49 protein-coding genes (2 of these 49 only partly in view) are annotated in these 57440 nt (G+C 65.4%); 20 read left to right on the top strand and 29 right to left on the bottom strand.

What is annotated here, in order from left to right:
* Positions 1-266: the start of an alpha/beta fold hydrolase gene (locus tag CSC94_RS09265; protein WP_099306051.1), read on the bottom strand. It extends 709 nt beyond the left edge of the window; 266 of the gene's 975 nt are visible here — the first part of the coding sequence; the start codon lies at positions 264-266; its stop codon lies beyond the left edge, outside the window.
* Between the two features lie 457 nt (positions 267-723).
* Here CSC94_RS09265 and CSC94_RS09270 point away from each other — a divergent pair, with 457 nt between their 5' ends.
* Positions 724-1185, top strand: a complete 462-nt coding sequence (locus CSC94_RS09270; protein ID WP_099306246.1) for an Hsp20 family protein — start codon at positions 724-726, stop codon at positions 1183-1185.
* 61 nt (positions 1186-1246) lie between these two features.
* On the opposite strand, the gene CSC94_RS09275 is transcribed toward CSC94_RS09270, so the two are convergent.
* From CSC94_RS09275 to CSC94_RS09295, 5 genes are all read right to left on the bottom strand, one after another.
* A complete protein-coding gene (locus tag CSC94_RS09275) occupies positions 1247-1846 on the bottom strand; it encodes a DoxX family membrane protein (protein ID WP_205853268.1) in 600 nt (199 codons plus the stop codon).
* A gap of 3 nt (positions 1847-1849) precedes the next feature.
* Positions 1850-2632: an HvfC/BufC N-terminal domain-containing protein gene (locus CSC94_RS09280; protein ID WP_099306052.1), complete on the bottom strand. Its 783-nt coding sequence runs from the start codon at positions 2630-2632 to the stop codon at positions 1850-1852.
* Entirely contained in the window at positions 2619-3533 is a 915-nt protein-coding gene (gene bufB, locus CSC94_RS09285; protein WP_099306053.1) for an MNIO family bufferin maturase, read from the bottom strand. Before bufB ends, CSC94_RS09280 begins: the two co-directional genes overlap by 14 nt.
* 42 nt (positions 3534-3575) lie before the next feature.
* Positions 3576-3914 (bottom strand): BufA1 family periplasmic bufferin-type metallophore, encoded by a 339-nt coding sequence (locus CSC94_RS09290; protein ID WP_099306054.1) that lies wholly within the window; start codon positions 3912-3914, stop codon positions 3576-3578.
* 157 nt (positions 3915-4071) lie between these two features.
* Positions 4072-5127 (bottom strand): threonine aldolase family protein, encoded by a 1056-nt coding sequence (locus tag CSC94_RS09295; protein WP_099306055.1) that lies wholly within the window; start codon positions 5125-5127, stop codon positions 4072-4074.
* Between the two features lie 565 nt (positions 5128-5692).
* On the opposite strand from CSC94_RS09295, the gene gltB reads away from it, so the two are divergent.
* The 4 genes from gltB (at position 5693) to CSC94_RS09315 (ending at position 12566) form a co-directional block, all read left to right on the top strand.
* Positions 5693-10408, top strand: coding sequence for a glutamate synthase large subunit (gene gltB / locus CSC94_RS09300; protein ID WP_099306056.1), 4716 nt, complete (start codon positions 5693-5695; stop codon positions 10406-10408).
* A gap of 5 nt (positions 10409-10413) precedes the next feature.
* Complete coding sequence (locus CSC94_RS09305; RefSeq protein ID WP_099306057.1) at positions 10414-10740, top strand: heavy metal-binding domain-containing protein; 327 nt, start codon at positions 10414-10416, stop codon at positions 10738-10740.
* Between the two features lie 14 nt (positions 10741-10754).
* Positions 10755-12212, top strand: a complete 1458-nt coding sequence (locus CSC94_RS09310; RefSeq protein ID WP_099306058.1) for a glutamate synthase subunit beta — start codon at positions 10755-10757, stop codon at positions 12210-12212.
* 159 nt (positions 12213-12371) lie between these two features.
* Positions 12372-12566: a hypothetical protein gene (locus CSC94_RS09315; RefSeq protein WP_099306059.1), complete on the top strand. Its 195-nt coding sequence runs from the start codon at positions 12372-12374 to the stop codon at positions 12564-12566.
* A gap of 36 nt (positions 12567-12602) precedes the next feature.
* Here CSC94_RS09315 and CSC94_RS09320 read toward each other — a convergent pair whose 3' ends face one another.
* Together CSC94_RS09320 and CSC94_RS09325 are read right to left on the bottom strand one after the other, a co-directional pair.
* Positions 12603-13823, bottom strand: a complete 1221-nt coding sequence (locus CSC94_RS09320; protein WP_245408309.1) for an SGNH/GDSL hydrolase family protein — start codon at positions 13821-13823, stop codon at positions 12603-12605.
* 9 nt (positions 13824-13832) lie between these two features.
* Entirely contained in the window at positions 13833-15053 is a 1221-nt protein-coding gene (locus CSC94_RS09325; RefSeq protein ID WP_099306060.1) for a lytic murein transglycosylase, read from the bottom strand.
* A 191-nt stretch (positions 15054-15244) separates the two neighbouring features.
* Here CSC94_RS09325 and galU point away from each other — a divergent pair, with 191 nt between their 5' ends.
* The gene (gene galU / locus CSC94_RS09330) at positions 15245-16114 is read left to right on the top strand and encodes a UTP--glucose-1-phosphate uridylyltransferase GalU (RefSeq protein WP_099306061.1); all 870 of its coding nucleotides are present in this window, start codon (positions 15245-15247) and stop codon (positions 16112-16114) included.
* Between the two features lie 27 nt (positions 16115-16141).
* Here galU and CSC94_RS09335 read toward each other — a convergent pair whose 3' ends face one another.
* The gene (locus CSC94_RS09335; protein WP_133122861.1) at positions 16142-17839 is read right to left on the bottom strand and encodes an outer membrane beta-barrel protein; all 1698 of its coding nucleotides are present in this window, start codon (positions 17837-17839) and stop codon (positions 16142-16144) included.
* Between the two features lie 169 nt (positions 17840-18008).
* Here CSC94_RS09335 and CSC94_RS09340 point away from each other — a divergent pair, with 169 nt between their 5' ends.
* Positions 18009-19007: a KpsF/GutQ family sugar-phosphate isomerase gene (locus CSC94_RS09340; RefSeq protein ID WP_099306063.1), complete on the top strand. Its 999-nt coding sequence runs from the start codon at positions 18009-18011 to the stop codon at positions 19005-19007.
* 31 nt (positions 19008-19038) lie between these two features.
* Here CSC94_RS09340 and CSC94_RS09345 read toward each other — a convergent pair whose 3' ends face one another.
* The 12 genes from CSC94_RS09345 to CSC94_RS09400 all read right to left on the bottom strand — a co-directional run bounded on the left by CSC94_RS09345 (position 19039) and on the right by CSC94_RS09400 (position 32727).
* Entirely contained in the window at positions 19039-19500 is a 462-nt protein-coding gene (locus CSC94_RS09345) for an NfeD family protein (protein WP_099306064.1), read from the bottom strand.
* A gap of 26 nt (positions 19501-19526) precedes the next feature.
* A complete protein-coding gene (locus tag CSC94_RS09350; RefSeq protein WP_099306249.1) occupies positions 19527-20486 on the bottom strand; it encodes an SPFH domain-containing protein in 960 nt (319 codons plus the stop codon).
* 159 nt (positions 20487-20645) lie between these two features.
* Positions 20646-21710, bottom strand: coding sequence for a ferrochelatase (gene hemH, locus CSC94_RS09355; protein WP_099306065.1), 1065 nt, complete (start codon positions 21708-21710; stop codon positions 20646-20648).
* A 151-nt stretch (positions 21711-21861) separates the two neighbouring features.
* On the bottom strand, positions 21862-23919 hold the full coding sequence (locus CSC94_RS09360) for a 5'-nucleotidase C-terminal domain-containing protein (protein WP_099306066.1): 2058 nt from the start codon (positions 23917-23919) through the stop codon (positions 21862-21864).
* 185 nt (positions 23920-24104) lie between these two features.
* Entirely contained in the window at positions 24105-25352 is a 1248-nt protein-coding gene (locus CSC94_RS09365) for a phenylacetate--CoA ligase family protein (RefSeq protein WP_099306067.1), read from the bottom strand.
* A 27-nt stretch (positions 25353-25379) separates the two neighbouring features.
* Positions 25380-26060 carry a zinc metallopeptidase gene (locus CSC94_RS09370; RefSeq protein WP_099306068.1) on the bottom strand — a complete coding sequence of 227 codons (681 nt, stop codon included), beginning with the start codon at positions 26058-26060 and terminating at the stop codon, positions 25380-25382.
* A gap of 23 nt (positions 26061-26083) precedes the next feature.
* Positions 26084-26452 (bottom strand): outer membrane lipoprotein Omp10, encoded by a 369-nt coding sequence (gene omp10, locus CSC94_RS09375; RefSeq protein ID WP_099306069.1) that lies wholly within the window; start codon positions 26450-26452, stop codon positions 26084-26086.
* Positions 26453-26594: 142 nt separating this feature from the next.
* Positions 26595-27029 (bottom strand): hypothetical protein, encoded by a 435-nt coding sequence (locus tag CSC94_RS09380; protein WP_099306070.1) that lies wholly within the window; start codon positions 27027-27029, stop codon positions 26595-26597.
* A gap of 279 nt (positions 27030-27308) precedes the next feature.
* On the bottom strand, positions 27309-28013 hold the full coding sequence (locus tag CSC94_RS09385; protein WP_099306071.1) for a hypothetical protein: 705 nt from the start codon (positions 28011-28013) through the stop codon (positions 27309-27311).
* An 89-nt stretch (positions 28014-28102) separates the two neighbouring features.
* A complete protein-coding gene (locus CSC94_RS09390; RefSeq protein ID WP_099306072.1) occupies positions 28103-29545 on the bottom strand; it encodes a homospermidine synthase in 1443 nt (480 codons plus the stop codon).
* Between the two features lie 105 nt (positions 29546-29650).
* On the bottom strand, positions 29651-30520 hold the full coding sequence (locus CSC94_RS09395; protein ID WP_165784386.1) for a heme-dependent oxidative N-demethylase family protein: 870 nt from the start codon (positions 30518-30520) through the stop codon (positions 29651-29653).
* 359 nt (positions 30521-30879) lie between these two features.
* Positions 30880-32727 carry a M3 family oligoendopeptidase gene (locus tag CSC94_RS09400; RefSeq protein WP_099306074.1) on the bottom strand — a complete coding sequence of 616 codons (1848 nt, stop codon included), beginning with the start codon at positions 32725-32727 and terminating at the stop codon, positions 30880-30882.
* A gap of 147 nt (positions 32728-32874) precedes the next feature.
* Here CSC94_RS09400 and CSC94_RS09405 point away from each other — a divergent pair, with 147 nt between their 5' ends.
* Together CSC94_RS09405 and mepK are read left to right on the top strand one after the other, a co-directional pair.
* Positions 32875-34407: a sigma-54-dependent transcriptional regulator gene (locus CSC94_RS09405; RefSeq protein ID WP_099306075.1), complete on the top strand. Its 1533-nt coding sequence runs from the start codon at positions 32875-32877 to the stop codon at positions 34405-34407.
* A 242-nt stretch (positions 34408-34649) separates the two neighbouring features.
* Entirely contained in the window at positions 34650-36389 is a 1740-nt protein-coding gene (mepK, locus tag CSC94_RS09410) for a peptidoglycan L,D-endopeptidase MepK (RefSeq protein WP_099306076.1), read from the top strand.
* 118 nt (positions 36390-36507) lie between these two features.
* Here the strand turns inward: mepK and CSC94_RS09415 are convergent, their stop codons facing one another.
* The 3 genes from CSC94_RS09415 to CSC94_RS09425 all read right to left on the bottom strand — a co-directional run bounded on the left by CSC94_RS09415 (position 36508) and on the right by CSC94_RS09425 (position 38995).
* Positions 36508-37158, bottom strand: a complete 651-nt coding sequence (locus tag CSC94_RS09415; protein WP_099306077.1) for a 2-dehydro-3-deoxy-phosphogluconate aldolase — start codon at positions 37156-37158, stop codon at positions 36508-36510.
* Between the two features lie 474 nt (positions 37159-37632).
* Positions 37633-37950 carry a c-type cytochrome gene (locus CSC94_RS09420; RefSeq protein WP_099306078.1) on the bottom strand — a complete coding sequence of 106 codons (318 nt, stop codon included), beginning with the start codon at positions 37948-37950 and terminating at the stop codon, positions 37633-37635.
* Positions 37951-38044: 94 nt separating this feature from the next.
* Positions 38045-38995: an N-acetylmuramidase domain-containing protein gene (locus CSC94_RS09425; protein WP_099306079.1), complete on the bottom strand. Its 951-nt coding sequence runs from the start codon at positions 38993-38995 to the stop codon at positions 38045-38047.
* Between the two features lie 121 nt (positions 38996-39116).
* Here CSC94_RS09425 and trhO point away from each other — a divergent pair, with 121 nt between their 5' ends.
* The 7 genes from trhO (at position 39117) to CSC94_RS09460 (ending at position 47902) form a co-directional block, all read left to right on the top strand.
* The gene (gene trhO / locus CSC94_RS09430; protein ID WP_099306080.1) at positions 39117-40043 is read left to right on the top strand and encodes an oxygen-dependent tRNA uridine(34) hydroxylase TrhO; all 927 of its coding nucleotides are present in this window, start codon (positions 39117-39119) and stop codon (positions 40041-40043) included.
* Positions 40044-40149: 106 nt separating this feature from the next.
* The gene (locus CSC94_RS09435) at positions 40150-40848 is read left to right on the top strand and encodes a tellurite resistance TerB family protein (protein ID WP_099306081.1); all 699 of its coding nucleotides are present in this window, start codon (positions 40150-40152) and stop codon (positions 40846-40848) included.
* A 108-nt stretch (positions 40849-40956) separates the two neighbouring features.
* Complete coding sequence (locus CSC94_RS09440; RefSeq protein ID WP_099306082.1) at positions 40957-42798, top strand: sensor histidine kinase; 1842 nt, start codon at positions 40957-40959, stop codon at positions 42796-42798.
* A gap of 4 nt (positions 42799-42802) precedes the next feature.
* A complete protein-coding gene (locus tag CSC94_RS09445) occupies positions 42803-44149 on the top strand; it encodes a sigma-54-dependent transcriptional regulator (RefSeq protein WP_099306083.1) in 1347 nt (448 codons plus the stop codon).
* A 307-nt stretch (positions 44150-44456) separates the two neighbouring features.
* Positions 44457-45467 (top strand): DctP family TRAP transporter solute-binding subunit, encoded by a 1011-nt coding sequence (locus CSC94_RS09450; RefSeq protein WP_099306084.1) that lies wholly within the window; start codon positions 44457-44459, stop codon positions 45465-45467.
* Positions 45468-45580: 113 nt separating this feature from the next.
* On the top strand, positions 45581-46276 hold the full coding sequence (locus tag CSC94_RS09455) for a TRAP transporter small permease (protein WP_099306085.1): 696 nt from the start codon (positions 45581-45583) through the stop codon (positions 46274-46276).
* Between the two features lie 6 nt (positions 46277-46282).
* Positions 46283-47902 carry a TRAP transporter large permease gene (locus CSC94_RS09460; RefSeq protein WP_099306086.1) on the top strand — a complete coding sequence of 540 codons (1620 nt, stop codon included), beginning with the start codon at positions 46283-46285 and terminating at the stop codon, positions 47900-47902.
* Between the two features lie 72 nt (positions 47903-47974).
* Here the strand turns inward: CSC94_RS09460 and CSC94_RS09465 are convergent, their stop codons facing one another.
* Complete coding sequence (locus CSC94_RS09465; RefSeq protein ID WP_099306087.1) at positions 47975-48592, bottom strand: TetR/AcrR family transcriptional regulator; 618 nt, start codon at positions 48590-48592, stop codon at positions 47975-47977.
* Positions 48593-49330: 738 nt separating this feature from the next.
* On the opposite strand from CSC94_RS09465, the gene CSC94_RS09470 reads away from it, so the two are divergent.
* Complete coding sequence (locus CSC94_RS09470; protein ID WP_342585950.1) at positions 49331-51112, top strand: sodium:proton antiporter; 1782 nt, start codon at positions 49331-49333, stop codon at positions 51110-51112.
* Here CSC94_RS09470 and CSC94_RS09475 read toward each other — a convergent pair whose 3' ends face one another.
* Positions 51113-52291, bottom strand: coding sequence for a pyridoxal phosphate-dependent aminotransferase (locus CSC94_RS09475; RefSeq protein ID WP_099306088.1), 1179 nt, complete (start codon positions 52289-52291; stop codon positions 51113-51115).
* A gap of 76 nt (positions 52292-52367) precedes the next feature.
* Between CSC94_RS09475 and CSC94_RS09480 the strand changes: the two genes are divergently transcribed.
* Together CSC94_RS09480 and CSC94_RS09485 are read left to right on the top strand one after the other, a co-directional pair.
* A complete protein-coding gene (locus CSC94_RS09480; RefSeq protein ID WP_099306089.1) occupies positions 52368-53072 on the top strand; it encodes a GNAT family N-acetyltransferase in 705 nt (234 codons plus the stop codon).
* On the top strand, positions 53069-53284 hold the full coding sequence (locus CSC94_RS09485) for a hypothetical protein (RefSeq protein ID WP_099306090.1): 216 nt from the start codon (positions 53069-53071) through the stop codon (positions 53282-53284). The genes CSC94_RS09480 and CSC94_RS09485 overlap by 4 nt, the downstream gene beginning before the upstream one ends.
* On the opposite strand, the gene CSC94_RS09490 is transcribed toward CSC94_RS09485, so the two are convergent.
* The 3 genes from CSC94_RS09490 to CSC94_RS09500 all read right to left on the bottom strand — a co-directional run bounded on the left by CSC94_RS09490 (position 53285) and on the right by CSC94_RS09500 (position 55964).
* Positions 53285-54301: a nickel/cobalt transporter gene (locus tag CSC94_RS09490; RefSeq protein ID WP_099306091.1), complete on the bottom strand. Its 1017-nt coding sequence runs from the start codon at positions 54299-54301 to the stop codon at positions 53285-53287.
* Positions 54298-55002, bottom strand: a complete 705-nt coding sequence (locus CSC94_RS09495) for a DUF1007 family protein (protein WP_245408310.1) — start codon at positions 55000-55002, stop codon at positions 54298-54300. The genes CSC94_RS09490 and CSC94_RS09495 overlap by 4 nt, the downstream gene beginning before the upstream one ends.
* A 68-nt stretch (positions 55003-55070) precedes the next feature.
* Positions 55071-55964, bottom strand: a complete 894-nt coding sequence (locus CSC94_RS09500; protein WP_099306093.1) for a LysR family transcriptional regulator — start codon at positions 55962-55964, stop codon at positions 55071-55073.
* 549 nt (positions 55965-56513) lie between these two features.
* Here CSC94_RS09500 and odc2 point away from each other — a divergent pair.
* Positions 56514-57440: the 5' portion of an ornithine/lysine decarboxylase gene (gene odc2, locus CSC94_RS09505; protein WP_099306094.1), read on the top strand. 207 nt of this gene lie beyond the right edge of the window; 927 of the gene's 1134 nt are visible here — the first part of the coding sequence; its start codon is at positions 56514-56516; its stop codon lies beyond the right edge, outside the window.

Raw genomic sequence — 57440 nt, forward strand, 5'->3', positions numbered from 1 at the left:
CCCTGTCCGCGCCAGTCGAAGGTAGCGCATTCAAAGCCGGCGGCCGACAGTTCGACGATCGTCTCGAAGTATTTCTCGATACATTCGTTGCGGCCATGGAGAAGGATGATCGTGCCGCGCAGCGGGCGGCCGGTCGCCGGAAACCGTGCATAGCGCAGCTTCAGCTCGTCGGCAGTGACCACGTGACCCGCGACGGCGCCCGCCGGGACGGGGTTGCCGGGTATCTCGACCAGCAGGTGGTCTTCCTGTCGTGCGGCGACATCCATGTGATCGACCGTGCATTTGCTTGTGCCCGCAGCCCCGAATAGTCAGGCTCGACCGCAAATGCAAAGAAATTGTTGAATGGTGGAAAATGGTCCCGGCGGAGGCCGGCGGAATGGATGAACCGGGAAGCGGCATGTGGCCACTCCCCGGTCCAAGCGAACCCGGGAGGAAGGGACGGTACACCCGGGCTCACCCCGCCATCCGGCGTTGAGTGCCGTCTGAGCGTTGAAGGGAGAATGGCATGGTGCGCCTGAACGCCAACGGAAGGCGCTGTTCATCCTGCATTCAGGTGGGCGCTGATGCCCGCGGCGGCGGCTCTTGAAAGTCAGGACAGGGATTCCCAAATCAGGGTGGCAGCCGCCGGACCCGGGGCTGTTGGCCCGCAACGGAACGCCTCTGAAGGGTTCCACGCGCAAGGCCAAACGCAAAACCACGTCGCTTCCCATGGAGGACTTTCTCATGCGTCACGTTGATTTTTCGCCCCTCTACCGTTCGACCGTCGGCTTCGACCGACTCTTCACCATGCTCGACAGCCTTGGCCAGCCCGACAACGGCCAGAGCTATCCGCCCTACAACATCGAGCGCACCGGCGATGACGCCTACCGCATCACCATGGCGGTGGCCGGCTTCTCCGAGGCTGACCTCTCCATCGAGGCCAAGCGCAATGCGCTGACCGTGAAGGGCGAGAAGAGCGAGGACGAAAACGGCGAGGGCCGTGACTTCCTGCACCGCGGCATTGCCGCGCGCGCCTTCGAACGCCGCTTCCAGCTCGCCGACCACGTCGAGGTCACGGGTGCGGAACTGGTGAACGGTCTTCTCCACATCGATCTCAAGCGCGAGATTCCCGAAGAGATGAAGCCGCGCAAGATCGCGATTGCCGGTGCCGGCAACGCCAAGCAGATCGAAGCCAAGGCCGAGTAACGTTTCCCTGCGTTTCCATCTCCGGTCAGACTGAAGGCGGTGCCCCCGGGCACCGCCTTTTTCATGCGGCGGCTGTCGCCCGGGCCGGCAACGCCGGAGCAGTCCGCCGGCCAAGGAGCGCATCGAGAGAAACGCGGCCGGCGCCCTTGAACACCAGGTAGAGCAGCGGGAACACCCAGAGCAGGCGCTGGTCGGCGATCACCGCATCGGGGAACCGGTCGAAGACAGCGCCGGTGGCTTCAGCGCCGATGCCGTGAAAGACCACGTCGACGAAGCTCTGGACGGCGACGAAGCCGATCATGCCCAGCGCGGCGATCCGCGTGAAAAGACCGAGCACGACGAGCAGCGGCAGGACGAACTCGGCATAGGTGCCGAGCACGACGATGATCTTCCAGGGAAAGAGCGCGACGTTGGCGGTGTCGTAGCCGGCGGACTCGATGACGGGTGGCAGGATCTGGTAATACGCGCCGTCAGCGATGGACAGGAAGCCGGTCAGGCCCGGGCCGATCTTCGTGGCCGCGGAAGACCAGTAGTAGAACAGCAGCACAGAGGCAAAGGCGCCTCTTGCCAGCAGGCCGAGCAGCCAGCGGTCGCCGATTGCCTCGATGCGGCTGAAGACAGCGGCATGGATGCCGACGACCGGGTTCACCAAGGTTTTCATGTCCTATCTCCCTTCCGGTTCAGGTGGCGGGGCAATGCCGGCGAATGCGCCGGCCGCCAACAGCAGGCCGAGGCTTCGGCCCAGTTCGAAATCGGGATGGCCGTCGGCGTCTTCGGCTGCCGTGCCAAGTGTGCCGCCAGCAAGGAGACAACGGGCGAGTCCGGCCGCCGCGGCATCCAGCGGTTCGATCATGACGGCCAGGTGCGGCCGCGACACGAGTGCGCAGCCAGGCCCGGCCGGGTCGGCAGCCTGGCCGTTCCGGCCGGCTTCCAGCAGGCGGACGATGGCGAAGTCGGACCGGACGATCATGGCCGCCGGGTGGGCGAGGAAGCGCGTCTGCGCCAGTTGCTCCGGCGAGATCGTGGCCAGTTGCGCGGGATCGAGCAGGGGCGCGTCGGCGGCATGCCAGGCATCAAGCCAGGCGCGTTCAAGACGCGCGACACCGGCGAGCCAGGGCATCTGCTGCCGGGCCGGCGGGAAGCGGTCCAGGAAATCCGGGAAGTCGCGACCGAGTTCCGCCAGGATCGGCGACCCTGGCGGGCTGCCGGCAAGGTAGAGGCGGACGGCATCGGTGAAGCGGTCCCGCCCGGCAAGGCCCGCCACGCCGGGGAAGATGTCGGCCATTGCGGTGACAAGGGAATGCGCCACGTTGTTGCGGTAGACCGCGAAGCGGCGCTCCATGGCGCTGCCGTCGGTCCGACCCACGCCGGCGGGGACGGGGGCTTGCGGATCGAGGAGCGCGGCGGCGAAGGCGGCGCTGTTCCAGGCGGGGTCAGGCGCTTGCATGGCGCTTGCCCATCAGGAAGGTCATGGCGGCATCGTCAAGCATGGCCTGGGCCTGCCCGGCTTCTGCCTTGAGGACGGGCCATTCGGGCACTTCGGCGTCCCATTCCACCAGCGTCGGCAGCGGGCCGGTCTGTCCGATGATGGTCCGGTAGAGATCCCAGACGGCGTCGTCGACGGGGCGGTCATGGGTGTCGATCAGCAACGGCGTACCGTCATCGTCCACCTGGCGGTCATGGCCGGCAAGGTGGATTTCGCCGACATGCTCCAGCGGGAAACGCCCCAGGTAGGTCATGGGTGCGAAGCCGTGATTGGTGGCAGATACGAAGACGTTGTTGATATCGAGCAGGAGGCCGCAGCCGGTGCGGCGAACCACCTCGGCCAGGAAGGCGGTCTCCTCCCAGTCCGATTCGGCGAAGAGAACATAGGTGGCCGGGTTTTCAAGCAGGATCGGCCGGGCGATGGCCTGCTGCATCCGGTCGACATGCTCGCAGACCCGTTCAAGCGTTCCGTTCGTATAGGGCAGGGGGAGCAGATCGTTGAAAAAGGTGCCGCCGTGGGTGGACCACGCAAGGTGCTCGGAAACGAGCGCGGGCTGGTAGTGATCGACCAGGGCAGCAAAACGGGCAAGGTGATCCCCGTCGAGCGGGCCGTCGCCGCCGATCGACATGGCGACGCCATGCAGGGAGACCGGGTAGCGTTCACGGATGGCAGCGAGGGCGGCGTGGGGCATGCCGCCGGCCCCCATGTAGTTCTCGGCGTGGACCTCGAAGAAGAGGCCGGCCGGGGCATCCGCCAGGATTGCCGGCAGATGCTGCGGCTTGAAGGAGGCGCCGGCCAGTCCGGCAACCGGATGATCCGGAAACGAAGGCCTTGCGGCCATGTCTTGAGGGGAACGGGGCATGGGAACGCGCCTCCTGTTTCCGGATCGGACCGGATTGACGGATCAGGACTGCGGCAGGTCGCGGTCGAGGGCCTCGAGCGAGCCCATGCGGCCATCGGGCAGCATCACCTTGTCGCCCGACTTGGCGAGTACCGGTGCCGCGGTTTCGCAGCTATCCTTCTCGACCAGCGTCCAGGCGTTGCCCTGGTAGTCGACCTTGGACGTGCCGGCGCAGGTGGTGCCCGGGCCGGCCGCACAATCGTTCTGGCCTGCCATGGCCACGCCGAAGCACTTGACGTTCTCGGCCTGGGCCGCACCGGTGGTGCCCATCACGGCGGCGCCGGAGATGGCGGTGGCAACGGCACCTGCGAAAAAGGCGGCATTCAGCTTGGATTTCGACATCGGTTTTCCTCTCGCGATGATTTCTCGCCGGCTTGGTGCCGGTGGAAAAACCATCGCGGAGGGGCCGCTCACTTGGAAATAAAGCAGGCGTTATCCGGTATCACTTGCGCGTGAATCCGGCCTCGCCCACAGCTCACGGTTTTGTCATCGGACCGTGTCAGCTCTGGCCAAGCAGGCGAGCGAAGGCGTCGATGTCGGCCTTCTGCGTGGCAAATGAGGTGACGAGGCGGGCCAGCGTCTCGCCCTCGGCGATCTCGTCCTCCATGCCATGGGGCGGATTCCAGGGATAGAAGACTGCGCCCGCGGCCTGGAGGCGTTCCATCTCGCTGCGAGCGAGAATGGCGAAGATCTCGTTGGCCTGCGGCTTCCAGGCCAGGCGCATGGATCCGGACGCATTGATGACATGGGCGAGATCCTGCGCCATCGCATTGGAATGGGCGGCCAGGTCGAGCCAGAGCCCGTCGGCGAGGTAGGCCTCGAACTGGGCGGCGATGAAGCGCGACTTCGAAAAGAGCTGCGCGGCGCGCTTGCGGATGAAGGGCAGGTCGCGCGCGCGGCCGGGATCGAAGAAGACCAGCGCTTCGGCGCACCAGCAGCCGTTCTTGGTACCGCCGAACGAGAGAACGTCGACCCCGGCCTTCCATGTCATCTCGGCGGGCGTGCAGTCGAGCGTCGACAGCGCGTTGGCAAAACGGGCGCCGTCCATGTGGAGGGGAAGGCCATGGCCGTGCGCGACGTCCGCGACGGCGGCGATCTCGGCCAGTTCGTAGACCGTTCCGACCTCGGTGGCCTGAGTCAGCGAGACGGCCATGGGCTGGCCGGCATGGACGAAATCGGGCGGGAAACGTTTCAACTCGCGCGACAGGTTGGCCGGCTCGATCTTGCCGCCCGCGCCATCGACCGGGTGAAGCCGGGCACCGCCGGTGAAATATTCCGGCGCGCCGCACTCGTCCTCGATCATGTGAGCCTCGCGATGACAGAAGGAAACGCCGCCAGGACGGTTGACCGCCGCGAGCGCGAGCGAGTTGGCTGCCGTCCCGGTGCCGACGAAGAGGACCGCCACCTCGCGTTCGAACAACTCGTTGAACCGCGCCTCGATGGAGCGGTCGAGATCGCTGGCGCCATAGGCCCGGGCGAAACCGGCCGCGTGGCGCTGCAGGTTGGCGGAGATGGCCGGGTGGCAGCCGGACCAGTTGTCGGAAGCGAAGTGCATGGACCGTATTCCTTCACGTCGAGGCAGGTTGCGAACGGGAGGCGCGACATTGGCTTGCATCGGCGGAGGCTTCAAGTGCGGTCGTAATCCGGCCTGCCCGGGCGGCCCCTTGCGAATGCCCCGCGTGCCCGGGATGCGGACCGGGCTTGCGCAATAATCATTCGTATGCGTTGGATTTCCTGTAATATAGTTGCATTTCCCGCCCCGATTTTTTCCGTTTCCATCTTGTCTAAGATGACGCTTTATGGCATACGCTGCGGATAGGACAGCAATGCTGTCTTATTTTCGGTACGAAGGTCCGAAACGGGATTTGCACCCGCTTCGGTTTTCGTGATGCGGAATGCGCTGTATAGAGCGTTTGGCCAGGGTCGGCGACGACATGCCGGGTTCGGGCCTGGGCAGGCTGCCAGCGGGGCGCTGGCGCCACGTGCCCATGATCGACAGCCCCGACGGCTTTTCGAAAGATATGCCGAAACAGAGAACCGGGAGAATCCAGGACGGATCATCCCAAGCGTTGGTGACCGCTCCCGACTGCAGGCCGGGAGCCCTTTGGAGGACAATGGCGATGACGGACAAGACGCCTTCTGCAACGACCGGGTTTGACGCGGCCGCTCAGACGAAAGCTGCCGCCGCCAAAACGCGTCCCGGTCTGCCATCGGCGCGCGGCCTGTACGATCCGCGCAACGAACACGACGCCTGCGGTGTCGGTTTCATCGCGCACATGAAGGGCGTGAAGTCGCACCAGACCGTGGCTGACGGCCTCAAGATGCTGGTCAACCTGACCCACCGCGGCGCGGTGGGCGCTGACCCGCTGATGGGCGACGGCGCGGGCATGCTGGTGCAGGTTCCCGACCGCTTCTTCCGCGAGGAAATGGCCGCTGCCGGCGTGACGCTGCCGAAGGCCGGTCACTATGGCGTGGCACATCTGTTCATGCCGCAGGAAGACGACCTGCGGGCCCATTGCGAGGACATCATCGCCGATGTCTGCAAGGCCGAGGGCGTCGAACTGATCGGTTTCCGCGACGTGCCCGTCGACAACGCGCGCCTGTCGAAGGCGCCGGACGTGGCTGCTTCCGAGCCGTTTCATCGCCAGGCCTTCTTCGGTCGGCCGGCGGGACTCGACGACGAAGACTACGAACGCAAGCTCTATATCGTCCGCAAGGTCATCTCCGGCCGCGTCCATGCCGAGACGGAAGGCCGCGACAACGGCTTCTACATCGTGTCGATGTCGGCGCGGACCATCGTTTACAAGGGCATGTTCGAAGCCTGGCAGGTGCCGACCTATTACAAGGACCTGACCGACGAGCGTTTCGAAAGCGCGCTGGCGCTGGTGCACCAGCGGTTCTCGACCAACACATTCCCGTCGTGGAAGCTGTCGCATCCCTACCGCATGGTCGCGCACAACGGCGAGATCAACACGGTGCGCGGCAACGTCAACTGGATGGCGGCGCGCCAGGCCTCGGTCGATTCGGAGCTGTTCGGCAACGATATCGAGAAGCTGTGGCCGATCTCCTACGAAGGCCAGTCGGACACGGCCTGCTTCGACAACGCGCTGGAGTTCCTCTACCAGGGCGGCTACTCGCTGCCGCATGCCATGATGCTGCTGATCCCGGAGGCCTGGGCCGGCAACAAGCAGATGGATGCCAAGCGCAAGGCGTTCTACGAATATCACGCCGCGCTGATGGAACCGTGGGACGGCCCGGCCGCCGTGGCCTTCACCGACGGGCGCCAGATCGGTGCGACGCTGGACCGCAACGGCTTGCGCCCGGCGCGTTACATCGTCACGGATGACGACCGCGTCATCATGGCGTCGGAAGCCGGCGTGCTGAGCGTGCCGGAAGAGAAGATCGTCAAGAAGTGGCGGCTGCAGCCCGGCCGCATGCTGCTGATCGACATGGAGAAGGGCCGGATCGTTTCCGACGAGGAGATCAAGGCCGAGATCGCCGGCATGAACCCCTACCGGGAGTGGCTGAACAACACGCAGTTGATCCTGGAAGACCTCAAGCCGGTGGAGCCGCGGGCGCTGCGCCGCGACGTGTCGCTGCTCGACCGCCAGCAGGCGTTCGGGTACACGCAGGAAGACACCAAGATCCTGATGGCGCCGATGGCGACGACGGGCCAGGAGGCGATCGGTTCCATGGGTACCGACACGCCGATCTCGGCCATGTCGGACAAGGCCAAGCTGCTTTACACCTATTTCAAGCAGAACTTCGCCCAGGTGACCAACCCGCCGATCGACCCGATCCGCGAGGAACTGGTGATGAGCCTGGTGTCGTTCATCGGCCCGCGCCCGAACATCCTCGACCACGAGGGTGCCTCCCGGCGCAAGCGGCTGGAAGTGCGCCAGCCGATCCTGACCAACGGCGACCTGGAGAAGATCCGCTCCATCGGGCACACCGAGGACCGGTTCGACACCAAGACGCTGGACATGACCTATGCCTCCATGGAAGGGGCGGCGGGCATGGCGGCGGCCGTACAGCGGCTCTGCGAGCGTGCCGAGGCGGCCGTGCATGGCGGCTACAACATCATCATCCTGTCGGACCGGCAGATCGGACCGGACCGGACCGCGATCCCGGCGCTGCTGGCGACGGCGGCGGTGCATCATCACCTGATCCGCCAGGGCCTGCGGACCTCCGTCGGCCTGGTCGTGGAGTCGGGAGAGCCGCGCGAAGTGCATCACTTCTGCTGCCTGGCCGGCTACGGCGCCGAGGCGATCAACCCGTACCTGGCGTTCGACACGCTGCTGGACATGCATGGCCGCGGCGAGTTCCCGCCGGAGGTCGATCCGCAGGAAGTAGTGACGCGCTACATCAAGTCCATCGGCAAGGGCATCCTGAAGGTCATGTCCAAGATGGGCATCTCGACCTACCAGTCCTATTGCGGCGCGCAGATCTTCGATGCCGTCGGCCTGTCGTCTGCCTTCGTGGAGAAGTACTTCACCGGCACGGCGACGACGATCGAAGGCGTGGGCATGGACGAGATCGCCCGGGAAACGGTGATGCGCCACACGGACGCCTTCTCCGACGACCCGGTGCTGCGCAGTGCGCTCGACGTCGGCGGCGAATACATGTTCCGCATGCGCGGCGAGGCGCACATGTGGACGCCGGACAACATCGCCACGCTGCAGCACGCGGTGCGCAAGAATTCCTTCGAGACCTACAAGGATTTCGCCGCCCAGGTGAACTCGCAGACGGCGCAGGCGAAGGCGATCCGCGGCCTGTTCCACATCCGCACGGCGGAAGAGGGCGGCCGCGCGCCGGTCTCCATCGACGACGTCGAGCCGGCGTCGGAGATCGTCAAGCGGTTCTCGACCGGCGCGATGAGCTTCGGCTCGATCAGCCGCGAGGCGCATACCACGCTGGCGATCGCCATGAACCGCATCGGCGGCAAGTCCAACACGGGCGAGGGCGGCGAGGAACCGGACCGCTTCTACCCGCTGCCGGACGGGTCGCAGAACCCGGAGCGCTCGGCCATCAAGCAGGTGGCCTCGGGCCGGTTCGGCGTGACGACGGAATACCTGGTCAACTCCGACATGATGCAGATCAAGGTCGCGCAGGGCGCCAAGCCCGGCGAAGGCGGCCAGCTGCCCGGTCACAAGGTGGACGCGACGATCGCCAAGACGCGTCACTCGACGCCGGGTGTCGGCCTGATCTCGCCGCCGCCGCACCACGACATCTATTCCATCGAGGACCTGGCACAGCTCATCTACGACCTGAAGAACGTCAACCCGTCGGGCGACGTTTCGGTCAAGCTGGTCTCGGAAGTGGGCGTGGGCACGGTGGCCGCGGGCGTCGCCAAGGCGCGTGCCGACCACATCACCATCTCGGGCTATGACGGCGGTACCGGTGCTTCGCCGCTGACCTCGCTCAAGCATGCCGGGTCGCCGTGGGAAATGGGCCTTGCCGAGACGCATCAGACGCTGGTGCTCAACGGCCTGCGCTCGCGCGTGGCGCTGCAGGTCGATGGCGGCTTGCGCACCGGCCGCGACGTGGTGATCGGCGCGCTGCTGGGTGCCGACGAGTTCGGCTTCTCGACCGCGCCGCTGATCGCGGCGGGCTGCGTGATGATGCGCAAGTGCCATCTCAACACCTGCCCCGTGGGCGTGGCGACACAGGACCCGGTGTTGCGCAAGCGCTTCAAGGGTGCGCCGGAGCACGTCATCAACTACTTCTTCTATATCGCGGAAGAGGTGCGGGCTGTGCTGGCCCAGATGGGCTACACGAGGCTCGACGAGATCATCGGCCAGTCCGACCTTCTCGCCAAGGAAGCCATGATCGACCACTGGAAGGCGAAGGGGCTGGATTTCAGCCGCGTCTTCTTCAAGCCGGACGCACCGGCGGAGGCGATCCGCTGGACCGAGCGGCAGAAGCATCCGATCGACGAGGTTCTCGACCGCAAGCTGATCGCGGAAGCGATGCCGGCGCTGGAGAAGAAGGAGCCGGTCGTTATCGAGGCGCAGATCAAGAACACCGACCGTTCCGCCGGCGCCATGCTGTCGGGCGAGGTGGCCAAGCGTTACGGCCACAAGGGCCTGAAGGACAGCACGATCAAGGTGACCCTGCACGGCACGGCCGGGCAGTCGTTCGGCGCCTTCCTGGCCCGCGGTGTGACCTTCGATCTCGTGGGCGACGGCAACGACTACGTCGGCAAGGGGCTTTCGGGTGGCCGGATCATCATCCGTCCGCCGGAGAACGCCCGGATCGTGCCGGAGGAATCCATCATCGCGGGCAACACCGTCCTTTACGGTGCCATCGAGGGTGAATGCTTCTTCCGCGGCGTCGCGGGCGAACGCTTCGGCGTGCGCAACTCGGGCGCCATCGCGGTGGTCGAAGGTGTTGGCGACCACGGCTGCGAGTACATGACCGGCGGTATCGTCGTCGTGCTCGGCCAGACCGGGCGCAATTTCGCGGCCGGCATGTCGGGCGGCGTCGCCTACGTGCTGGACGAAGCCGGCGATTTCGCCGAGCGCTGCAACATGGCGATGGTCGAACTGGAGCCGGTGCCGGAGGAGGACGATCTCCTGGAGAAGCTGCACCACCATGGCGGCGACATCGCCCACAAGGGCCGCGTCGACGTGATGGACAACATGACCAGCCACGACGAGGAACGGCTCTACGCCCTGATCGCGGCGCATCATCACCACACGGGCTCGACCCGGGCGGCGGAAATCCTCAACGACTGGCCCAATTACCGGCCGAAGTTCCGCAAGGTGATGCCGGTCGAATACCGTCGCGCCCTGGAGGACATGGAGCGCATGAAGATGGGCGTGGCAGCGGAGTGAGCAGGATGATCACCACGACAACCAACACGATCGAGGGTCACCAGATCGTCGAGTATCGCGGCATCGTCACCGGCGAGGCTATCCTGGGAACCAACATTTTCCGGGACCTGTTTGCCGGCATCCGCGACCTCGTCGGCGGCCGCTCCGGCTCCTACGAAAAGGTGCTGCGCGATGCCCGCGAAACGGCGATCCGCGAGCTTGAGGACGAGGCTCAGCGCCTGGGCGCGAATGCCGTGATCGGCATCGACCTCGATTATGAGAACATTTCCACCGGTTCGAGCGGCTCCATGCTGATGGTTTCGGCCTCGGGCACCGCCGTGGTGATCCGGTGAAGAGGGTGTAAGCAATGGGCAAGGTAACTGGTTTTCTCGAAATCGACCGGCAGGTGCACAAGTACCAGCCGGCCTCCGACCGCATCCGGCACTTCAAGGAATTCACCCTGCCGATGTCGGACGAGGCCGTTCAGAAGCAGGCCGCACGCTGCATGGACTGCGGCATTCCCTACTGCCACGGGCCGACGGGCTGCCCGGTGCACAACCAGATCCCGGACTGGAACGATCTCGTCTACAACGGCGACTGGGACGCGGCGATCCGCAACCTGCATTCGACCAACAACTTCCCTGAGTTCACCGGACGCATCTGCCCGGCGCCGTGCGAGGAAGCCTGCACGCTGAACCTGGAAGACATTCCCGTCGCGATCAAGACGGTGGAACAGGCAATCGCCGACAAGGCCTACGAGACCGGCTTCATCAAGCCGCAGCCGGCCGAGACGAAGACCGGCAAGCGGGTGGCGGTCATCGGTTCCGGCCCTGCCGGCATGGCGGCTGCCCAGCAGCTTGGCCGCGCCGGCCACGAGGTTCACGTCTACGAACGCGAAAGCAAGCCGGGCGGGCTGATGCGCTTCGGCATTCCCGATTTCAAGATGGAGAAGCACTTCATCGACCGCCGCGTGAAGCAGATGGAAGGCGAGGGCGTCACCTTCTTCTGCAATGTCGATGTCGGCGTCGACAAGACCGTCGACGAGTTGCTGGCCGGCTATGATGCCGTGCTCTATTGCGGCGGCTCGGAAACGCCGCGCGAGGCGGGCATCCCGGGTGCCGATCTCAAGGGCGTGCACGATGCGATGCCCTTCCTCGTCCAGGCCAACAAGCGCGTTGGCGGCGAGAACATCCAGTCGGTTGCCTGGCCGTCCGAACCGGTCGTGGCCGGTGGCAAGCACGTCGTGGTCGTCGGCGGCGGCGATACGGCATCGGACTGCGTCGGCACGTCATTCCGCCAGGGAGCGGTTCGCGTGACGCAGCTCGACATCCGTCCGCAGCCCCCGGCTGTCGAAGACAAGATGACGGTGTGGCCGTACTGGGCGACCAAGATGCGGACATCGTCGAGCCAGGCGGAAGGCGCGGAGCGCGAGTTCCAGGTGGCGACGCTGGAATTCGTCGGCGACGAGGACGGCGTCCTGACCGGCGTGAAATGCTGCCGGGTGGACGAGACCCGCAAGCCGATCGCGGGCACCGAGTTCATCATCCGCGCCGATCTGGCCTTCATCGCCATCGGCTTTGCCGGACCGATCGACGGCGGGCTGATGACGGAGATGGACGGCAAGCTGACCATCAATGTCGACCGCCGCGGCTCGAAAAACGTCGCCGCCGACGAGACGAGCTACAAGACCTCGGTCGACAAGTTCTACGCTGCCGGCGATGTGCGCCGCGGCCAGTCGCTGGTGGTCTGGGCGATCCGGGAAGGCCGCCAGGCCGCCCACGCCATCGACAAGGACCTGATGGGTCACACGGTCCTGCCGCGCTGATCGCGCGTCACGGACGGTCTGTGAAGACGGCGCCCGCGGGCGCCGTCTTTTTTCATATTCGGAAATTGAGATGGATCAAGGCAGCCGGCCCAAACCGGCGCAAACCTTCGCGCTGTCCGGCGTGGCCAGAGGGTCGGCCGGCTTACCTGGAGGTGGGTTATGCTGAAAATCCTTGGTGCCATCTATATCCTTGTCGCACCGACCATCATGGGCATCCTGATCGTTGCCCTTCTGACGATGAACATGTTCGAAAGCAGCAAGATTGCCCTGGCGGCCGCCGCCGGCGCTGTCATTGCCCTGCCGGTTGCGTGGTTCGTTTCGAAGCACATCCTGGCATTGACCAAGGGGGCATAAGCAGTTCCGGCCACGGAAGGCCGGGTAGCCGCCCGGTCATCCGCCGGCAGGCGCAGAAGGTGTGGAAGCCGGCGCAGGGCGCGAGAAATCGTCCGCCCGTCCCGGTTCCGGCGCTGGCGCGACACCTTCGATCGTCAATCGCTGCAGCACGGTCGGTTCCCCGACCGGCGCCGTTGCTGCTGCCGGTTCCGGCACGCGACCCAGAAGCTCGTCGCCACCGTCCAATGCCGGATCGGTCAGCGAGACAGGGACCGTACGGTCGATCTTCTGCTGCGTCGTCACCGGGTTGAGCGTCAGGTTGGGCAGCATTTCGGGCGTCAGCTTGCCGATGTTCGGGTCGACGGCGGCGCCCAGGATCTTCTTCAGCGGTTTCTCGGCGTAGAAGGCGATCTTGCGTCGTCCGGCGCCGGTGATGTTGATGCCGTCGGAGGACCGCAGGCGGACGACCTGGCCGTTGACGTCGGGGCCGGTCGCGATAAAATTCCCGTTCTCGTCGACGAAGCCGTTCCAGATATCGACGAATTCGCCGCCGTTGGCGGTCGCGATCGACTTGTAGAAATCGTTGAAGGCCAGCATGTCGGCCGTCATCGAGCTCGACCGGAAGGACGGAGCGCCGACCCACACGTAGGGCACGGAGGCATTCTTCAGTTCCGTCGCGAATGTCTCGACGCGCTTCTTGTATTCCGCGTCCCATTCCTCCGAGCGCAGCGCCAGCCGCCCGCCGTCCGTCTGCATCTGCTGGCGGTCGTTTGATCCGATCATCATCGCGACGACAGCCGGCTTTTCTTCCTCGAGGATCGCCTTGATCTGGCCGGGCCAGTCATAGAAATCGTTGCGGACAAAGCCGGACGATCCGTTGGATCGGTCGACGACGATCACGCCGGGCAGGTCGGCGAATGCATCCTTCAGGCCGTCGGCGAGGCCGCCGGCCATGAAGTCACCGACGACGAGAACCTTGCGCGCGTTCTCCAGCTTCTCAACCGCCGGCTCGGCCGCGGGTTGCGCGGCCGGGGCAGCATTCTGCGACCGGGGCCGGGTGGACCGGATGGTGCGCTTGGGCGACGGCCGGGCCTTGGGCCTCTTGCGCGGTTCCGGCCGGAAGAGCTTGCGGAAGAAGCCGCGAAGGCCCGACTGGCCGTTGTCGAGCGAACCGGCGGGCGCGGCCCAGACCGGCTCGACCGACACGGCACCGGCCATGGACAGGCAGACGAGGGCTGCCAAAACCATGCGCAACAGCCTGCTGCCGGTCCAGCCCATCCGTTTCTCCTATTGCCTGCGCAAGACGTTGAGGACTTCTTTGCTGGGATAGCCGTCCTGCGTCAAGCCGGCCTGGGCCTGGAACGCCTTGATGGCGGATTCCGAGCCGCTGCCGATCTTGCCGTCGATCTCGCCTTCGTAGAGCCCCTTGCGGGCGAGGTGCTTCTGCAACTCCTCCTTCTCGGCGAAGGAGAGCGGGGTGAAGGGGCGCTCCCAGTCGTGTTCGAGGCCGCCGAAACCGGCGATCTCGTCGGCGAGGAGGCTGACGGCCAGCGCGTAGGTGTCGGCATTGTTGTAGCGCTTGATGACGAAGAAGTTCTTCAGCATCAGGAACGCCGGGCCGTCGCGGCCATCGAGCGCTTTCAGTTCGGCGCTGTCGGAGCCGCGCGGGAAGGGCTTGCCGTTGGTGCGGCGCACGCCGATGCCTTCCCATCTCGACAGGCTCATGGAGCCGGCCGGGAACTTGCGGCCACGCGGCAGCTTTACCTCGTAGCCCCAGGTCTTGCCCGACTGCCAGCCATTGCGTGCCAGCAGGTTGGCAGCCGTCGCCAGCGCATCGGGTACGGAGTTCCAGATGTCGCGGCGGCCGTTGCCGTCCATGTCGACCGCATAGGCCTGGTAACTGGTGGGAATGAACTGGGTATGGCCCATGGCGCCTGCCCAGGAGCCGGTCAGGTGGCTCTCGTCGATGTCGCCGGTCTGCAGGATCTTCAATGCCGCGATCAGCTGGCGGCGCGCGAACTTGGCGCGGCGCTTGTCGGCATAGGCCAGCGTGGCGAGCGACCGGGGAACATTTCGCATGACCCGATCATTTGTGAGAATGCGCCCGTAGTTGGATTCGATGCCCCAGATGGCGATCAGGATATGCCGGTCAACACCGAAGCGCCGCTCGATGCGGTCGAGCCAGCCCTTGTACTTGCGTGCCATTGCACGGCCCGTGGCAATCGATTCATCATGAACGCGATTGTCGAAATACTGCCACAGGGGCGCCTTGAACTCGGGCTGGTAGCGGGCCTTCTCCAGCACCTCGGGGTCGGGCTCGGAGACGCCGCGAAAGGCGCGGTCGTAAGTGGACGACGAGATGCCGTTGCTCGCGGCAACGGACTTGAAGCCGGCGATCCAGCGCTTGAAGCCGGCATCCGCCTGGGCGGGCGCGGACGCGAGGAAAGCACAGAGGAACGAGGCTGCAGCTGCGCGAAAGACATTTCTTCCAGCGATGCGGAACGTCATGACAGTCTCCCTGGTTCGGATATCGGCCATTCTGTTCACAGACGGGTTAGGAATTGGTTTACCATAAGAGCGCCTGCCCCTCCGAATCGTCCGCCAAAGCGTGAAATTCACCGCCATCTGACCGATTTCTTAAACATCAACCGTGGCAAGACTGCGCCAAACCACGGTCAAAGCCCAGGAACCGACTCCCCATGAAAAAACTTCGCAAGGCTGTCTTTCCCGTTGCCGGTTTCGGCACCCGTTTCCTTCCGGCCACGAAGGCCATCCCCAAGGAAATGCTGACGGTGGTGGACCGGCCGGTTATCCAGTACGTGGTCGACGAGGCGCTGAAGGCGGGAATCGAGCACCTGATCTTTATCACCGGGCGCAACAAGGGGGTTATCGAGGATTATTTCGACATCCAGTACGAACTGTATTCGACGCTCGAAGCGCGCGGCAAGGACGAGCCGCTCAAGCAGTTGAAGGCGATGCAGCCGGCGCCCGGAACGACGAGCTTCACGCGCCAGCAGGAGCCGCTGGGCCTTGGCCATGCCGTCTGGTGCGCGCGCGACCTGGTGGGCAACGAACCCTTCGCGCTGCTGCTGCCGGACATGATCCTGCAATCGGAGAACAATTGCATGAGCGAGATGGCGGCGCTCTACGAGAAGTCGGGCGGCAACGTGGTGTCTTTGCAGGAATGCCGGCCAGAAGACGCCTACAAGTATGGCATCGTCGGGCGCGGCAAGGACGTGCACAACGGCTTCGAACTGACCGAGATGGTGGAGAAGCCGGCGCCGGGCACCGCGCCGTCCAACCTGTTCATCAACGGGCGCTACATCCTGCAGCCGGAGATCTTCGACATCCTGGAAACGCAGGAGCGCGGCGCCGGCAACGAGATCCAGCTCACCGACGCCATGCTGACGCTGAAGAATTCCCAGGCCTTCTACGGCTTTCACTTCAAGGGCCGGACATTTGACTGCGGCAACCCGGAAGGCTTCATCGAGGCCAACCTGGCGATGGCGCACGCGCGCGACGACATGCGCGACCATGTTACCGACCTGGCGAGGGCGATCGCGGGCTGAGCAGCCGCGCCCGGGACCGCCGGCGGATCAGCGCTGCAACTTCAGGCCGAGGAAGGCGGAGTTGGTTGTGTAGTCGCGTCCGGGCAGGTTGCTGGTCAGGCGTTCGTGGCGGACCCGGGCCGACAGGCCGACATTGCGGTTCAGCCACCAGGTGAAGCCAAGCTGGCCGGCGAGCGTCATGTCACGGTCGCCGGTTCCCGAATAATCACGCAAGGACGCCGAGAGCTCCGCGTTGGCCGTGAAGTTGGCGCGGATCTGGCGCTCGAAGCCGAGCGTGGCGGACTGGAGCAGCGAACCCGATTCGCCCGCCGTCGTCGTGCCTTCCACCGTCGTGCCGGCGGTGAGCGAGACCTTGGTGCCGCGCTGCGGAGACCAGTTCAGGTTGGCCAGCAGCGACAGGCCGCCGATGTCGGCCAGGCGGGCGTCGTCGAGCGATTCGCGGACATAGCCGACGGCGAGGTCGCCATTCAGCTTTTCACCGAGGTCCAGCGCGACGCCGCCGCGAAGCGCGTAACGGTCGGCGGACCGGGCGTAGCCGGAGGCGTCGATCCGGTTGTCATAGACGCGGCGGCCGTATTCGACTTCCACGAAGGGGGTCAGCGCCGGAGAAACGGCATAGCCGACGCGCAGCCTGGCATCGGCGAGCGTGAAGTTGCGGTCGGTCTGCGAGAGCGTGCCGCCGCCGGCCAGGCTGGCATCGCCATAGGCATCGCGCGAGATTTCCCCGGTGATCGCGTAGCGCAGTTGCCCGGCGGTTCTTTCGAGGCCGAGGCTGGCATCGAACCGGTTGAGCAACGGGCGCGTCGCGCCGGCGGGAATCGCGACCGGGCTCTCGGCGGCCTCGCGGCGCAGTTCGTAGCCGGCCGCGGCATTGATGGCGTGATCACGGCCCACGTCGTAGCGCAGCTTGCCGTCGATGCCGAGGTTGGGCTCGCTTTCACCGGGGCCGGAGACGGCCTGGCGCCAGGCGGCGAATGCATTGATCTCGGCCTGGTGGACGGACCAGTCCGATACCGCCTTCAGGCGCAAGGTGGTGTCGGAAAAGATGCCGGATTGCTTGTTGGTGGAACTGAGCGCGTTGTCGGTGGCGGTCAGGCCGGTTTCCAGGGTCGGGGTGACGGTAAACGTTCCGATGCGCAGGCCAAGCGGCGCGTAGGGATCCTGCTCGCTCGCCGCGTCGATCTGGTCGACCGTCGGAGTGCGGACATTTTCCGGCAGAACCCGGGTGTTGCGCTCCTCATCGTCTTCCGTCACGGACCGGGTGCGGATCGTTCCGGTGAGCAGATCCTGCGGGTCCTTGGCATCCGCGGTCGCGGACTTTTTCTTTTTCTTCGCGGTTGTACCGGGCTCGCTCGCGGTCGCGGCCGGATCGTCCTGCGTGCGGGCGCGAACGCCCATCGGCAAGCGCGGCGCCTGCGGATCGAGGCCGATGACCACCGTACGGTCAGCCGGATCAAGGCCGGCCTCGGGATCATCCTCGGGGATGTAGGGCTTCGGGGTTGCTGTCTGTCCGTTGGCCTCGGCCGTGGGCTTTTTCTTTTTCGTCAGGGCGGTCGACCGCGCTGTCAGCGGTTCTTCCTTCAACAGGGAAACCGGCGCCTGGTCGTCATCGACATTGCCGCGCAACCCGGGAAGCGACTGGGCCGTGGCCACGGAAATATCCAGCGCGGCCAGCGCCACCGCCGTGGTCAGGACCCTGGCGAGGCGTCCATGCCCGATCCGCAAGAATTCTGGCACCCGGTTCAAACGCGCTATCCGTCATTGGTTGCGCGGGCGGTCGCCCGCATTTCTTGACGAAATCTAAAACAGCGTGGTTAACGCTTTCTTTCACCGGCGCGCGCGGTCATGCGAAACGTTGGACAGACGCGCGGCGAAGCGCTACAGGCTTCAACTCATGAACAGGCTGAAACTCTCTTCCGCGATCGACCGCCAGGAGGCGGTCGCCTCGGCGCTAAGGACGCTCTCGACCGAGCGGACCGGGCTGAATGCGCTCATCGAGGCCATGGAAAACGGCCTCGGCGAGATCTTTGCCGAAGCCGCTTCCGTGCTCGCGGCCGTCAAGGGGCGGGTCATCGTCACAGGAGTCGGCAAGTCCGGCCATATCGGGTCGAAACTGGCCGCCACGTTCGCCTCCACCGGAACGCCGGCCTATTTCGTGCACCCGGCCGAGGCCAATCACGGCGACCTCGGCATGATCACCTCCGACGACGCCATCATCGCCATTTCGTGGTCCGGCGAAACGGAGGAACTGAAGGGGATCGTTGCCTATTCGCGACGGTTTTCCATTCCGCTGATCGCCCTGACCGCGGGAACGGATTCGGCGCTCGGTCGCGAAGCCGACGTCGTCGTCGCGCTGCCACGGACGCAGGAAGCCTGTCCGCACGGCCTGGCGCCGACGACATCCACCCTGCTGCAACTGGCCATGGGCGATGCCCTGGCCATCGCGCTGCTGGAGGCCCGCGGGTTCACGCCGGACCACTTCCGCACCTTCCACCCGGGCGGGCAACTGGGCGCGAGCCTGGTGCGGATCGGCGACGTGATGCATGTCGACGAGCGGGTGCCGCTGATCGGGGAGGGCTCGCGCATGCGCGATGCCATCCTGGAGATGACGCGCAAAGGGTTCGGCTGCGTCGGCATCGTCAACCCGGCCGGCGACCTGACCGGCATCATCACCGACGGCGATATCCGCCGCCACATCGATTCCGACCTGCTGGCCATGTCGGTGGACCAGGTGATGACGCGCTCGCCGCGCGTTATCGGGCCGAACGACCTGGCGGCCGTGGCGCTTTCGCGCATCAACACGTCGGCCATCACTGCGCTGATGGTGGTTGAGGCGGGCAAGCCGGTGGGCATCGTCCACCTGCACGACCTTCTGCGGATCGGCGCGGCCTGAGCGGCCGCACCGGGTCCGTGGCAAGAGGCCGTCAGCCGGCCTTCTCGACGATCAGCGTCCCGTTCTGCAAGCCGGAGACACGCACCCTGGCACCGGCTTCCATGTCGGGACCGGTGATGCGCCATTGCGTATCGCCGATGCGCACGCGGCCGGCCCCGTTGCGGATCGGCTCCTCCAGCGTGGCGACACGGCCGACAAGCTGGGCCTGGCGCTGGTTGAGGAGCGGTTCGTCGGTCTCCGTGCGGCTGGAGTCCATCAGGCGTTTGCCGAACCAGGCCGACAGGAGCGAGAGGGCGAGGAAGACGAGCGTCTGGGCCTGCCAGGTCCAGTAGGCGGTCTCCCACAGGACGAGGGACAGGATGCCGGTGGCGATGGCCGCCAGGCCGATCCAGATGAGAAACACGCCCGGCATGAGGATTTCGGCGCCGAGCAGGATGATGCCAAGCACCATCCAGTTCCATGGACCAAGTTCATTGACGATCTGCTGGATCATGATGCGTGCTCCCCGATCGAGCGCGTTCAGCTGCCGGAGCGCGGCATGCGGAAGCCGCTGCGCGGCGGAACCGGCGGCGGTGTCTGGCCGTCGCCGGAGCCGTCACCGAACACCTCCCTGGCGATGGCGCCGATGCCGCCCAGGGAACCGACCAGCGACGAGGCCTCCATCGGCATCAGCACGATCTTGGAATTGCTGGCCGAGCCGATAGTGGCCATGGCCTCGGTGTATTTCTGGGCGACGAAGTAGTTGATGGCCTGCACGTCGCCGGCCGCGATCGCCTCGGACACCATCTGCGTGGCGCGGGCCTCGGCCTGAGCCTGGCGTTCGCGGGCCTCGGCGTCGAGGAAGGCGGCTTCCTTGCGGCCCTGGGCCTGCAGCACCTGGGACTGCTTGGCACCCTCGGCTTCGAGGATCTGGGCGCGCTTGTCGCGCTCGGCCTTCATCTGGCGCGCCATGGCATCGACGATGTCCTGCGGCGGGTTGATGTCCTTGATCTCGACGCGGGTGATCTTGATGCCCCAGGGATTGGCCGCGTCATCGACGATACGCAGCAGCCGGTCGTTGATCGTGTCGCGGTTGGAGAGCAGTTCGTCAAGGTCCATCGAGCCCATGACATTACGGATGTTGGTCATGGTCAGGTTGAGAAGCGCGTTTTCCAGGCCGGACACCTGGTAGGCGGCCTGCGGCGCGTTCAGGACCTGGTAAAAGGACACGCCATCGACCGCGACAATGGCGTTGTCGCGGGTGATGACCTCCTGGGTGGGGATGTCGAGGACCTGTTCCATCATGTTCATCTTGGCGCCGATGCGGTCGATGAAGGGAACGATCAGGTTGAGACCCGGCTCCAGCGTGCGCGTGTAGCGGCCGAAGCGCTCGACGGTGTAATTGTAGCCCTGCGGAACGGTCTTGATCCCGGCGAACAGGACCATGATGACCACGACGGCAAGAACCAGAATGGCAATATCGAAACCGGTGAACGGCATGGCAGGCATCCTTCTCCTGTTGGCGCGGCCCGGAGACGCCGGCCTCTCAAACCTCATATGGGGTTTGCCATGTCCCGGTGCAAAAGGCGATAGGCCATCATCCTTAACGTGCACTGGCGGTTGCAAATCCTACCGGCGGCGGTTTGTACGTGCCGCGGTTCAGACCCAGCCGGAGAGTTCCCGGCGCACCAGCGCCTCGATGACGGCCATGCCTTCGGCAGAATCGTTGAGGCAGGGGATGTGGGTGAAGTTCGTTCCGCCGGCGTGGTGGAAGATCTCGCCCGCTTCACCGGCGATTTCCTCCAGCGTTTCCAGGCAGTCGGAGACGAAGCCGGGATTGAACACGGCAATCGACTTGACGCCATCCTTCGCCAGTTGCTCCACGGTCTTGTCCGTATAGGGCTGGAGCCATTCCTCCGGGCCGAACCGTGACTGGAAGCAGGTCATCAGCCGGCCCTTTTCCCAGCCGAGGCGCTGTTCGAGCAGGCGCGTGGTCTTGTGGCAATGGCAGTGGTAGGGGTCGCCCTTGGCAAAATAGCTCTGCGGAATGCCGTGGTAGGAGGCGATCACCTTCTCGGGCTCGAAATCAAGCGTGGCAAGATGGTTCTCGATGGAGCGGGCCAGCGCCTCGATATAGACCGGCTCGTCATGATAGGACGGAACGGTGCGGATGGCCGGCTGCCAGCGCAGGCCCTGCAGCACCTCGAAGAACCGGTCGTTCACCGTGGCCGTCGTCGTGGCCGAATACTGCGGGTAGAGGGGAAACATGACGATGCGGTCGCAGCCCTCGGCGATCATCCGCTTCGTCACCTCCTCGATGGACGGCTGGCCGTAGCGCATGGCCCAGTCGACATGGACCTGCGGATGGCCGGCGAGCGCCTCGGCCAGTTTCTCGCCCTGGGCCCGGGTGAACGTGCGCAGCGGGCTCTCGTTCTTCTCCCGGTTCCAGATCTGGGCGTAGGCGGCGCCGGATTTCTTCGGCCGGGTGTTCAGGACGATGCCGTAAAGGATCGGGTACCAGAGGGCGCGGGGCCATTCGATCACCCGCTTGTCGGAAAGGAACTCCCTCAGGTAGCGCCGCATCGGCGCGTAATCCGTGCCGTCCGGCGTGCCGAGATTGACCAGCAGAACCCCGACCTTGCCGATCCTGATCGGGGGATGATCGGATGGCAGCGGCCCCACGGCCTTGGCTTCGTCCATGGGGATCCGGGTTGCAAAGGTCATCACGCACTCCTTGGAAAAACCTCTGGCGGAAACGGAAGCCAGACCGACCGGCCTCTTACCACCAACGGCCTCCTATAGGCAAAAACCCGCCCTGTGGATCAGGGCGGGTCCGATTTTACTCTTCATGCGGCGCCACGCCGCATTGGCCGGCTTAATTCGCGGCGGGGATCACCAGTTCCTGGCCGATCTGCAGGCCCCTGGCCCTGGCCTTCGGATTGGCCCCGGCAATCATCTTCCACTTCGAGGGATCGCCGTAGTAGGTCTTGGCCAGGTTCCAGAAGTTGTCGCCGGCGACGACGGCGTGGGTCTTCTCACCCTCGGCCATCGCCATGCCGTCCTTCTTTTCCATGGTCTCGGCCTTCATTTCGGGCTTGGCCTCCATGGTCTCGGCCTTCTTCTCCATGGGTTCGGCCTTCATCTCCGGCTTGGCCTCGGCGGCCGGAGCCTCGACCTTTGGGCCCGCCGCCGGCATGGTCAGCTCGAAACCGGGCCGGGCCGGGACCTTCACGTCCCCGTCAGCCGGCTTTTCGGCCATGGTCTCGCCCGGCTTTTCCATTGCCGCCTTTTCTTCCGGCTTCCCGGCCGCGGCCGGCGCCGCGGCTGCGGCCTTGGTGATGCGGCCGTCATCGTCCAGCGGCTTGTAGGGAGAGTGATCGCCGAGATAGGTGGCGACGACCTCTTCCAGTCCCGGACCGTAGTCATAGGCGTTCATGCCGTTCGTCGCGAAGACCTTGTAGCCGTCGCCGCCGGAGCGCATGAAGTTGTTGGATACGACGCCGTAGGTCTTGTCCGGGTCAATGGCCTGCCAGGTTCCGTTCTCGCTGACCTCGACGGCGCTGACTCGCTTGCCGGCCTCGGCGGACGGATCCCAGGTGAAGTGCAGGCCCGCGACCTGCGGGAAGCGGCCAGCGCCTTCCTCCACCTGGCTGACGCCGTTTTCGAGCGCCTGGACGATGTCGGCACCCTTGAGCTGGAAGGTGGCGAGGGTGTTCTGGAACGGCAGCACCGTCAGGACCTCGCCCATGGTAACGTCGCCGGCGTCGATGGAAGCGCGCAGGCCACCGCCGTTCTGGATGGCGACCTGGATGCCCTGGTCCTTGACCCGGTCGAGCATGGCGTCGGCGACGAGGTTGCCCATAGCGCATTCCTGGGCGCGGCAGACTTCGCGGCTGCCCTCGATCGGCGCGTCGGACTTGGCGACGATCTTGGCCTTCAGTTCCTCGATGGGCGCGGCCAGTTCCTTGATGCGGGCCGTGGCGGCCTCGTCGGGCTTGACGGAGGCGTCGAGCAGCATCGGGTCGCCCTTGGCCCCGGTGACGACGCCGTTGTCGTCGAAGGTCACGGTCAGCTTGCCGAGGTACTTGGAATAGGACTTGGCCTGGACGACCGGCACCTTGTAGCCGCCGGGATTGTCAACCCAGGTGGGATAGGGTCCTTCGGCCTTGTCGTCGCCGTTGGCGAGATAGGTGTGCGAGTGACCGCCCACCACGACGTCGACGCCGGGAATCTTGGCGATGGCTGCCAGGTCGCGCGGGTAGCCGACGTGGGTCAGCGCGATGATCATGTCGACGCCCTCATCCTGCAGCGCCTTGACGGCGTCGGTGATGGCGGCGACATCCTGGGCAATCAGGATCTGGTCGCCGGGCGAGGACAGTTCGTCGGTATCGTTGGCAACCGCGCCGACGATGCCGAACTTCTTGCCGCCGCGCTCGATGACCACCGAGGGCTTGACCTTGCCGGCCAGCTTGGACTCGTAGCTCGGCAGGACGTTGGCGGAGATGACCGGGAAGGAGACCTTGTCCATGAAGGTGGCCAGGCCAGGCTCGCCATCATCGAATTCGTGGTTGCCGATCGTCATCACGTCGGTGCCCATCATGGCGAGGAATTCGGCCTCGGCCGCACCCTTGTAGGTGGAATAGAACAGCGACCCCTGGAAATTGTCGCCGGCATTCAGGAAGACGGTGCTGTCCGGCCCCATGGCCGCGCGGGCCTCGCGGGCGGCGGTGACAAGGCGGGCGGCGCCGCCAAAGCACTTGCCCTCGGTCTCGTCATCGGCCGAGCAGGTGGAATCGTACTTGTTGATGGACTCGATGCGGCTGTGCCAGTCGTTGATGTGCAGGATGTTCAGCGTGGTGTCCGCAAATGCCTGCGCGGCCGTCAGGGCCAGCAAGGAGGCAGACAAGGCGGCGGTAACGGCGATTCGGTTCATGACAGTCTCCCTGTGAGATACCGGTAGGCGCCCTGAGTAACCGTCTTGCGTGACAGTCTTTTGCAGGCGCTTCCGGTCGTCATGTTTTCATCGGCGCACCGGCAGCGCAAGGGCAAAACGCACTTGACGCAGCGGCAGAACGGCGGCGTTCCGCCGTTCCGGAAGGCCTCCGGGGTCGCCGGATGTCAGTTGGCGTAGTCTCGCTCGTCGGCGATCACCTTGCCGTCGTTGGGCAGGGTCCCGGCCTCGGCCACCTCGACCGTGCCGGACAGCTTGGTGGCCTCGCGCAGCGTCGCGGCGATGGCCGCCGTATCCGCGTCGCCGCGTTCCTCGATCAACAGCTTCATGGCATCACTGGCGCCATTGCGGCTGACCACGAGGCGCGCCTTGAGGATTTCGGGGTGCTGGCGCAGGACGATGGCGACCTGCTTGGGATCGACGAACATGCCCTTGATCTTGGTGCGCTGGTCGGCGCGGCCCATCCAGCCCCTGATGCGGCGATTGGTACGGCCGCAAGGCGAAAGGCCCGGCAGGATGGCCGACAGGTCGCCGGTGCCGAGGCGGACAAGCGGATAGGCCTCGTTGAAGGTTGTGACAACCACCTCGCCCACCTCGCCGTCCTCGACAGGGTCACTGGTGCCCGGGCGGACGATCTCGACGATCATGTCCTCGTTGAGCATCATGCCGGGCAGCGGCGCGCCGTTCGAGTCCGCCGTCTCGTAGGCGATGACGCCGCATTCGGCGGTGGCATAGCATTGCAGCACCTGGACCCCGCGGGTGGCGTATTCTTCGCGCAGCGACGGGAAGAGGGCTCCGCCGGACACCAGCGCACGCCGGATGGACGACAGGTCCCTGCCAGTCTCCGCTGCCTTGTCGAGCATGATCTTGAGGAAATCCGGCGTGCCGGAATAGGCCGTCGGCTTCAGTGCAGCGGCTGCCTCGACCTGCATCTCGGTGTTGCCGACGCCAGCGGGGAACACGGTGCAGCCATAGGCGCGCGCGCCCTCGTCCAGGATGAAGCCGCCGGGCGTCATGTGATAGGCAAAGGCGTTGTGGATGACCTCGCCGGGACGGATGCCGGCGGCATGAAAGGCGCGTGCGGCCTTCCAGGGATCGGGGCCGATGCCCTGCGGTTCGAACAGGGGACCGGGCGACATGAAGACGCGGTTGCCTTTCAGCGCGTCCGGGTTGGCAAAGCCGCCGAAGGGCGGTTCGGCCTGCTGCATCTCGAGCAGTTCGCCCTTGCGCAGGACCGGGAGTTTCGCGAGCGCCTCGCGGGAGGTGACGGAGGCGGGGTCAATGCCGTCGAGCCAGCGGGCAAGGCCCGGCGCCGCTGCCATGGCCCGCGCCAGGAATTCCGGAAGAATTGCAAAAAGCGCGTCCTCGCGCTCAGCGGGTTCGCGCGTTTCAAGCCCGTCGAAATACTCGGTCATGGTGTCCTCTCCTCGCCCTGACCCGCGTTATCGCAAAAGCCTGATCCAACGCGCAAGGTCCACCAGCGAAATTAGCGCACCAGCGACATAGGTCAGCGCGGCGGCGCGCAGAACGGTGCGGGCGGCGGGCATGTCGGAGTCGTGCAGGTAGCGGCCTTTGGTGAGGATCGGCAGCGCCTTGCCGAAACTGGCATCGAACTCGACGGGCAGGGTGATGACATTGAACAGGACCCGCACACCGAGCAGGGCGATGCCGAGCCCGACCAGCGCAATCATGACGACCGGAACACGGGCGGCGACGCCCAGAAGGGGCGCGGCGATGAAGACGATGCCGGCAAGGCGGTCGGTCCAGATGGCGAGGTGAGCCAGGCGCTGGCGCCGGTCCAGCCAGCGGTCGCGGGCGGCGTGCTGGAGCGCATGGCCGACCTCGTGGGCTGCCACGGCGACGGCAGCCACCGACCGTCCGCCGTGATGGGCCGGCGACAGGCGCACGGTGCGTGTCTGCGGATCGTAGTGATCGCCGGCCGGCGTCTGCTCGACGCGCACGCCCTCCAAGCCGAACTCGGCAACAAGGTGCTCGGCGAGTTCGCCACCGGTTCCGGGGAGATCGGGCCTGTCGGCGCCATGACGCGACAGGGCCCATTTCACCCATGCCTGCGGCAGGGATACCACCGCAAGCAGGAGGATGAACGCCAGCGCGTAGAGCATGACGTCTCGATGCCGGTTTCAGGTCAGCCGGTGACGCGGCGAACCAGCGTGAACTGCTGTCCGCCCTCGGCGGTGCAGTTGAGCTGCGTCGAGGACACAAGGCTGCAGTTGACGCGCGTCGTCGTCTGGCGGATCAGCGAGTTGACCGTGATGGCGACCGACTTTTCGCCCGAATAGGTGTAGCTGCCATCGGCCAGCTTGTTACCGGTATCGGCCGCCAACGTCTCGAAGGCGCCCGCATTGAAGTTCGAATAGGCGACGCCGTCGCTCGACACCCACTGGCCCTCGACACCGGTGGGCTGGAGCCTGGCGCGCGGTCCCGGACCGCCGCTCTGGCAGCCGGCAACAATCGTCGCCGCCGCAATGACAGCCAGGGTCAAAATCTTGCGCATGACCGGAAAACCCCTCTCTTCAAGTTCCGCATCTTTCCATCGTTGTGACCTTCCAATGGGGGCGAAAGCAAGGCAACGTCGAATAATCCCTTGATATTAAAACAAAGGCAAGACAACGCGGCGCCGTTTTTGCTTGCTTCCCTCAACCGGATGGCACGGGAACTAGAACGCTGTACCAGTTCAATTGTTCATCCTGGCCGCAATGCATCCGGTTTTCAGTGACTGCCTTGCAGTACATGGTGTCGGTGCCGGCGTGTCCGCCGATGTCGTAGGTCGTGGTGACGGTGATCAGACCATCCGGGGCGACCGCGTAGGTTCCCTCGACGGTCATCGCCGGTGCCACCTGCCGGAACGAGCCACGGTCGAACTCGGAAACCTCGGTCGCGTCCGGGTCCGCGTACCAGTTGTCACTGTCGCCATTGTCACGGCGGGCGGTCACCCATTTGCCGTCGAAGGCATGGGCGGTGCCCCCGGCTTTCGCATTGCGCTGCGGTTCCGGACTGCCGGCATTCTGGCAGGCAGCCACGGAAACAGTGCCAAGGATGGCGACAAGGGCGGCGATGAAGCGCGTTGGCATGTTCTTTTTCCCCCGGTTGGATCGTCAGTCTGTCGATCGAGCGATCCGGCCGCTTGGGGAGTGAGCGCGATGGCGGCCTTTCCGGCCCCGCAAAGGTCCGGCATCCTGCCGGCAAGCGGGCCGTCCCTGCTGCCATGCGTCCCCCGTCATTCCCGGCTGCCCCCGTCCGCGACCGTTTTGCAATCGCGGCAGAGATAGCCGAGTTGGCAGACGGCGGCAAGCCGTTGAATTTAATTAAGTATCTGATTTATAAGATATTATCATGATGTAGAGGGCGGCTCAGCCCCAGCGCAGGAAAAGCCTTGCATAGGGCTTCTTCAGCCCGGCCTGGGCCTCGTGGATGGCCTCGGCATTCTGCGACCGGGCGGCGATCATGAATGTGGTGATCGACTGGCGGACGGCAGCAAGCGCCTTCCGGAACTCCGGGTCGCCCATCTGGCCGGCATCGGCCTTGTGTTCCAGCCGGTTGCCGAGCCATTCCAGAACGCCCGCATCCGCGACGGCATCAAGGCCATCCGCGGACGTGTACTTGCGACGGATCACATGCTCCATCTGGGCGTGGTAGTCGTTCATGAAGTCGGAGAACGTGACGACGCCGTTGCGTTCGTTGAGGGCGGAAATCTCCTCCCGGATCGCCTCCAGCTTTTCGTGGGCCTCGGGCAGGTTGCCCTCGGCGATGATCCCGGTGGCGCTGGACGCGATGCCGGCCACGCGGTCGAGGGTCGTCGCAAAGGCCGGATCATCGGCAAGATGCGGCGGCGGGGTCTTTTCCCACTCGGCGCGCAGCGCATCCCACTTGTCGCGGAACGCCTGGTTGGCGGCGCTGGCCTTGCCCGGATCGCCGGCGTTGGTGGTGAAGAGCGCCTGTCGGTAGGCGGCGTAGGCCTCCGTCATGCCGGCCTTGAAGTCGGCGACCGGGCCGGCGAGGGCAACGCCTGTCCCCATCAGCAGGAGGAGGGCGGCGGCGGAAGACGTCATGCGCATGAAAATGGCTCCGGTTCGACTTGAACCGGAGCCTATCACCTGTTCGCGGCGGCGCGTTGATTTCGGTCAGCGGAGCGGCCTGCGACCGTTCAGCGCACCAGGATGTTGCGGAACTGCCAGGGATCCTTTTCGTCGATGTCCTCCGGGAAAAGGCCGGGACGGCCGTCGAGCGGCGTCCAGTCGGTGTAATAGCCCTTGACCGGGCCGAGGTAGGGCATCTGGATCTCCAGGCAGCGCCGGTAGTCCATCTCGTCGGTCTCGACGATGCCGGCCTCCGGGTTCTCCAGCGCCCAGACCATGCCGGCCAGGACGGCGGAAGAGACCTGCAGGCCGGTCGCGTTCTGGTAAGGGGCCAGGTTGCGGGTTTCCTCGACGGAGAGCTGCGAGCCGTACCAGTAGGCATTCTTGTCGTGGCCGTAGAGCAGCACGCCGAGCTCGTCGATGCCGTCGACGATCTCGTCCTCGTCGAGCACGTGAAGGGTGTCCTGCGCCTTGCCGCCGTTGCCGAACATCTCGTGCAGGGAGAGCACGGCATCGTTGGCCGGGTGGTAGGCATAATGGCAGGTCGGACGGTAGGTCACCTTGCCGTTCTTTTTCACGGTGAAGAAATCGGCAATCGAGATCGCTTCGTTGTGGGTGACCAGGAAGCCGTATTGCGCGCCGGGCGTCGGGCACCAGGTGCGCACGCGGGTGTTGGCGCCAGGCTGTTCGAGGAAGATGGCGGCCTTGCAGCCCTTCTTGTGCTTGCGGGCGTTCTTCGGCTTCCAGTCCTCATGCGTTCCCCAGCCCAGTTCGGCCGGCTGGAGGCCCTCGGAAATGAAGCCCTCGACCGACCAGGTGTTCCAGAACACGCCCATGGGCTTGGGGGACTTGGCGCGCTGGGTGTCGCGCTCGGCGATGTGGATGCCCTTGACGCCGACCCTCTTCATCAGCTTCGCCCAGCCGTCCCGATCGCTGGCGGCCGGTTCCTCGAACTCGGTACCGGTGTCGGTGGCGACATCGACGAGCGCCTTCTTGACGAACCAGGACACCATGCCCGGGTTGGCGCCGCAGCAGGATACGGCGGTGGTGCCGCCGGGGTTCTTGCGCTTCTCGCGGCGCACGGTCTCGCGCAGGGCGTAGTTGGTGCGTTCCTCGTTGCCGGCCTCGGTATCGAAATAGAAGCCGAGCCATGGCTCGACGACCGTATCGATGTAGAGGGCGCCGAGCTTGCGGCAGTATTTCATGAGGTCGAGAGACGAGGTGTCGACCGACAGGTTGACGCAGAAGCCCTGGCCGCCGCCATTGGTCAGCAGGGGCTTGAGCAGTTCCTTGTAATTGTCCCTCGTGACATGGGCCTGAATGAACTTCACGCCGTGTTCATCCAGGATGGCCTTGCCGGCATCGGACGGGTCGATGACAACCATGCGCGACTTGTCGAAGGTGAAGTGACGCTCGATGAGCGGCAGGGTGCCGCGCCCGATGGAACCGAAACCGATCATCACAACCGGCCCGGTGATCTCGCCGTGAACCGGCCAGGTCTGTTCAGTCATTGCGATACTCCGATATGTCCGTCTGCCACGTGTCCTTGTCTGTCCAACAGCGCTCAAAGCATGTTTGGCTGTCACAATAAAGACCAAACCGCGCAGAGGGTTAAATCACCCGCCAGCGATCCCGTTCAGTAGCCGGCAAAGCAAATCGCGGCGCATCGCCATCCCTTTGTAGGCCAGTTCCTCGATGCTCATCGCCCCGATCTGCGCGGCCAGCGCACCGGCACGGGCGCGCCCGGCTGCCGTTTCGCCGAGGTCCGGGAGCGGCGACACCGAGACGAGAATGGTGAACAGGATGTCGCCGGTTTCGGGCAACCGGGTCAGCGTCTGGCGTTCTTCGCGCAGGTAGAGGTCTTCGATCGCGGCCGTGGCCGGATCGGCGCCGCGTTCTCCCGCGTGCGGGTCGGGATGATGGAGAATGTCGTCGCCGTAGATCGACCAGTTGCCGCGCAGCACGGCAGCGCCGGGCGCGAGGTTGTCGAAGATGCGGTTGACCAGCATGGCGTTGCGGGTGCCGCCGGCAAAGCCGGGCACGGGGGCGTGGACGGCTTCCATGACCTTGCCGAATTTCCCGGCCAGGCGCCAGGAGGAGGGGAAGCAGAGCGAGGCGGCCGCCAGGTGCCAGCCGTCGCTTTCCCTTCGCATCAGCACCAGGTCCTCGGCGCACATGGCCGCCGCCCTTTGCAGCGGCGCGGGGCCGAGATCGGGCACAGGCAATTTCAGGGCGGCAGGGTGGTTCGCCGCGAGCCAGGCCTCGATCCGGCGGCAGGTTTCCGCCTGCCCGTCAACGGTTGCGCCGTCCGCCATGAAGACGCGGTCGCCGTGGCGGGCGACGAGCTGCGCCTTCTCGTTCCTGTATGCGGCCAGGCGTTCGTCCACTACGAGCCAGGGCCGCTCGCCGAGGGGCGCCAGGCCAATGGCAAAGGGGCTGGCCGGCGGCGCGCCGGAGCTATTACGCCCGTCGTTGGATCGCTCCAAGGCTCTACCTTCCTGTTTGGCCGCAATCCCGGACGCGAAACCGGCTTCCACTTTCGCTGGAATTGCCGGTACCCTGGCCGCAATCCCGGACGCGAAACCGGTTCCCACTTTCGCTGGAATTGCCGGTACCCTGGCCGCAATCCCGGACGCGAAACCGGCTTCCACTTTCGCTGGAATTGCCGGTACCCTGGCCGCAATCCCGGACGCGAAACCGGTTCCCACTTTCGCTGGAATTGCCGGTTCCCTCACCGCAATCCCGGACGCGAAACCGGTTCCCACTTTCGCTGGAATTGCCGGTTCCCTGGCCGCAATCCCGGACGCGAAACCGGTTCCCACTTTCGCTGGAATTGCTCAAGTCCTCACCCGTCAATGGCTTCCAGTTCGTCGATCAGGCCCTCGATCACGGCCAGGCCCTTCTGCCAGAAACCGGGATCGGAGGCGTCCAGGCCGAAGGGGGCGAGCAGCTCCGTGTGATGCTTGGTGCCGCCGGCGCGCAGCATGTCGAAATACTTCTGCTGGAAGCCGCTCTCGGCATTGCGGTAGACCGCGTAAAGCGAGTTCACCAGGCAGTCGCCGAAGGCATAGGCATAGACGTAGAAGGGCGAGTGGATGAAGTGTGGCACGTATGACCAGAAGGTCTCGTACCCCTCGCGCAGGACAACGGCCGGCCCAAGGCTCTCGGCCTGGACATCCATCCACAACCGGCCGATCTGCTCGGTCGTCAGTTCACCCTGCCTGCGGGCGGTGTGGACCTTGCGCTCGAATTCGTAGAAGGCGATCTGGCGCACGACCGTTCCGATCATGTCCTCGACCTTCTGGGCCAGCATGGCCTTGCGTTCGCGCCGGTCCGTGGTGGCGTCGAGCAGGGAGCGGAAGGTCAGCATCTCGCCGAAGACGGAAGCGGTCTCGGCCAGGGTCAGCGGCGTGGACGCCATCAGCGCGCCCTGTTCGCCGGCCAGGACCTGGTGCACGCCGTGACCCAGCTCATGGGCAAGCGTCATCACGTCACGCGGCTTGCCGAGGTAGTTGAGCAGCACGTAGGGGTGGGCAGATGGCACGGTCGGATGGGCAAAGGCCCCGGGCGACTTGCCGGGCCGGGCCGGTGCGTCGATCCAGTTGCGGTCGAAGAATCGGCCGGCGATCTCGGCCATTTCCGGGGCGAAGCCGCCGTAGGCCCTGAGCACGGTTTCGCGCGCCTTCTCCCAGGGGATGACGGCCTTCGGTGTTTCGGGCAGCGGCGCCAGGCGGTCCCAATGGTTCAGCTTGTCCATGCCCAGCCATTTCGCCTTCATCGCGTAGTAGCGGTGGGAAATGCGGGGATAGGCGTTCCGCACGGCGTCGGCCAGGGCATCGACGACCTCGCGCTCGACCCGGTTCGCCAGGTGGCGGCTGTCGGCGATGTCCGCGAACCCGCGCCAGCGGTCGGAGATCTCCTTGTCCTTGGCGAGCGTGTTGGTGATCAGGGTGAAGGTGCGGGCATGGGCGCCAAGCGTCTGCGCCACCGCTTCGGAGGCCTTGCGGCGCACGTCCGGGTCGGCGTCCTGCATGCGTGTCAGCGTGGGCTCGATGGCCAGGTCCTCGCCGTCGATGGTGAAACGCAGGGCGGAGACGGTCTCGTCGAAGAGGCGGTTCCAGGCGCCAGGGCCCGTGATCGACTTTTCGTGGAACAGCTGTTCGACGCGGTCTTCGAGCTGGTAGGGCTTGTCCTTGCGCAGGTCGAGGATCCAGGGGCGGTAGTGTCCGAATCCGGCGTCCGCGTCGAGCGCCGCCTCGATCCGCGCGTCCGGAACGCGGTTCATCTCTAGCGTGAAGAACAACAGATGCGTGGAGGCATCGGTGATCTTCTCCGACAGGTCGCCATAGAACTTGGCACGGGCGGGATCCGACGTGTCGCCGGCGTAGAGCAGTCCGGCGTAGGACATGATGCGCCCCATCAGGTCCTCCAGGCTCTCGTAGCCGCGCATGGCCGCACCGAGGCCGTCGGGCCCGGTCCGGCCCGCTGCCTGGTCCAGCTTGCCCTTCCAGCGGGCCTCGAACTCCGCCGCCTCGCGGGCAGCGCGGGCGAGGTCATCGGCAAGTTCGGGGCTGTCCATGGCCGGGTAGAGATCGGCGAGGTTCCACTCGGGCAGCTGGCCGAGCGCTTCATCCTTGCGGGCAGCGGACGCGGTATCGGCCGTGGCGCGAAGGGCGGGGAAAACGGTCTTCATCGGTGAGCGATCCTGTCGACGGGATTTGTTTCAATTGCGCGCATGTCCGGGAAGAGAGGCTTAACGCTGTTTCTTCGGCGAATGTTTAGGGCGGTGTGCCAAGATGATCCATGGGAAAAGACACAATCAAGCGGATAAAACAAACCCATGGCGCACACCATCCTTGCAGTTGATGACGATCCGGTCCAGCGCCGCCTGGCCGAAGCGGCGCTCAGCCGCGAAGGGCACAGCGTGTTGCAGGCCGACAGCGGCGAGGCTGCGCTGGAACTGCTGTCCGGCCCGCGCGGGAAGGAGATTTCCGCCGTGCTGCTGGACCTGGTGATGCCGGGCATGAACGGCCTGGCAGTGCTGCAGGAAATGCGCGCGCGCGGTCACGAGCAGCCTGTCATCGTGCAGACGGCGCAGGGCAGTATCGATACGGTGATTTCCGCCATGCGCGCCGGCGCCTTCGATTTCGTCGTCAAGCCCGCTGCGCCCGACCGGCTGACGGCTGCCTTTGCCGGCGCGCTGAAAGTGGGCACGCTTGCCGGACGCGCACGGCGCACCCGGCGCACGCACCAGGGCACGATCACGTTCAGGGATATCGTGACCCGGTCGCATGCCATGGACCGCGTGCTGACGCTGGCGCGCAAGGCCGCGGGCTCGATCATCCCGATCATGATCGAGGGTGAATCCGGCACGGGCAAGGAACTGCTGGCGCGGGCGATCCAGGGGACCAGCGAACGGTCGGTCCAGCCCTTCGTCACCGTCAACTGCGGCGCCATCCCGGAAAACCTGGTGGAGAGCATCCTGTTCGGCCACGAGAAGGGATCGTTCACCGGCGCCACGGAGAAGCACCAGGGCAAGTTCGTGGAAGCCAACAACGGAACGCTATTCCTCGACGAGGTGGGCGACCTGCCGCTGGATGCCCAGGTCAAGCTGCTGCGCGCCGTGCAGGAGGGCGAGGTCGATCCCGTCGGTTCGGCGAAATCGCAGAAGGTCGACATCCGCCTGATCTCGGCCACGCACCGCGACCTGATGCAGGCGGTTCGTGACGGACATTTCCGCGAGGACCTGTATTACCGTCTCAACGTTTTCCCCATCCGCATGCCGCCGCTGCGCGAACGGCGCGATGACATTCCCTTCCTGGTGTCGCATTTCATCGACCGCCACGCCCAGGCGGAAAACCCGTCACCGGTGCGCGGTATCACGCCGGATGCGCTGGAACTGCTCATGGCCTACGACTGGCCAGGCAATATCCGCCAGCTCGAGAACGCGATCTTCCGGGCGGTCGTGCTGGCCGAGGGCGAGAATCTCGACATTCCGGAATTCCCGCAGATCCGCACGCAGGTGGAAGGCCCGTCGCCGGCCAGCTACGCCATGCCCAACCGCGAAGGCGATGCCGTGCCTGCGCCCCGCCCGGCGGAAGAAGTCCGGTCCGAGCCGCCGGTGTTCATCGATGACGGTGAAGCCTCTGGCACGGACAACAACGGGAAGATCGATCCTCTCGACGAACGGGGGCAGATCCGGGCGCTGGCGGACATCGAACTGCAGATGATCCGGATGGCCATTGCCCATTACGACGGCCAGATGAGCGAAGTGGCGCGCAGGCTCGGCATCGGCCGGTCGACGCTCTACCGCAAGCTCAAGGAATATGGCATCGACCCGATGCCGGAACGCAGCCAGCGCCTGGCATCCTGATCTCGATCAAGGCATTTTCCCCGAAACAGACTATTATAGTGCCAAAGGAAATTAGCGCTTCTTTTACCATGAGATGCGGATTTGTGGCTTGTGTTGCTCGTTTGCCATGGTTACACCGCATTTGGCACTAATAAGCGCTGGTTAACCATTCTGGAGGATCATTCCAGCTGAGTCTGGGTATGGTCCGGGGACACAAACTAGTCTTCAAGGCGGTTGATTTGGCACTTTCTGTACGGGGACATATGACGGCAAGCGCAGCGCGCTTTCTGCAGGTGGTTCTTGCAGGCCTGCTTATCGGGGTTGCCCTTCTGGTGGCATCCACGGCGGCGCGCGCCGAAACGCGATCTCTCAAGCTTTACTACATGCATACCGGCGAGAAGGCGGAGATCGTCTTCAAGAAGAACGGTCACTACGTGAAGTCCGGCTTGCAGAAGCTGAACCATTTCCTGCGCGACTTCCGCCGCAACGAGCCGACGAAGATGGACCCGCGCCTGTTCGACCTCGTGTGGGCCGTCTACAAGAAAGTGGGCGCGAGCAACTATATCCATGTCGTCTCGGGCTACCGGTCGCCGGCCACGAATTCCATGCTGCGCCGGACGCGCGGCGGGCAGGCCAAGAAAAGCCAGCACATGTATGGCCGGGCCATGGATTTCTTCATTCCCGGCGTGAAGCTTTCCAAGCTGCGCGCGGTGGCGATGAAGATGCAGGTGGGTGGCGTCGGATACTATCCGCGGTCCGGGTCGCCCTTCGTTCACCTCGACGTTGCCCGTGTCCGCGCCTGGCCGCGCATGAGCCGCAAGGAACTGGTGCGCCTGTTCCCTGACGGCAAGACGCTGCACCTGCCGGCCGACGGCAAGCCGCTGAAGGGCTACCAGCAGGCGCTGGCCTCCTACAAGAAGCGCAAGGGCAAGCCGATCATCGTCGACGATACCGGATCCAGCTCCGGCGGCGGCACCAGCCTGCTGGCCTCGCTGTTCGGTGGCGACGATACCCGCAGGACGCAGCAGAACCCGCGCGCACCGCGCCGGGTTGCGGCTGCCCCGGCCGCTGCGCCGACAACCGCACCCCGGCCGGCAGAGGCGCCGGCGGCTGCGCCCGAACCGGCGCCGGCCGAGCCTGAAAGGCCCGTGGCAACGCCCGAGACCATTCTGGCCGCGCTACCGCGCACATCGGTTCCGATCCCGCGCTTCGCCGACCGTCCGGACGTTCAGGGCGAGCCTGTCGATGTCGCCGTCAACCGGGTCGAGGACGATATCCAGGCGGAGATGGACGCGGATGTTCCGATTCCGAGCCGCCGTCCCGACGATGCGCCTTCGACCGATGCCGTCCGTTCGCTGCTGGCCGCCGCCGACAGCGATGCGGCTGACAGCGACGCCGGAGGCATGATCACTGCCGTGGCGCCGACCGCGCGTCCGCGCAACGACAGCGAGGCTGTGCTCGCCTCGCTCGGCCGCAATGACAGGCTTGCACCATCGGCGCAGGCTTCCGCCCTGGCCGTTCCGATGCCATCGACGCGGCCCGGCTCATCGGGCGTTGCCGAAGACAGGCCGGAAGTGACCATGGCCGCGCTGCCGACCCCGACCTTCCGTGAATCCGCAGGCGGCAAGGGCGGACGCGTGACCGCAAGCCCGCGCACCGAGGCATCGAAGGCGCGCTCGCCGCAGGAGCGGCTCGCAGCCGTTCTCGGTGGTGTTCGCACCACGCGCAAGGAAGGCCGGGCGACGGCCGAGATGGCGAAGCCGGATCCCCGCCCGGTCGTGCGTCCGATCCAACCGGACGATGCTCGCTGGGCCCTGGCCGCGGCTGCATCGGTCCAACCGCTTCAGGCACGTGATGCCCGCGTCGGCGAAACGCTGCGCGCCAAGCCGCAGGAAGTGATTGCCGTCGGGTTCTCGCCAGACCTTGGCCAGCAGAACCACAACCGCTTCACCGGCAAGGCGGTTTCGTTCCTCTCGGTGGTCCGCTTCCGCGACACCAACTGAGGTGAATGAAACAGGGCTGCGGGCAGGCGATCGCACGGCTGCCCGTCGCTGCATCTTCCCGAAATCCTGCCAATTCCTGCCGACCCGGGTGACCGGATCGGCATAGGCCATCCGTGGTTCAGGCGGAACGGCCGAGCGCGGACGCCGCGCGCGCCAGAGCGGTGATGGCGTCCCAGTCTTCCTTTTCCACCAGGTCATCCGGGGCCACCCAGGAGCCGCCAACGCAGACCACGTTGGGCAAGGCCAGGTACTGGGGTGCATTGGCGGGCGAAACGCCGCCGGTGGGGCAGAAGCGGGTTCCGGCCAGCGGTGACGACATCGCCTTCAGATAGGGGATGCCGCCGGACTGCTCTGCCGGGAAAAACTTGAGGACGGAATAGCCTTCCTCACGCATCGACATGATCTCGGACGGCGTCGAGGCGCCGGGCAGGAAGGGCACATCCGAGGCACGGGCCGCTTCCAGCAGCTCGATGGTGGTGCCCGGGCTGACGACGAATTTCGCGCCCGCACCGGCCACCTTGTCATACTGGCGTGCGGCGAGGACCGTTCCGGCGCCGACGATGGCCTCGGGCACCTCGTCAATCACCAGGCGAATGGCGTCGAGGGCCTCGGGTGTGCGCAGCGTGATCTCGATGGCCGGGAGGCCGCCGGCAGCCAGCGCCCGGGCCAGCGGCGCGGCCCTGGACAGGTCGCCGATCCTGATGACGGGAATCACCGGCTGCGCCTCGAGAATGGAAAGCAGGAGCTCGGTTTTCTTCTGATGCGGCATGTCAGCGACTCCATGAACGATTTTCAATCGATTTAACAGCGGGCGGCCCGGCTGTCCATCGCGTTGTCAGGCTGCGTTGATGCCGGAACTGCGATCGACCCATCCTGCAACGGGATATCCGTTTCATAACATTTTCACTGGCATTGGGCGCGTCTGGCCAACAGAATTCAACCGGCAGAGCGGTTTGCAGGATCAGGGTGTTGGCGGTTTTGGGAAAATGAATCTTGCTCCGGATCGGACCCGGTCGATGGCACGCGATGGCGCTCGAAAGGATGCCGCGTCCGGCAAGGCAAATACAGCTGTTCAAACAGCAATGCTTGTCCGGTGTTCAGCAGTGAAGAGAGGCGACACGCTTCCGACCGGCAAGGAGTTGGCCCTTCAGCTTGCCGCGGCCGACTTAAATTGCGGCCGGCACACGACAACTGCTTGAGCCTATCGTGTTACCGGGGCTCGCGATCTGGGCCGAAGGCCGGTCTACTTGTCCAAGGACTGGATATAACCCACGATGTTGTCGAGGTTCGATTCAAACATGAAGGTATGGAATTGAGGCATGATCGTCACATGCTGCGGATACATGATCTTCATCCGCATGATGTCGGGATCCATGTAGATTGCGATCGCCTGGAAGCTTGGCGGGTAGAGCTTGAAGTCGCCACCCGGCGCGATGTTGTGACACTGGGCGCAATTGGCCTCCGCGAGCCGCTGGCCGGCATTGATGTTCGGGCCATCATCTGCAAGCGCCGATGTAGCCAGGAAAACAATTGCAGCGACTGGAGCCAGGATCTTTTTCATTTTTACTCTCCCATCCTTATGCGAAACAACAGAAACACTGAATCGCGCGTGACTTGTGGTCATTGACAGCCATCAATCGAGCCTTTCCAGCGCCTCAAGGCTCCGGGAAAGTGTTCGGACGTTTGCCCTTCATGACTGAAAACAGGACGGACACGCGGGCAAGAAGCCGGCGCCAGAGGCGATTGCCGGGGGTCGCCAGCCGCAACCCTTCAAGCGTGCGCGGTCCGGCGATACCATCAACCGCGAGGCCGTGATCGGACTGGAAGGCACGGACCGCCCTCTCTGTCTGCGGACCAAAGGTGCCGTCGATGGGCAAAGGGTAGCCGAGAGCGGAAAGGTGTCGCTGAAGAGTGGCGACGGCATTGCCGCGCGAGCCCCGGGCCAGAACCGGGCCTGTGGTGACGGGACCGGGCTCAAGGCCGGTATGTGGCGCGGGTTGATTCCTGGCTGACGCGAGATCGATGGCTGCGTAGCGGGCGAAAGCCGCCGCCAGGCGCCGGTCATAGCCGTTCCCGGCATAGGCCGGGCCGTTGTAGGCCCGGGCGAACGCGGCCCAGTCGCGCGCAGCCAGGGCCGCGGTCAGGTTTGCCTTGCCGATATAGGTCAGCATCAGCCGCGCCTGCCCTTCCGCACCGGCTCTTGCCTCGGCAACGAGGGCATCGACGCTGGGATAGCCGAGCCAGGCCCAATGGGCGCCCATGACCTGGCCAATCCCCCAGGAACAGCTTTCCCGCGCCGCTGTCCGGTCAATGGCCTCGGCGTGTGCCAGCATGCGGTAACGGGCGGCCTGGGAGGCCGGGTTCTTCACCATGCCTGCCCGGGGATGAGCGAGGCCGGCTTCGCGCGCGGCTGCGCGTCCGGCGCCGGAAAGCCTCCGGTCGAAGTAGTGACCCTCGAAGCGAATGAGCGGTTCCTGGCGCCCGTCGACCTCGGCGAAGATGCGGCCGCCGCTCTCCACGTCGATGACGGCGAGAAAGCTCGCGGGGTCGAGGCCCTGTTCGGCGGCCGGGCGCGCGAGGCGCGGAATGAGGGAACTGGGGATCATGGGTCGTCTCCGGTTTGCACACGAGGGCAGTATCGGATCGTGCCGGGGGCGGTGAACAAAAGCGGCCGTTTCCGGGGGGCGACGCTTGCCAAGGGGCCGTTTGACGGTCTAATCCGCCGCCATGACACACGCCGACGAACGCCTGCCGATCCGGGTTGCCGCGCTCTACCGATTCTGCCGGTTGCCGGGCTACGAAGACCTGCGCGAACCGTTGCAGCAGCTTTGCGATGAACACGGGATCAAGGGAACGCTGCTGCTGGCCAGCGAAGGCATCAACGGGACGGTCGCGGGAAGCGACGCGGCCATCGCGGACCTGATCGCCTGGCTCGAGGCGATGCCGGCGTTCGAGGGCATGGAGCTCAAGTTCTCCCGCGCCGGGGCGATGCCGTTCCACCGCATGAAGGTGCGGCTGAAGAAGGAGATCGTCACCATGGGCGTTGCGGACATCGATCCGCTGGGCGGGGCAGGGGCCTATGTCGATCCCGAGGGCTGGAATACCCTGATCTCGGACCCGGACACGGTGATCGTGGACACGCGCAACGACTACGAGGTGGCGATCGGGACGTTTCGTGGCGCGATCGACCCGAAGACGGCGACCTTCCGCGAATTTCCCGACTGGGTGGCGCGCAATCACAACCTGCTGGCAGGCAAGAAGGTGGCCATGTTCTGCACCGGCGGCATCCGCTGCGAGAAGGCGACGGCCTATGTCCGCTCGCTCGGTTTCGACGAGGTCTATCACCTCAAGGGCGGTATCCTGCAATACCTCGAGGACGTGCCTGAAGAGGAGAGCCTGTGGCAGGGCGAGTGTTTCGTCTTCGACGAACGGGTGTCGGTCGGCCACGGGCTTGCCATCGGAGAGGCGGAACTCTGCCGGGCCTGCCGTCATCCCCTGACGCCGGCTGAGCGGACCTCCCCGGACTACGTGGAAGGCATCTCCTGCCCGCATTGCATCGACAGCCGCAGCGACGCGGACCGGCGGCGCTACGCCGACCGGCAGCGCCAGGTGGAACTGGCAGAAAAGCAGGGGCGGCGGCATATCGGCAGTTGAGAAACCCGGCCGGCGCGCGCAGTTTCTTGATCCCTGTCATTGTATCGCCATGCGCGACTGCCTACCTCTTGCGCAGCGCAAACAACCGCCACGAGGAGGCCTGCACATGATCGATCCCAAGAAGCTGCTTGGAGACCTGCTGAGCACCAACATCCCCGGCACCGAGTCGACCGTCGGGCAGAAGGCGGACCAGGCCAAGCAGCTTGCCAAGGAAAACCCGCTCGCCACCGGCGCGCTGGTGGCAGTGCTGCTGGGAACGGGGGCAGGGCGCGCGGTCACGGGATCGGCGCTGAAGCTGGGCGGGCTGGCCGCCGTGGCAGGACTCGCCTACAAGGCCTACCAGAACTACCAGAACGGCAACAAGCCGGACATGGATGCCGGCCCGGCGCAGCAGGAGGTTCTGCCGCCGCCACTCGACAACAGCTTTCACCCGGTCAACGCGCCGCAGGGCGAGGATGAATTCGCGCTCGCGCTGGTCCGCGCGATGATCGCCGCAGCCCGCGCCGATGGCCATATCGACGAGACCGAACGGGCACGAATCCTCGAGCGGGCGCAGATGGCGGGTCTCGACGACGAGGTCGCCAGCTTCATGGAAACGGAACTGTCGCAGCCGGTCGATGTCGACGGGCTGGTCAAGGCCGCGACCACGGACGCGCAGAAAGTCGAACTCTACACCGCCTCGCGGCTGGCGATCGAGCCGAAGACCCGTGCCGAGCGCGGCTACCTGGACATGCTGGCCGGGCGGCTCGGACTGCCGGATGCGCTGGTCGAGCACGTCGAGGCAACGGTCGCGGCACAGGCCTGATCGAAGCCCTGACGCAGGGCGACAATCTGCAGGGGCGGCTGCCACGGGCAGGCCGCCCCTTTCTCTTGCCTTCTTGACCGCGAGGCTGCTTGTCCTGTTCATGGGCGCATGACGGACGAGACGAACCATACGCAGTTCGAGAGCGGACACACGGTGGCGCGGCGCTATCGCCGGCGCGGGCGGGCCGTGCTGGCGGTCGCGGTGCTGACGGGCGTCGCCCTCGCCCTTGCCCTCCAGGCGTTTGCCGGACGCAGCGCCCTTTCAGACGTGCGCGCCTCGGCAAACGAAGCGCTGGCCCTGCAAGCCGCGACGGTCACGGGCATCCTCGAGAAATACCGGCTGCTGCCACCGCTCCTAGCCCGGCGCGAGGACATCGCAGGGCTGTTCGACCGGCCGTGGGCGGAAGAAAACCGTGCAGAGGCGGCCCGGAAGGCCATCGAGATCGCCGGCTTCTCCGGTGCCAAGGACGTCGTCTTCGCCGATGCCGAGGGCCGGATCTTCGCGTCCGCCCGCAAGATCTACGACCGCAGCTCGGTGCAGGAGACAACGCTCTTCGAAGCGGCGGGGCAGGGGCGGCTCGGCCGGGAAACGCGTTCGCTGGATGCCGACGAGCGCGCTTACGTCTTCGCCTCTGCCGTGCGGCGGGAGGACAAGGTGGCCGGCGTGATCGCCGTCTACGTCCGCTTCGACCAGATCGAGGCCACCTGGGCGCTGACGGCCATGCCGATCGTGGTCACCGGACCGGAAGGCGTGATCTTTCTCGGCAACCGGCCGGAGTGGCAGCTCAAGTCGCTTCATGGCGGTGCCGAGCCATTGCTGGAGCCGGCGGGCGGAGCAACCGGGGACCTGTTCAGGGCGCCGGACGGCGGGCTGGTGATCCAGGCGGTGCGGCACCTGCCGCTGCTCGACTGGCGGCTGCACGTGCTGGCCGATCACGCGCCGGTGACGGAGGCGCGCTGGCTTGCCGGGGTCATCGGCCTGCTGGTGGCGGCGCTGATGGGCATTACCGGCTGGTTCATGGTCAAGCGCGCGGAAGCGGTGAACCTGCGCATGCGCCGCGACAGGGCGAGTGCACTGAGGCTGGAGCGGCTGGTGCGTGACCGCACGCGCGCGCTTTCGGAGACCAATGCCTCGCTGGCCCGCGAGGTGGACGAGCGAACGCGAACGGAAGAGCAATTGCGCCGGACGCAGAAGGAACTGGTGCAATCGGCCAAGCTCGCCGCACTCGGGCAGATGTCGGCGACGCTGAGCCACGAGTACAACCAGCCGCTGGCAGCGATCCGCACCTATGCCGACAACGCGCAGGCTTTCCTGGAGCGTGGACGGGAACAGCCGGCCCGCGACGCGCTGTCGCGCATCGCCGGCCTGACCGAGCGCATGTCGGAACTCTCCCGTACGCTGCTGGGCTTTGCCCGCAAGCCGGGTACCGCGATTTCCGACGTGCGGCTGTCGGCCGTCGTGGACGAGGCGCTGCTGCTCGCCGGACCGCGGGCGAAGAAAGCCGGGATCATGATCCGGCGCACCGACGTCGATGGCGATCTCGTTGTGCGCGGCGGGCGCGTTCGCCTGACGCAGGTGGTCGTCAACCTGGTCAACAACGCCATCGATGCGCTCAGCGGGATCGGTACCGATCGGGCGACCGCGGATCCGGAAATCCGGATTTCGGCCCATGCGCATGACGGTGATGTGGCCCTTGTCATCGCTGACAACGGTCCGGGGCTGGCGCCGGGAGACCAGGAAGCCGTGTTCGAGCCTTTCTACTCGACGAAGGGCGTCGGTGAAGGGATCGGCATCGGCCTGTCGATCGTCTACACGATCGTCAAGGACCTGGGCGGGCGGATCGAGGCCGGCGAAAGCGACATGGGCGGCGCGCGGTTCTCCGTCATCCTGCAGGCCGGCGACAGGGTGCGGGAAACAGGTGACAGCGCCCTGGCGCAAGCGGGAACGTAAACAGATGGGCGAACCGGAAGTCATCCTGATCGACGACGACGACGACCTGCGCCCCGCGCTGGTACAGGGTCTGGAACTGGACGGGTTTACCGTCCGCGCCTTCGGGGATGCGGATTCGGCGCTGAAGCACCTGACCCGCGCCTTTCACGGCGTCGTCATTTCCGACATCCGCATGCCCCGGATGGACGGGATGGCCCTGATGCGCCGCGCGATGGAAATTGACCCGGCCCTGCCGGTGATCCTGATCACCGGTCATGGCGACGTGGCACTGGCGGTCGAGGCCATGCGCGACGGTGCCTACGACTTCATCGAGAAGCCGTTCCCGGTGCAGCGGCTGACGTCGGTCGTCCAGCGCGGCGTCGAGAAGCGCCGGCTGGTGCTGGAAAACCGCATCCTGCGCGAAACGCTCGATTCGTCGACGGACCTCGAAGCGCGGCTTGTCGGCCGCAACGGCGCGATCCGCCGCCTGCGCGAAGAGACCATGGCGGTCGCAGACACTGATGCCGATGTGCTGGTGCTCGGAGAGACGGGATCCGGCAAGGAAGTGGTGGCCCGCGCGCTGCACGATTTCAGCCCGCGGGCGCGCGCCAATTTCGTGGCGATCAACTGCGGCGCGCTGCCGGCGGAGATCATCGAGAGCGAGCTGTTCGGCCACGAGGCGGGCGCCTTCACCGGCGCGCAGAAACAGCGTATCGGCAAGCTGGAACATGCGGACGGCGGCACGGTCTTCCTCGACGAGATCGAATCCATGCCGCTCGACCTGCAAGTCAAGCTGCTCAGGGCGATCGAGCACCGGTCCATCGAGCGGCTGGGTTCCAATACGCCGATCCCGCTCGACCTGCGTTTCGTCGCGGCGACCAAGGCCGATCTCGAAGCCGAGGGCCGGGCAGGGCGGTTCCGGACCGATCTTTATTACCGGCTCTCGGTGATCACCCTGCGGATCCCTGCGCTGCGCGAGCGCAAAGACGATATTCCGCTGCTGTTTGCCCACCTGGCGCGCGAGGCACGGGCCCGCTACCGGCGCGACATGCCCGATTTCACGCCGGCGCTGGAGGCGGACCTGATCAGCCACGACTGGCCCGGCAATGTCCGCGAATTGCGCAACGTCGCCGACCGCTTCGTCCTGGGGCTGTGGCGCGGCTTCAGGGGCGATGCAGGCTCGGCGCCGGATACCGGCAACGGGACGCTTGCCGACCGGCTGGCGGCCTTCGAGAAGGCCGTCATCGAGGGCGAACTGGACCGTCATGGCGGGCGGATGAAGGAAACCTACGAGGCGCTCGGCCTGTCTCGAAAGGGACTGTACGACAAGATCCGCCGGCTCGGCATCAGCGAGACGGATGCAGATGGGTAGCTGGCCACCCATCCTGCTCCTGGTGATGGGTAGCCAGCGATACATCCCGGCAGGCAAAGGCCATGGTGCGCGACCGCTATGCCTCGTTAACATCCCTTAACCATTTGGGTTTTCCGCCTGCGTTGCTGGCGGAGAACGACTGGCACGGCGCTTGCTTCCTGTCAGGCGGACGCGGGTCGGAGAGGCCCCGCCGTCCGGGAGGACAGCCGGAATAATCTGCCAGTCGAGCGACGGCCGGTTCGCCGTTCCCCGGATCTCTTGCAATCCCTGCGGGCCGCCGGTCCGCCCATGAGGAGGAAAACTCGACATGAAAAAGCTTCTTGGCGCCGTTTCGGCCCTCGCGCTCACCTTCGTTGCCGGCCAGGCGATGGCCGATGAGAACGGCTGCGACAGCGGTGAAATGGTCATCAAGTTCTCCCACGTGGTGGCGGCAACCGGTCACCCCAAGGGCGATGCGGCAACGCTGCTGGCGCAGCGCGTCAACAAGGAGATGGAAGGCAAGGCCTGCATGGAGGTCTTTCCGAACTCGACGCTGTTCGACGACGACAAGGTGATGGAAGCCCTGCTTCTGGGTGACGTGCAGCTTGCCGCGCCGTCGCTGTCCAAGTTCGAGGCCTACACGCTGAAATACCGCCTGTTCGACCTGCCGTTCATGTTCAAGAACCTGGATGCGGTGTCGGCGTTCGCCAATTCGGACGCGGGCAAGGGCCTTCTGAAGGTGATGGAAGAGAGCCAGGGCTACACGGGTCTCGGCTACTGGCTTTCGGGTATGAAGTATTTCTCGGCCAAGAAGCCGCTGCTGGTGCCTTCCGATGCCGCGGGCCTGAAGTTCCGCGTGCAGACCTCCGACGTCGCCGTTGCGATGATCGAGGCCATGGGTGCCTCGGCCCAGAAACTGGCCTTCAAGGAAGTCTACGGTGCACTGCAGACGGGCGTTGTCGATGGCCAGGAGAATTCCTGGTGCAACATCTACACCCAGAAGTTCTTCGAGGTGCAGGACGGCGTGACCGAGACCAACCACCAGGCGCTGGCTTACCTGCTCGTCACCTCGACCGAATGGCTCAACGGCCTGGATGCCGGTGTTCGCGACCAGTTCCTCTCGATCGTCAACGACGTGACCAACGCCGCCAACAAGGCCGTGGGCGAGAAGGAAGCGGCCTGCCGCCAGAACATCCTGGATGCCGGCGGCACGATCCGCGAACTGACGCCGGAGCAGCGCACCGAGTGGGTTTCGACCATGAAGCCGGTGTGGAGCAAGTTCGAAGGCGATATCGGCAAGGACCTCATCGAGGCCGCCGCTTCGCACTCGGGTTCCTGACCGTCCTTCGCGACGATCCGCTCCTGGCCGTCCGGTCCGGGGCTGCCTGAGCATTCCCGGCCGCCGCGCGCGTGGCGGCCGGTTCTTTCCGGGGGAAATGCGGGGAGGTCTGCATGGCACTTCTGTGGCCGATCCTGGCGCTTGTGGCGCTGGTCGTGATCCTTTTCATCGCCGAGCGGCGCTGGCCGGTGGGTGTCAGCCGCATGGAGGAGAATTTCATCGCCATTCTGCTGGCGCTGATCACGCTCGTCTCCTTCGTCCAGGTGATCGCGCGCTACGGCTTCAACACGGGCTGGAGCGGGGCACTGGAATTCACCCGCATCCTGTTCGCCTGGCTGATCCTCTTCGGCATGAGCTATGGCGTGAAGCAGGGCATGCACCTGGGCGTGGATGCCTTTATCCGGATGATGCCGCCGCGCGCGTTCAAGGCCGCGGCCATCTTCGGCGCATTGTGCACGGCCGCCTATGCGCTGATCCTCCTGCATGCCGGCTGGCTGTCGTGGCTGGGCGTGGACGTGAGCGGCAACTGGCGCCAGACCGGTGCCATCGGCTACTGGAAGTTCATGTTCGACCGGGGCACCGGGCTCGATGACCTGCGCTGGCCGGAACTGATCCAGTCAATGTTCGGCACCCAGGAGCGCGTGCAGCGGTGGATCGCCTACCTGATGCTTCCGGTCGGCCTGTCGCTGCTGGCCTTCCGGTCCCTCCAGGGGCTTGTCCAGATCGTTCGCGGCGAGCGCGAACTGCTGATCGCCGGTCACGAGGCGGAAGACCTCGTGGCCGAGAACAAAGATGTTCTGAAGGACTGACGCGCCATGGAGACCATCATCCTTTTCGTGCTCGTCCTGGGCCTCCTTTTCCTCGGCGTGCCGGTGGCCGTGTCTCTCGGCCTGTCGTCGCTGCTGATCATCGCGCTGTTCTCGCAGGACTCCATGTCCTCCGTCGCGCTGCAGCTGTTCACGGCGTCGCAGAACTACACCCTGCTGGCCATCCCGTTCTTCGTACTCGCCTCGGCCTTCATGTCGACCGGCGGCGTGGCCAAGCGCATCATCCGGTTCGCCATTTCCACCGTCGGCCATTTCCGCGGCGGGCTGGCCATGGCCTCGGTGCTGGCCTGCATGCTGTTTGCCGCGCTCTCCGGCTCGTCGCCGGCGACCGTAGTGGCCATCGGCACGATCGCCATCGCCGGTATGCGCCAGGTCGGCTACACCAAGGATTTCGCCGCCGGGATCATTGCCAACGCGGGCACGCTCGGCATCCTGATCCCGCCGTCGATCGTGATGGTCGTCTACTCGGCGGCAACCGACGTATCAGTCGGACGGATGTTCCTGGCCGGCGTCATTCCGGGCCTCATCGCCGGCCTCATGCTCATGGTGACGATCTACATCATGGCGCGCCGGCAAGGGCTTCCGGCCGAGCCCTGGCGCGGGTTCGGCGAAATCATCCAGGGCGGCAAGGAGGCCGGGTTCGGTCTCTTCCTGATCGTCATCATCATTGGCGGCATCTACGGCGGCGTGTTCACGCCGACCGAGGCGGCCGCGGTGGCCGCGATCTACTCGTTCTTCATCGCCGTCTTCGTCTACCGTGACATGGGGCCGCTGAAGGGCGTGCCGTGGATCCGCGAGAACGATGACAAACGCGCGGTGACCGGTTTCAAGGCGGTCGTCTACGCGGTCTCCTTCCTCTTCGTCTGGATGATCCTGTCCTTCTTCGCAACGGCGAATGCCGAGACCGTCACGCCCGGCCACCGGCTGCTCTGGGGCTCGCTGATCTCGCTGGCCATCATGATCGCCTATGCGGTCTGGCGCGGCGGGACGGCCAACCCGGGCCGCATTGTCGCGATGCTGGTCGCTGGGCTTTCCATCTGGGGCCGCAACCTGGCGCAGATCGGCGGGCGGTCGCTGTCCGGCATGTTCCACGAGGATACCCGCAAGGTGCTGGTGGATGCCGCCCGGACCACGCTGATGCTGATGTTCATCATCGTCAACGCGCTGCTGTTCGCCCATGTCCTGACGTCGGAACGCATTCCCGACGCCATTACCGACCTGATGGTCGGTTACGGCTTCAACTGGTTTACCTTCCTCATCGCCGTGAACATCCTGCTTCTGCTCGGCGGCCAGTTCATGGAGCCCTCCGGCCTGCTGCTCATCGTGGCGCCGGTCGTGTTCCCGATCGCGATGGAACTGGGGGTCGACCCGGTGCATCTCGGCATCATCATGGTGGTCAACATGGAGATCGGCATGATCACGCCGCCGATCGGGCTGAACCTCTTCGTCACCTCCGGCATCACCGGCATGAGCCTGATCCAGGTGGTTCGCGCGGCGCTGCCCTTCGTGGCGGTTCTGTTCGCCTTCCTGATCCTCGTGACCTACGTGCCGATCATTTCCACGTGGCTGCCCTATTCGCTGATGGGGCCGGAAATCGTGACGCGCTAGCGTATCCCGCTTTCCGTTGACGCGCTCTTCGCGCATTCAGGAACGGCCGGGCCAGCCATGGTCCGGCCGTTTTCATGCCTGGCCGGTGCCGGCGGGCATGGACCGCTGGAGAATTGCCGCAATCGCGATGTTGCGCGCCTTTTCGGGCAGCAGGCTGACGGGCTTCAGCCGGCCCGAGGCAAGGATGTCGGCCAGGCCGTGCACCGTCGCCCAGGCGGCGGCCATGTCGAGCGCGACGGAGGGGTTTTCCTCCGGCGAGGCGCCGTGGATCGTCTTGAGATGGTCCAACAGCATGGCATAGGCGGCTTCCGTGGCGTCCTTGAGCGCCGGATCGCCCGTATCCGGCCGGTCCGAGGAAAACATCAACCGGAAAATCGGCGTGTGCTCGAGCGCGAAATTCACATAGCCGAGACCGGCTGCCTGCAACTGCTCCCAGGAGTCCGGGCCGGCCTTTTCCATGAAATCCAGCTGGCGCTTCATCAACTGCTCGAAGCCACGGGCAGCCAGGGCCGTCAGCAGCCCGTTGGCATCGCCGAAGTGATGCGCCGGGGCCGCATGGCTCACGCCGGCGCGCTTGGCGACACCGCGCAGGGAAAAGCCCTCGATGCCCTTTTCGGCAAGTTCCATTTCCGCGGCGGCCAGCAATGCGCTGCGGAGATCACCGTGATGATAGCTCTTTCGTCCCGGCATGTCCGTCAACGTCCCTTGAGGTGGCGTCCGGCTCCCGGTCAAGCCGACGGGTGAAGACTGGCCTTCGGACTGGTCGGTATCACAGGATGGTGATCCATTCAAATTCGATCTTGACAGCGTCAAGATAGCGCGTAAAACTCGTCTTGCCAATGTCAAGACCGGGGGCGGTGGTATGAGTGTCCCGCGATGCTCCATATCTTACTTGACATCACGGGCGGGCGGGCGTGTGCAAAGGTCCGCCCGTCCAGGCCACCCTGGCGATCTTGCAATCCCTGGAACAGGTTCGGTGCGCTGTCTATCGGCACACGCGGACACGACACCGGGAGGCCGCTTTCGCTGCAATTGCTTTCCTTCGATCGCAATAGCGGACGCGAAACCGGGAGCCACTTTCGCTGCAATTGCTTCAAGACCAGACGCCGCTGCTTCGGACCGGAGTGATTCGGTCAGGGTTGCTTGCTTTCCGCTTCATCAGTAAATGAAAATATACAAATACTGCGCTATTTCAGATATTTAGAAGTATTAACCTTTTGTTAATTTTCAAGTATCATCCTTCTACATAGACGAACCGGCTCTCCTCCTCCCAAGCACGGTTCCGCCTCGGGGCGATCCTTCACCGGATCGCCCTGTTTTTGATCCCCGCCCTTTTCTGTGGTGAACTTGCCGCATAACCGGAACAATTGCCGTTCGTGCCGCGTTCCGACGCGCCTGACCTGTGGCATCGAGTGACGGGAGAGACGGTTGGCTGCACTGCTGAGCGAATACCAGGCCTGGATCGCCCTGGCGCTGCTGCTGTCGATGTTTGCCCTGTTCATGGCGGAGGCCTATCCGCCGGAGGTCACGGCCGCCGGTTTTGCGAGCCTGTTCGTCCTCCTCGGGATGGTTTCGCCCGACGACGCGATGGGGGTCTTCTCCAACCCGGCACCGATTACCATCGGGGCGATGTTCATCCTGTCGGGCGCCCTGGTGCGGACCGGCGTCCTCGATGCGCTTGCCGGCGTTGTCGTCGAACGGGCTTCGAGCGCACCCCGCCTGTCGCTCGTCGCGTTCCTGCTGGTGACCCTCGTGGCCTCGGCATTCGTCAACAACACGCCGATCGTGCTGGTGCTCATCCCGGTCGTCATCCGGCTTGCCCATGCCACGTCGATCGCTCCGACCCGGCTCCTCATCCCGCTGTCCTACGCCGGTGTGCTGGGCGGGGCCTGCACGCTGATCGGCACGTCCACCAACCTGCTGGTCGACGGCGTGGCACGTGAAGCCGGCCTGGCGCCGTTCTCGCTCTTCGAGATCACGCCGGTCGGCGTGGTCGCCGCGGCGTGCGGCCTTGCCGTGATGGCCATTCTCGGCCGGCGCCTGCTTCCGGACCGGGGGGAAGCCTCTGCCGGGATCCTGCTCGGCGAGACGGAATACCTGTCGGAGGCGCGGATCGCTGACGACAGCATGGACGGACGGCCGCTTGGCGAGATCGGGCTGTTCAAGGCGCCGGGCGTCATCGTTTCGGGTGTCCAGCGCGGCACGGAGACGATCCGCAAGGACCTCGACGCGTTCGCGGTGAAGAAGGGCGACCGGCTGATCCTGCGGGCGCCGACCTCGGAACTCCTGACGCTGGCCAGCCACGAGTCGCTGAAGGTCGGCTTGCGCGGCACCGCGCGGCTGACGGCGGAAGAGGGCGACAACGTGATCGTCGAAGCCGTCGTCGCGCCGCGCAAGTGGACCAGCGGACGGGCGCTCGCCTCAATGTCGCTGGGCCGCCGCTTCGGTCTGCAGGTACTGGGCGCGCACCGGCACAACCACATTCCCGGGCCGGAACTCGGCGTCGTCACCCTGCGCCCGGCCGACAAGCTGCTGCTGTCGGGGCCAACGGCCGCCTTCGAGGAACTGGCGCGGGAAACCAACATCGTTTCGATTTCGCAGGCAGCCGGGCGTGCCTTCCGGCGCTCCAAGGCGCCGATCGCCCTGGCCGCACTCGCCGGCGTCGTGGTGCTCGCCGCCCTCGGCATCCTGCCGATCGGCATTCTTGCCATCATGGCCGTCAGCGCGATCCTGATCCTGCGCTGCATCGACGCGGACGAGGCCTGGGATTCGCTCGACGGCTCGGTTCTCGTGCTGATCTTCGCGATGCTGATCGTCGGGCGCGGCCTGCAGGAAAGCGGCGCAGTGGAACTCGTGGTGTCCGCGCTGGTGCCGTTGCTGTCGCTGATGCCGGGGTTTCTCGCCCTGCTGGCGGTCTACCTGCTCGCCTCGCTACTGACGGAACTCGTCACCAACAATGCCGTTGCGGTGGTGCTGACACCGGTCGTGATCGGGCTGGCGGAGCCGCTCGGCATCGATGCGCGTGCGCTCGTCGTCGCCGTCATGTTCGGCGCCAGCGCGTCTTTCGCCACGCCCATCGGCTACCAGACCAATACGCTGGTCTACGGCGCGGCCGATTACCGCTTCGCGGATTTCCTGAAGATCGGCGTGCCGATGAACATACTCGTCGGCATCGCGGCGAGCGCGGCGATCTGGATCTTCTTCACCTGATCAGGCCGGGTCCGTCTCGGACAGGAATTTTTCCATGCGCTCGATGGCGCGCAGGATGTTTTCCTCCGAATTGGCGTAGGACACCCGGATGTAGCCTTCGCCGAGAATGCCGAAATCCGGTCCGCCGATCAGCGCGACGCCGGCCTCTTCCAGCAATGCGGAGGCGAGCTTCTTGGCCTTCCAGCCGGTCTGGCTGATGTTGGGGAAGGCGTAGAAGGCGCCCTTCGGCGTTGCGCAGGTGACGCCGGGCAGGGTGTTCATGCCCTCGGTGACGATCCTGCGGCGGTTGTCGAAGGCCCGCATCATCTTCCCGACGTCGTCCTGCGGCCCGTCGATGGCGGCGATACCGGCAAACTGGCTCGGCGCGTTGACGCAGGACCAGCAGTTGACCGCCAGCTTGCGCACCAGCGGATAGAGCTGTTGCGGCCAGATCGACCAGCCCATGCGCCAGCCGGTCATGGCCCAGGTCTTCGACCAGCCGTTCAGGATGATCAGGCGGTCGCGGATCTCCGGGAACCTGAGCAGCGAGGTATGCTCCTCGCCGTCATAGGTCATGACGTCGTAGATCTCGTCGGAGAGGATGGCGACCTCCGGGAAGGCTTCCAGTCCCCTGACGAGTTTCTCGATCTCGGCGCGGGGCGTCACGCCACCGGTGGGGTTGGCCGGGGAATTGAGAATCAGCAGGCGCGTCTTCGGCGTGATGAGCCCCAGCACCTCGTCGGCGGAAAAGGCAAAGCCCTTTTCCTCGCGCACGGGCACGGGAACGGGCGTGGCGCCGGTGAACTCGATCATGGAGCGGTAGATGGGAAAGCCCGGGTCGGGATAGAGGATCTCGGCGCCCGGTTCGCCGAACATCAGGATGGCGGCGAACATGGTCGGCTTGCCGCCCGGCATGATCATCACGCTGTCGGGCGAGACCTCCACGCCGGTCATGGTCAGCGTGCGGCGGACAACGGCCTCGCGGGTCGCCAGCAGGCCGGCCGCCGGCGTGTAACCATGATGGCCGTCGCGCAGCGCCTTGATGGCGGCCTCGACGATATGCTGCGGGGTCTGGAAATCCGGCTGGCCGATGCCGAGATTGATGATGTCCTTGCCCTGGGCCGCGAGATCGGTGGCACGAGCCAGCACGGCAAAGGCGTTTTCCTCACCGATGCGGTCGAAGGCGGCGATGGTTTTCATGGCGGTGCGTTTCCCCCGGATGCGTTTTGGCGTATTGGAGGCGTCGACCTAGCAATGTCAACCGAAAGAAGTCCCCATGATCGACGATCTGGCCCACTGGACGCCGCGGAAACGGCCGGAGAAACGCGTGCTGGATGGCCGCCTGGTGCGTCTCGAGCCCTTGTCTGCCAGCCGTCATGGCGACGATCTCTACATTGCTGCCACCGAGGGCGATGCCGACCGGCGCCATGCCTATCTCGGGACGTCGAAGCCGGAGAGCCGGGCGGCGTTCGAAGGCTGGCTGGAAAGCGCGGAAAACCATGCCGACTCGATCTACTGGTCGGTCATCGACAAGGCGTCCGGCAAGGCGGTCGGGCGTCAGAGCCTGATGCGGATCGACACGGCCAACGGCGTGATCGAGATCGGCGACATCCACTGGGGGCCTGCGATGCGGCGTTCGCCGCTTGCGACCGAGGCCTTTTTCCTGCAGGCAGTCCAGGTGTTCGACGATCTTCAATACCGCCGCTTCGAGTGGAAGCTGAACACGCTGAACCAGCCGTCGCACCGGGCGGCGCAGCGTTTCGGATTTGCCTACGAGGGGCTGTTCCGCCAGCACATGATCGTCAAGGGCGCCAACCGCGACACTGCCTGGTACGCGATGATCGACAAGGACTGGCCGGGGATCCGCGATGCATTTGAACGCTGGCTTTCGCCCGCCAACTTCGATAGTGGAGGCCGGCAGAAGGCGCGGCTGGAAGACCTGCGCCAGGCACCGGCGGGCAAGCGAGAGGACGTGGCATGAAGGAAAGCTGGAAACCGGCCGTCGCGGCGCTGCTATTCCTGCTCGTCTTCGGGCTGCTGTTCAACTTCATGCCCGGGATCATGCTGTGGATCGGCGACCGGTCGCCGATCGCGGCGGGCGCTTTCGCGGTGCTGTTCGTCGCCGCCTTTTTCGGTGTTTTCTGGCTTCGCTCGCGGGTCCAGGCCAAGCGGGACCGCGAAAACGGTTCCTGATCAGGCGGCCAGGGAGGCTGCCAGCAGCAACAGGCCCAGAACCATGACGAGCAAGGCGCCGCCGATCTCCACGCCATGATGGATGACCGTGCCAAGCCGGCCGCCGCCGGACAGGCGCACGGCGACGGTCTTGGCGGTGACGGCCAGCGTGGCGAGTGCCGAGACGGTGATCGCGGTGCCGATGGCCATGGCGAAGGCCGAGGCGATGCCAGCCCACCACAATCCGTTGAGGAAAGCGAAGGTCAGCACGATCAGTGCGCCGGAACAGGGGCGCAGGCCAACGGCAAGGACCGCCGCGCCGGCCTCCGACAGGGTGAACCGGCGCGCGGCGAGACGTTCGGGATCCGGCATGTGGACATGGCCGCAGGTGGAGCACACCTCGCCGGGCTCATGGTCGTGGCCGTGCGCATGATCATGGTCATGTCCATGATGATGGTGGCCGGCATGATCATGGCCGGCGACGGCTACCGCCGGGGCGGACCAGGGAAAGAACTGGCGCAGCTTGCGGACCAGCAGCCAGGCGCCGAACAGGGCAACGAGCGCATAGCTGGCCACTTCCATCAACCAGACGGCATCGGTCTGCTTGATCGTCGTGCCGCGCAGGAACAGGAAGACCGCGCCGATGACGGCAACCGCGGTCGCGGCCTGGGCCATCGCGGAGAGGAAGGACAGCAGCACGCCGCGGCGCAACGCCACCTCGTTGGCCAGCATGTAGGACGAGATCACCGCCTTGCCGTGGCCCGGACCGGCGGCATGGAACACGCCGTAGGCGAAGGACAGGCCGACCAGAAGCCAGGCGGCCGCGGGATCGGTGCGCATGGTGCGCAGGGCGCCGGTCAGCGCGCGATAGAACGCCTGCTGCTGGGTGTTGATCCAGTGCATCAGGCCGGGAAAGAAGCCCGAAGAGGGCAGGGTCTGTTCCGCCGCGCCGATGCCGAGCGAACTCTGGGCATGGACGCTGCCCGCGGCGACCACGACCACGGCGGCCGCGATGAGCGCGATCCGGGCCGGCTTCATTGCGTTGCCCCGCAGGTCAATTGCAGCCGGGTGGCGAAAATGCCGGTCAGTTTGGTCATGTCCGTCGTCTCGTAGAAGGCCTCGTCGAGGTTCTGGCTGTTCTGGGCGAGAATCTCGTCGGGATCGGGCCGGATGACTTCTCGCCGGCAGTTTGCCGGCAGCCCCTCGCTGACCATGTCGGTATCGTTGGCATAGTCGATGGCGGTGTAGAAGGTCGGATCGTAGACGGCAAAGCTGAGCGTGCCGGCGAGCGGGAGCGGCGTCTGCATCTTCGATTCGAAGATCAGGAGAAGGCGGTCGTCCTGGTAGTCGGCGATCACGACCTCGGGGGGCTGCATGGCGACGTCCTTGCCGTCGGCCTGGACGACCTGGAAGTAGTCATATTCGGCGATCGATTCGCGAACGGTCTTGCCGACCTCTGCCAGTTCGGCGTCGTCCAGCCTGTTGTCGGCATTCTTGTCGAATTCGACGAGGACAGTCGCGGTGAAGATGTCGTCGAAACGCCAGACGTGCTGCAGCGCGGTCACCGTGTTGCCGGAGATGGCGAGGTCGACGCGGGCATCGGCCCAGATGTGCGGGTGCGCGGCGGCCATGCCCGGCCAGGCGGCGGCGGCGCCAAGGGCAACGAGAAAAGCAATCCTGGATGCGGGCTTCACGACGCCGGTTCTCCCCTTGCGAAGCGCCTCGATGATACGCGACATTTCCATTGTATCGCGAAGACGGCGAAAATCCGGCACCCTGTCCGGGGTCCGTTCCGCGGCGCCGGCTGTCACGCCTTCTGCTTGAACCAGGCCGCCAGGTAATCGACGAAGACGCGGACCTTGACGGGCAGGTAGCGGCGGTGCGGATAGACGGCGAACATGCCGCTGTCCTTGTGCACCCAGTCCTCGAGCAGGGAGACGAGCCGGCCGGCACGGATATCCTCGTCGACGACGAAATCGGGGATCAGGGCGAAGCCGAGATCGGCCAGGCAGGCGGCGCGCGCGACGGCCGGGCTGTTGACCTCGAGGGGACCGGACACCGGCACGGTGATGGTGTCGCCGGCCGGGGTCTGGAACGGCCAGTTGGTCAGCCAGCGGCCGTTGGTGTCGGAGATGCAGGGCAGCTTTGCCATGTCGTGCGGGGTTTCCGGGCGGCCGTGCCGCTCGATGACCGCCGGCGTGGCGCAGAGCTTGACCTGGAAGTCGGAGATCTTCCGCGCGATCAGGGACGAGTTCTCCAGCCGGGAGATGCGGATGGCAAGGTCGAAGCCTTCCTCGACGAGATCCACGAACCGGTCGTCGAGATGGATGTCCAGCTTGATGTCGGGGTGATCCTTGACGAAGTCGATCAGCACCTGGCCGATGGCGGCGTCGGCGAAGGAGCGGGGGGCGGTGAGGCGGATGCGGCCCTTCACGTCGCCACTCGATTCGCGCATCGATTCCTGCAGGCCGTCGATATCGCGCACGATCTCGCTGGCGCGCTTGAAATAGGCGTGGCCGGCCTCGGTCAGCGAGAACTGCCGCGTGGTGCGGTTGAGCAGCAGGACGCCGAGTTCATCCTCCAGCTCGCGGACATATTTCGACAGCAGGGCCTTGGAGCGTCCGATCTTGCGCGCGGCGGCCGAAAAGCCTTCGGCATCCACCACATCGATGAAAGCGCGCATGCGGGTCAATGTGTCCATTGTTCAGGTCCTGTTGCCGATTTCACCTAGATCGTTCAGCGAATGAAAAAATTCAAGGCGGCGGCGATTTTTCATTGAAGACCGGGGCGAATGTAACTATATCGCGGGTGCCCAAAGTCGCACGTGCCTGTGGGTGTCCGCCGATCCCCCGACAAGGTGGGGGCTACGGTAAGGTACCCGGAGCTAACCCCTCCGGTCGTCCGTCCGGCCAACCGGACAGGCGAGGACATCTTGAAGCAACGACGGTGCGGGCCTTTCTGGTGTCTGCCGGCTGTCCATAAGCCGGGGTTACTGAAGAGGCACACCTTCATTGCCGGATGTGCGGACGGGGTCTCCCTCCAATCGATGGCAGACAAAGCGGATGGTCGCTCCCTTCCCGGGGCGGTTTGTCCTTCGCCGCATGACGGCATTCCTTGGTTCCGGGGTCTCCACCGGCTGGATCCAATGGCGTGGCCGCATGCCCTTTGTCCAATGCCCCGTTTCCCCAGCAGACATGGGAGGCGGGGTCGCAGATCGAAGCGGCCGACCCGCCGCCCTGGGAGAACACCGATGGCCACGCAGCGTATTCTCGACTTCCTCTCCACCCGCCGTCCGTCCGGTCCCTGCCTCGTCGTCGACCTCGACGTCGTGCGCGACAATTTCAACGCGTTCCGCAAGGCGCTGCCCGACAGCCGCATCTTCTACGCCGTCAAGGCGAACCCGGCACCGGAGATCCTGCGCCTGCTGGCGAGCGAAGGCTCCAACTTCGACTGCGCCTCGGTTGCCGAGATCGAGATGGCGCTGGACGCCGGCGCGACGGCGGAGCGCATCTCCTACGGCAACACGATCAAGAAGGAGCGCGATGTCGCACGGGCGTTCGAACTGGGCATTCGCCTGTTCGCCGTCGATTGCGCCGAGGAAGTGGAGAAGGTGGCCCGCGCCGCGCCGGGTTCGCGCGTGTTCTGCCGCGTGCTGACGGATGGCGAAGGTGCGGAGTGGCCGCTGTCGCGCAAGTTCGGCTGCGTGCCGCAGATGGCCGTCGACGTGCTGGTCTATGCGCATCAGCTGGGCCTCGATTCCTACGGCGTGTCCTTCCACGTCGGGTCGCAGCAGTGCGACCTCAGCGCCTGGGACAAGGCGCTGGGTGACGCGCACCGCGTGTTCGCCTCGCTGGCCAAGCAGGGCATCCACCTGAAGATGGTCAACATGGGCGGCGGCTTCCCGACCCGCTACCTGAAGGACGTGCCCTCGGCCCAGGCCTATGGCCAGGCGATCTTCGGCGCGCTGCGCGCCCATTTCGGCAACCAGCTTCCCGAGACGATCATCGAGCCGGGCCGCGGCATGGTCGGCAACGCCGGCGTCATCAAGTCGGAAGTCGTGCTGATCTCGCGCAAGTCGGACAATGACAACGTTCGCTGGGTCTATCTCGACATCGGCAAGTTCGGCGGCCTGGCCGAGACGATGGACGAGGCGATCCGCTACCCGATCGTCACGCCG

It is taken from the genome of Zhengella mangrovi (assembly GCF_002727065.1).
In the GTDB taxonomy this organism is placed as follows: domain Bacteria; phylum Pseudomonadota; class Alphaproteobacteria; order Rhizobiales; family Rhizobiaceae; genus Zhengella; species Zhengella mangrovi.

Bases quoted from the DNA above. Each gene is read 5' to 3' on its own strand.
- CSC94_RS09270 (WP_099306246.1), top strand. From the start codon at position 724: ATGCGTCACGTTGATTTTTCGCCCCTCTACCGTTCGACCGTCGGCTTC.
- CSC94_RS09275 (WP_205853268.1), bottom strand. From the start codon at position 1,846: ATGAAAACCTTGGTGAACCCGGTCGTCGGCATCCATGCCGCTGTCTTC.
- CSC94_RS09280 (WP_099306052.1), bottom strand. From the start codon at position 2,632: ATGCAAGCGCCTGACCCCGCCTGGAACAGCGCCGCCTTCGCCGCCGCG.
- bufB (WP_099306053.1), bottom strand. From the start codon at position 3,533: ATGCCCCGTTCCCCTCAAGACATGGCCGCAAGGCCTTCGTTTCCGGAT.
- CSC94_RS09290 (WP_099306054.1), bottom strand. From the start codon at position 3,914: ATGTCGAAATCCAAGCTGAATGCCGCCTTTTTCGCAGGTGCCGTTGCC.
- CSC94_RS09295 (WP_099306055.1), bottom strand. From the start codon at position 5,127: ATGCACTTCGCTTCCGACAACTGGTCCGGCTGCCACCCGGCCATCTCC.
- gltB (WP_099306056.1), top strand. From the start codon at position 5,693: ATGACGGACAAGACGCCTTCTGCAACGACCGGGTTTGACGCGGCCGCT.
- CSC94_RS09305 (WP_099306057.1), top strand. From the start codon at position 10,414: ATGATCACCACGACAACCAACACGATCGAGGGTCACCAGATCGTCGAG.
- CSC94_RS09310 (WP_099306058.1), top strand. From the start codon at position 10,755: ATGGGCAAGGTAACTGGTTTTCTCGAAATCGACCGGCAGGTGCACAAG.
- CSC94_RS09315 (WP_099306059.1), top strand. From the start codon at position 12,372: ATGCTGAAAATCCTTGGTGCCATCTATATCCTTGTCGCACCGACCATC.
- CSC94_RS09320 (WP_245408309.1), bottom strand. From the start codon at position 13,823: ATGGGCTGGACCGGCAGCAGGCTGTTGCGCATGGTTTTGGCAGCCCTC.
- CSC94_RS09325 (WP_099306060.1), bottom strand. From the start codon at position 15,053: ATGACGTTCCGCATCGCTGGAAGAAATGTCTTTCGCGCAGCTGCAGCC.
- galU (WP_099306061.1), top strand. From the start codon at position 15,245: ATGAAAAAACTTCGCAAGGCTGTCTTTCCCGTTGCCGGTTTCGGCACC.
- CSC94_RS09340 (WP_099306063.1), top strand. From the start codon at position 18,009: ATGAACAGGCTGAAACTCTCTTCCGCGATCGACCGCCAGGAGGCGGTC.
- CSC94_RS09345 (WP_099306064.1), bottom strand. From the start codon at position 19,500: ATGATCCAGCAGATCGTCAATGAACTTGGTCCATGGAACTGGATGGTG.
- CSC94_RS09350 (WP_099306249.1), bottom strand. From the start codon at position 20,486: ATGCCGTTCACCGGTTTCGATATTGCCATTCTGGTTCTTGCCGTCGTG.
- hemH (WP_099306065.1), bottom strand. From the start codon at position 21,710: ATGACCTTTGCAACCCGGATCCCCATGGACGAAGCCAAGGCCGTGGGG.
- CSC94_RS09360 (WP_099306066.1), bottom strand. From the start codon at position 23,919: ATGAACCGAATCGCCGTTACCGCCGCCTTGTCTGCCTCCTTGCTGGCC.
- CSC94_RS09365 (WP_099306067.1), bottom strand. From the start codon at position 25,352: ATGACCGAGTATTTCGACGGGCTTGAAACGCGCGAACCCGCTGAGCGC.
- CSC94_RS09370 (WP_099306068.1), bottom strand. From the start codon at position 26,060: ATGCTCTACGCGCTGGCGTTCATCCTCCTGCTTGCGGTGGTATCCCTG.
- omp10 (WP_099306069.1), bottom strand. From the start codon at position 26,452: ATGCGCAAGATTTTGACCCTGGCTGTCATTGCGGCGGCGACGATTGTT.
- CSC94_RS09380 (WP_099306070.1), bottom strand. From the start codon at position 27,029: ATGCCAACGCGCTTCATCGCCGCCCTTGTCGCCATCCTTGGCACTGTT.
- CSC94_RS09385 (WP_099306071.1), bottom strand. From the start codon at position 28,013: ATGCGCATGACGTCTTCCGCCGCCGCCCTCCTCCTGCTGATGGGGACA.
- CSC94_RS09390 (WP_099306072.1), bottom strand. From the start codon at position 29,545: ATGACTGAACAGACCTGGCCGGTTCACGGCGAGATCACCGGGCCGGTT.
- CSC94_RS09400 (WP_099306074.1), bottom strand. From the start codon at position 32,727: ATGAAGACCGTTTTCCCCGCCCTTCGCGCCACGGCCGATACCGCGTCC.
- CSC94_RS09405 (WP_099306075.1), top strand. From the start codon at position 32,875: ATGGCGCACACCATCCTTGCAGTTGATGACGATCCGGTCCAGCGCCGC.
- mepK (WP_099306076.1), top strand. From the start codon at position 34,650: ATGACGGCAAGCGCAGCGCGCTTTCTGCAGGTGGTTCTTGCAGGCCTG.
- CSC94_RS09415 (WP_099306077.1), bottom strand. From the start codon at position 37,158: ATGCCGCATCAGAAGAAAACCGAGCTCCTGCTTTCCATTCTCGAGGCG.
- CSC94_RS09420 (WP_099306078.1), bottom strand. From the start codon at position 37,950: ATGAAAAAGATCCTGGCTCCAGTCGCTGCAATTGTTTTCCTGGCTACA.
- CSC94_RS09425 (WP_099306079.1), bottom strand. From the start codon at position 38,995: ATGATCCCCAGTTCCCTCATTCCGCGCCTCGCGCGCCCGGCCGCCGAA.
- trhO (WP_099306080.1), top strand. From the start codon at position 39,117: ATGACACACGCCGACGAACGCCTGCCGATCCGGGTTGCCGCGCTCTAC.
- CSC94_RS09435 (WP_099306081.1), top strand. From the start codon at position 40,150: ATGATCGATCCCAAGAAGCTGCTTGGAGACCTGCTGAGCACCAACATC.
- CSC94_RS09440 (WP_099306082.1), top strand. From the start codon at position 40,957: ATGACGGACGAGACGAACCATACGCAGTTCGAGAGCGGACACACGGTG.
- CSC94_RS09445 (WP_099306083.1), top strand. From the start codon at position 42,803: ATGGGCGAACCGGAAGTCATCCTGATCGACGACGACGACGACCTGCGC.
- CSC94_RS09450 (WP_099306084.1), top strand. From the start codon at position 44,457: ATGAAAAAGCTTCTTGGCGCCGTTTCGGCCCTCGCGCTCACCTTCGTT.
- CSC94_RS09455 (WP_099306085.1), top strand. From the start codon at position 45,581: ATGGCACTTCTGTGGCCGATCCTGGCGCTTGTGGCGCTGGTCGTGATC.
- CSC94_RS09460 (WP_099306086.1), top strand. From the start codon at position 46,283: ATGGAGACCATCATCCTTTTCGTGCTCGTCCTGGGCCTCCTTTTCCTC.
- CSC94_RS09465 (WP_099306087.1), bottom strand. From the start codon at position 48,592: ATGCCGGGACGAAAGAGCTATCATCACGGTGATCTCCGCAGCGCATTG.
- CSC94_RS09475 (WP_099306088.1), bottom strand. From the start codon at position 52,291: ATGAAAACCATCGCCGCCTTCGACCGCATCGGTGAGGAAAACGCCTTT.
- CSC94_RS09480 (WP_099306089.1), top strand. From the start codon at position 52,368: ATGATCGACGATCTGGCCCACTGGACGCCGCGGAAACGGCCGGAGAAA.
- CSC94_RS09485 (WP_099306090.1), top strand. From the start codon at position 53,069: ATGAAGGAAAGCTGGAAACCGGCCGTCGCGGCGCTGCTATTCCTGCTC.
- CSC94_RS09490 (WP_099306091.1), bottom strand. From the start codon at position 54,301: ATGAAGCCGGCCCGGATCGCGCTCATCGCGGCCGCCGTGGTCGTGGTC.
- CSC94_RS09495 (WP_245408310.1), bottom strand. From the start codon at position 55,002: ATGTCGCGTATCATCGAGGCGCTTCGCAAGGGGAGAACCGGCGTCGTG.
- CSC94_RS09500 (WP_099306093.1), bottom strand. From the start codon at position 55,964: ATGGACACATTGACCCGCATGCGCGCTTTCATCGATGTGGTGGATGCC.